This is a genomic window from Staphylococcus sp. IVB6181, assembly GCF_025561445.1.
Taxonomy (GTDB): Bacteria; Bacillota; Bacilli; order Staphylococcales; family Staphylococcaceae; genus Staphylococcus; species Staphylococcus simulans_B.
Map to the genome: position 1 here is coordinate 2,133,841 of NZ_CP095096.1, position 57,671 is coordinate 2,191,511.

General features: G+C 37.7%; 52 protein-coding genes and 1 pseudogene (2 of these 53 only partly in view). 15 read left to right on the top strand and 38 right to left on the bottom strand.

The features are described from left to right. From addA to MUA90_RS10395, 6 genes and pseudogenes are all read right to left on the bottom strand, one after another. Window positions 1-321 carry the beginning of a helicase-exonuclease AddAB subunit AddA gene (addA, locus tag MUA90_RS10365; protein WP_262586746.1) on the bottom strand. 3,339 nt of this gene lie to the left of the window's left edge, so the window shows 321 of its 3,660 coding nt (coding positions 1-321); the start codon lies at window positions 319-321; the stop codon falls past the left edge of the window. Beyond that, entirely contained in the window at window positions 318-3,788 is a 3,471-nt protein-coding gene (addB, locus tag MUA90_RS10370; protein WP_262586748.1) for a helicase-exonuclease AddAB subunit AddB, read from the bottom strand. The genes addA and addB overlap by 4 nt, the downstream gene beginning before the upstream one ends. 127 nt (window positions 3,789-3,915) lie before the next feature. After that, window positions 3,916-4,482, bottom strand: coding sequence for a signal peptidase I (lepB, locus tag MUA90_RS10375; protein ID WP_105993674.1), 567 nt, complete (start codon window positions 4,480-4,482; stop codon window positions 3,916-3,918). 16 nt (window positions 4,483-4,498) lie between these two features. Further along, window positions 4,499-5,023: a signal peptidase I gene (gene lepB, locus MUA90_RS10380; RefSeq protein WP_262586750.1), complete on the bottom strand. Its 525-nt coding sequence runs from the start codon at window positions 5,021-5,023 to the stop codon at window positions 4,499-4,501. A gap of 313 nt (window positions 5,024-5,336) precedes the next feature. Continuing rightward, window positions 5,337-6,888, bottom strand: a pseudogene (locus MUA90_RS14105) (IS3 family transposase). Between the two features lie 90 nt (window positions 6,889-6,978). Continuing rightward, entirely contained in the window at window positions 6,979-8,310 is a 1,332-nt protein-coding gene (locus MUA90_RS10395; protein ID WP_262586751.1) for a glucose-6-phosphate isomerase, read from the bottom strand. Between the two features lie 337 nt (window positions 8,311-8,647). Here MUA90_RS10395 and MUA90_RS10400 point away from each other — a divergent pair, with 337 nt between their 5' ends. Both MUA90_RS10400 and argH read left to right on the top strand, forming a co-directional pair. Continuing rightward, complete coding sequence (locus MUA90_RS10400; protein ID WP_262586752.1) at window positions 8,648-9,853, top strand: argininosuccinate synthase; 1,206 nt, start codon at window positions 8,648-8,650, stop codon at window positions 9,851-9,853. Next, window positions 9,843-11,216 carry an argininosuccinate lyase gene (gene argH, locus MUA90_RS10405; protein ID WP_262586754.1) on the top strand — a complete coding sequence of 458 codons (1,374 nt, stop codon included), beginning with the start codon at window positions 9,843-9,845 and terminating at the stop codon, window positions 11,214-11,216. The genes MUA90_RS10400 and argH overlap by 11 nt, the downstream gene beginning before the upstream one ends. Before the next feature lie 317 nt (window positions 11,217-11,533). Here argH and MUA90_RS10410 read toward each other — a convergent pair whose 3' ends face one another. From MUA90_RS10410 to MUA90_RS10455, 10 genes are all read right to left on the bottom strand, one after another. Further along, window positions 11,534-11,626 (bottom strand): type I toxin-antitoxin system Fst family toxin, encoded by a 93-nt coding sequence (locus tag MUA90_RS10410; RefSeq protein ID WP_114603750.1) that lies wholly within the window; start codon window positions 11,624-11,626, stop codon window positions 11,534-11,536. A gap of 144 nt (window positions 11,627-11,770) precedes the next feature. Beyond that, window positions 11,771-13,015, bottom strand: coding sequence for a Glu/Leu/Phe/Val family dehydrogenase (locus tag MUA90_RS10415; RefSeq protein ID WP_105993668.1), 1,245 nt, complete (start codon window positions 13,013-13,015; stop codon window positions 11,771-11,773). 109 nt (window positions 13,016-13,124) lie between these two features. Beyond that, the gene (locus MUA90_RS10420; protein ID WP_105993667.1) at window positions 13,125-14,315 is read right to left on the bottom strand and encodes an ornithine--oxo-acid transaminase; all 1,191 of its coding nucleotides are present in this window, start codon (window positions 14,313-14,315) and stop codon (window positions 13,125-13,127) included. A gap of 195 nt (window positions 14,316-14,510) precedes the next feature. After that, on the bottom strand, window positions 14,511-16,055 hold the full coding sequence (gene pruA, locus MUA90_RS10425; RefSeq protein ID WP_105993666.1) for an L-glutamate gamma-semialdehyde dehydrogenase: 1,545 nt from the start codon (window positions 16,053-16,055) through the stop codon (window positions 14,511-14,513). Between the two features lie 276 nt (window positions 16,056-16,331). Further along, complete coding sequence (locus MUA90_RS10430; RefSeq protein WP_262586758.1) at window positions 16,332-17,459, bottom strand: NADH-dependent flavin oxidoreductase; 1,128 nt, start codon at window positions 17,457-17,459, stop codon at window positions 16,332-16,334. A gap of 174 nt (window positions 17,460-17,633) precedes the next feature. Beyond that, window positions 17,634-18,020, bottom strand: a complete 387-nt coding sequence (gene ygs / locus MUA90_RS10435; RefSeq protein ID WP_114603753.1) for a S1 domain-containing post-transcriptional regulator Ygs — start codon at window positions 18,018-18,020, stop codon at window positions 17,634-17,636. A 250-nt stretch (window positions 18,021-18,270) separates the two neighbouring features. After that, window positions 18,271-26,787 carry a lectin-like domain-containing protein gene (locus MUA90_RS10440; protein WP_262586760.1) on the bottom strand — a complete coding sequence of 2,839 codons (8,517 nt, stop codon included), beginning with the start codon at window positions 26,785-26,787 and terminating at the stop codon, window positions 18,271-18,273. 434 nt (window positions 26,788-27,221) lie between these two features. Next, a complete protein-coding gene (locus tag MUA90_RS10445; RefSeq protein WP_262586762.1) occupies window positions 27,222-27,752 on the bottom strand; it encodes an NUDIX hydrolase in 531 nt (176 codons plus the stop codon). A gap of 18 nt (window positions 27,753-27,770) precedes the next feature. Further along, a complete protein-coding gene (locus MUA90_RS10450) occupies window positions 27,771-28,028 on the bottom strand; it encodes a DUF1871 family protein (RefSeq protein WP_114603757.1) in 258 nt (85 codons plus the stop codon). A 94-nt stretch (window positions 28,029-28,122) separates the two neighbouring features. Continuing rightward, window positions 28,123-28,719, bottom strand: coding sequence for a peptidylprolyl isomerase (locus tag MUA90_RS10455; protein ID WP_105993651.1), 597 nt, complete (start codon window positions 28,717-28,719; stop codon window positions 28,123-28,125). 72 nt (window positions 28,720-28,791) lie between these two features. Here MUA90_RS10455 and MUA90_RS10460 point away from each other — a divergent pair, with 72 nt between their 5' ends. From MUA90_RS10460 to MUA90_RS10505, 10 genes are all read left to right on the top strand, one after another. Beyond that, a complete protein-coding gene (locus MUA90_RS10460) occupies window positions 28,792-29,175 on the top strand; it encodes a sporulation phosphorelay system protein KapB (RefSeq protein WP_262586764.1) in 384 nt (127 codons plus the stop codon). A gap of 125 nt (window positions 29,176-29,300) precedes the next feature. Next, complete coding sequence (locus tag MUA90_RS10465; protein ID WP_262586765.1) at window positions 29,301-31,718, top strand: Na+/H+ antiporter subunit A; 2,418 nt, start codon at window positions 29,301-29,303, stop codon at window positions 31,716-31,718. Next, on the top strand, window positions 31,699-32,127 hold the full coding sequence (locus MUA90_RS10470; RefSeq protein WP_105993648.1) for a Na(+)/H(+) antiporter subunit B: 429 nt from the start codon (window positions 31,699-31,701) through the stop codon (window positions 32,125-32,127). The genes MUA90_RS10465 and MUA90_RS10470 overlap by 20 nt, the downstream gene beginning before the upstream one ends. Further along, complete coding sequence (mnhC1, locus tag MUA90_RS10475) at window positions 32,127-32,477, top strand: Na+/H+ antiporter Mnh1 subunit C (protein WP_105993647.1); 351 nt, start codon at window positions 32,127-32,129, stop codon at window positions 32,475-32,477. The genes MUA90_RS10470 and mnhC1 overlap by 1 nt, the downstream gene beginning before the upstream one ends. Beyond that, window positions 32,464-33,960 carry a Na+/H+ antiporter subunit D gene (locus MUA90_RS10480; RefSeq protein WP_114603763.1) on the top strand — a complete coding sequence of 499 codons (1,497 nt, stop codon included), beginning with the start codon at window positions 32,464-32,466 and terminating at the stop codon, window positions 33,958-33,960. The genes mnhC1 and MUA90_RS10480 overlap by 14 nt, the downstream gene beginning before the upstream one ends. Before the next feature lies 1 nt (window position 33,961). Then, the gene (locus tag MUA90_RS10485; protein ID WP_262586768.1) at window positions 33,962-34,441 is read left to right on the top strand and encodes a Na+/H+ antiporter subunit E; all 480 of its coding nucleotides are present in this window, start codon (window positions 33,962-33,964) and stop codon (window positions 34,439-34,441) included. Beyond that, entirely contained in the window at window positions 34,441-34,737 is a 297-nt protein-coding gene (locus MUA90_RS10490; RefSeq protein ID WP_114603760.1) for a Na(+)/H(+) antiporter subunit F1, read from the top strand. Before MUA90_RS10485 ends, MUA90_RS10490 begins: the two co-directional genes overlap by 1 nt. Continuing rightward, complete coding sequence (locus MUA90_RS10495; RefSeq protein WP_262586771.1) at window positions 34,715-35,086, top strand: Na+/H+ antiporter subunit G1; 372 nt, start codon at window positions 34,715-34,717, stop codon at window positions 35,084-35,086. The genes MUA90_RS10490 and MUA90_RS10495 overlap by 23 nt, the downstream gene beginning before the upstream one ends. 136 nt (window positions 35,087-35,222) lie before the next feature. Beyond that, window positions 35,223-36,371: an NAD(P)/FAD-dependent oxidoreductase gene (locus MUA90_RS10500; protein ID WP_262586773.1), complete on the top strand. Its 1,149-nt coding sequence runs from the start codon at window positions 35,223-35,225 to the stop codon at window positions 36,369-36,371. Between the two features lie 138 nt (window positions 36,372-36,509). After that, window positions 36,510-37,832 carry an ISL3 family transposase gene (locus MUA90_RS10505; RefSeq protein WP_262585957.1) on the top strand — a complete coding sequence of 441 codons (1,323 nt, stop codon included), beginning with the start codon at window positions 36,510-36,512 and terminating at the stop codon, window positions 37,830-37,832. A gap of 171 nt (window positions 37,833-38,003) precedes the next feature. Here MUA90_RS10505 and MUA90_RS10510 read toward each other — a convergent pair whose 3' ends face one another. From MUA90_RS10510 to MUA90_RS10545, 8 genes are all read right to left on the bottom strand, one after another. Continuing rightward, window positions 38,004-38,381, bottom strand: a complete 378-nt coding sequence (locus MUA90_RS10510; protein WP_114603764.1) for a PaaI family thioesterase — start codon at window positions 38,379-38,381, stop codon at window positions 38,004-38,006. A 30-nt stretch (window positions 38,382-38,411) separates the two neighbouring features. Then, entirely contained in the window at window positions 38,412-39,728 is a 1,317-nt protein-coding gene (locus MUA90_RS10515) for a Na+/H+ antiporter family protein (RefSeq protein ID WP_262586775.1), read from the bottom strand. 116 nt (window positions 39,729-39,844) lie between these two features. Further along, the gene (locus MUA90_RS10520; protein ID WP_262586777.1) at window positions 39,845-40,258 is read right to left on the bottom strand and encodes an MFS transporter; all 414 of its coding nucleotides are present in this window, start codon (window positions 40,256-40,258) and stop codon (window positions 39,845-39,847) included. A gap of 22 nt (window positions 40,259-40,280) precedes the next feature. Beyond that, window positions 40,281-40,580, bottom strand: a complete 300-nt coding sequence (locus MUA90_RS10525) for an MFS transporter (RefSeq protein ID WP_262586778.1) — start codon at window positions 40,578-40,580, stop codon at window positions 40,281-40,283. Between the two features lie 125 nt (window positions 40,581-40,705). Then, complete coding sequence (locus tag MUA90_RS10530; protein WP_262586780.1) at window positions 40,706-42,187, bottom strand: leucyl aminopeptidase family protein; 1,482 nt, start codon at window positions 42,185-42,187, stop codon at window positions 40,706-40,708. Between the two features lie 119 nt (window positions 42,188-42,306). Continuing rightward, complete coding sequence (locus MUA90_RS10535) at window positions 42,307-43,512, bottom strand: NAD(P)/FAD-dependent oxidoreductase (RefSeq protein WP_262586782.1); 1,206 nt, start codon at window positions 43,510-43,512, stop codon at window positions 42,307-42,309. 300 nt (window positions 43,513-43,812) lie between these two features. Continuing rightward, window positions 43,813-44,172, bottom strand: a complete 360-nt coding sequence (locus MUA90_RS10540) for a HesB/IscA family protein (protein ID WP_114603769.1) — start codon at window positions 44,170-44,172, stop codon at window positions 43,813-43,815. Window positions 44,173-44,207: 35 nt separating this feature from the next. Further along, window positions 44,208-44,444: a YuzB family protein gene (locus tag MUA90_RS10545; protein WP_105993636.1), complete on the bottom strand. Its 237-nt coding sequence runs from the start codon at window positions 44,442-44,444 to the stop codon at window positions 44,208-44,210. 245 nt (window positions 44,445-44,689) lie between these two features. Here MUA90_RS10545 and MUA90_RS10550 point away from each other — a divergent pair, with 245 nt between their 5' ends. Further along, window positions 44,690-45,754, top strand: a complete 1,065-nt coding sequence (locus MUA90_RS10550) for an NAD(P)/FAD-dependent oxidoreductase (protein ID WP_262586785.1) — start codon at window positions 44,690-44,692, stop codon at window positions 45,752-45,754. A gap of 68 nt (window positions 45,755-45,822) precedes the next feature. Here the strand turns inward: MUA90_RS10550 and MUA90_RS10555 are convergent, their stop codons facing one another. Beyond that, window positions 45,823-46,146, bottom strand: a complete 324-nt coding sequence (locus tag MUA90_RS10555; protein WP_114603770.1) for a YuzD family protein — start codon at window positions 46,144-46,146, stop codon at window positions 45,823-45,825. Between the two features lie 92 nt (window positions 46,147-46,238). On the opposite strand from MUA90_RS10555, the gene MUA90_RS10560 reads away from it, so the two are divergent. Then, window positions 46,239-46,481 carry a NifU family protein gene (locus tag MUA90_RS10560; protein ID WP_105993633.1) on the top strand — a complete coding sequence of 81 codons (243 nt, stop codon included), beginning with the start codon at window positions 46,239-46,241 and terminating at the stop codon, window positions 46,479-46,481. Window positions 46,482-46,540: 59 nt separating this feature from the next. Here the strand turns inward: MUA90_RS10560 and MUA90_RS10565 are convergent, their stop codons facing one another. The 9 genes from MUA90_RS10565 to MUA90_RS10605 all read right to left on the bottom strand — a co-directional run bounded on the left by MUA90_RS10565 (window position 46,541) and on the right by MUA90_RS10605 (window position 54,278). Beyond that, complete coding sequence (locus MUA90_RS10565) at window positions 46,541-47,290, bottom strand: MerR family transcriptional regulator (protein WP_262586787.1); 750 nt, start codon at window positions 47,288-47,290, stop codon at window positions 46,541-46,543. A 132-nt stretch (window positions 47,291-47,422) separates the two neighbouring features. Continuing rightward, window positions 47,423-48,577, bottom strand: a complete 1,155-nt coding sequence (dltD, locus tag MUA90_RS10570; RefSeq protein WP_105993632.1) for a D-alanyl-lipoteichoic acid biosynthesis protein DltD — start codon at window positions 48,575-48,577, stop codon at window positions 47,423-47,425. Next, window positions 48,574-48,810, bottom strand: coding sequence for a D-alanine--poly(phosphoribitol) ligase subunit 2 (dltC, locus tag MUA90_RS10575; RefSeq protein WP_002433359.1), 237 nt, complete (start codon window positions 48,808-48,810; stop codon window positions 48,574-48,576). Before dltC ends, dltD begins: the two co-directional genes overlap by 4 nt. 24 nt (window positions 48,811-48,834) lie before the next feature. Further along, the gene (dltB, locus tag MUA90_RS10580; RefSeq protein WP_262586790.1) at window positions 48,835-50,049 is read right to left on the bottom strand and encodes a D-alanyl-lipoteichoic acid biosynthesis protein DltB; all 1,215 of its coding nucleotides are present in this window, start codon (window positions 50,047-50,049) and stop codon (window positions 48,835-48,837) included. Further along, complete coding sequence (gene dltA, locus MUA90_RS10585; RefSeq protein WP_262586792.1) at window positions 50,049-51,500, bottom strand: D-alanine--poly(phosphoribitol) ligase subunit DltA; 1,452 nt, start codon at window positions 51,498-51,500, stop codon at window positions 50,049-50,051. The genes dltB and dltA overlap by 1 nt, the downstream gene beginning before the upstream one ends. Window positions 51,501-51,516: 16 nt before the next feature. Next, window positions 51,517-51,669: a teichoic acid D-Ala incorporation-associated protein DltX gene (locus tag MUA90_RS10590; RefSeq protein WP_105993629.1), complete on the bottom strand. Its 153-nt coding sequence runs from the start codon at window positions 51,667-51,669 to the stop codon at window positions 51,517-51,519. Window positions 51,670-52,089: 420 nt separating this feature from the next. Continuing rightward, complete coding sequence (locus MUA90_RS10595; RefSeq protein ID WP_262586794.1) at window positions 52,090-53,055, bottom strand: 2-hydroxyacid dehydrogenase; 966 nt, start codon at window positions 53,053-53,055, stop codon at window positions 52,090-52,092. Between the two features lie 8 nt (window positions 53,056-53,063). Further along, complete coding sequence (locus tag MUA90_RS10600) at window positions 53,064-53,843, bottom strand: TIGR01457 family HAD-type hydrolase (protein ID WP_262586796.1); 780 nt, start codon at window positions 53,841-53,843, stop codon at window positions 53,064-53,066. Then, window positions 53,844-54,278: a type VII toxin-antitoxin system HepT family RNase toxin gene (locus MUA90_RS10605; protein ID WP_262588836.1), complete on the bottom strand. Its 435-nt coding sequence runs from the start codon at window positions 54,276-54,278 to the stop codon at window positions 53,844-53,846. A 103-nt stretch (window positions 54,279-54,381) separates the two neighbouring features. On the opposite strand from MUA90_RS10605, the gene MUA90_RS10610 reads away from it, so the two are divergent. Further along, complete coding sequence (locus tag MUA90_RS10610; RefSeq protein ID WP_262586797.1) at window positions 54,382-54,675, top strand: DUF3055 domain-containing protein; 294 nt, start codon at window positions 54,382-54,384, stop codon at window positions 54,673-54,675. 41 nt (window positions 54,676-54,716) lie between these two features. Here MUA90_RS10610 and MUA90_RS10615 read toward each other — a convergent pair whose 3' ends face one another. The 4 genes from MUA90_RS10615 to MUA90_RS10630 form a co-directional block, all read right to left on the bottom strand. Further along, a complete protein-coding gene (locus MUA90_RS10615; RefSeq protein WP_262586799.1) occupies window positions 54,717-55,106 on the bottom strand; it encodes a YutD family protein in 390 nt (129 codons plus the stop codon). Between the two features lie 195 nt (window positions 55,107-55,301). After that, entirely contained in the window at window positions 55,302-56,234 is a 933-nt protein-coding gene (gene lipA / locus MUA90_RS10620) for a lipoyl synthase (RefSeq protein WP_114603779.1), read from the bottom strand. An 82-nt stretch (window positions 56,235-56,316) separates the two neighbouring features. Then, a complete protein-coding gene (locus MUA90_RS10625; protein WP_262586801.1) occupies window positions 56,317-57,636 on the bottom strand; it encodes a bifunctional metallophosphatase/5'-nucleotidase in 1,320 nt (439 codons plus the stop codon). 15 nt (window positions 57,637-57,651) lie between these two features. Further along, a protein-coding gene (locus MUA90_RS10630) for a sulfite exporter TauE/SafE family protein (RefSeq protein ID WP_105993621.1) crosses the window boundary here: on the bottom strand, window positions 57,652-57,671 show its 3' portion. 805 nt of this gene lie beyond the right edge of the window; 20 of the gene's 825 nt are visible here — the last part of the coding sequence; its start codon lies off the right edge, out of view; its stop codon occupies window positions 57,652-57,654.

The window sequence follows — 57,671 nt, forward strand, 5'->3', positions numbered from 1 at the left end:
TAACGTTGAAATTTGCGCTTGATGAATTTTAACACGTTGATTTTTAAGATGCGCATTGCTTGGATCTTCTAATGAAGCTTCTGTAATACGCTTTTCTACCCTATGCTTCATTTCGCGCGCACTAGCATTTGTAAACGTCACAACAAGCAAGCGGTCCACATCTATTTTATCTCTCAAAATACGCTGAATGATGCGCTCAACAAGTACTGCAGTCTTACCAGAACCTGCCGCTGCCGCAACCAGTGTATCTTGTCCTGAAGCATAAATACTTTTCCATTGTCCATCTGTCCACATTACACCCTCTGGTTTTTTCGGTATCATGCTTCATCCTCCTCTTCATCTGATTCTAGTCGTAATAATTCAATTGGATTAATCTTCTCATCTACTGTGCGATAACGCTTGCTGTCAATCATGCCGTCAACATGACATACAGATTTGTAGTTGCAGAAATCACAAGGCAGCTTTTTATCATATTTCATCGGTGCGACTTCTGTATGCCCATCCATAATATCTGATGCAATTTGTGTGAAGTTCTTTTTATTATGTTCGATAAACTTATAGATTGTTTTCGTATCTGCAACCGGATTATTTTTGCCTAAGCCGCCGCCTTTAAGCATATTAATCGGCACAATATCAGATTTGAAAGAAGGTTCTAATCGTGTATCTTCCGCATTCAATACATCTGGGTCGCTATTAATCACCCCGCTTAATTGATAAGATTTCAATAATTCTTTTTCTCTTTCGTCTTCATCAATGCTTGCCCAGTTCGCAAATTTAACACGCGGTTCATGCACATGGAAATAGAGTAAACCGCCAGGTTCAGTTTGGTCTGATAACGCTAAGCGTTGTTTATTTTGCAAGACGACATCCATATAAGTCATCATCTGCATCTGTAATCCGTAATACACTTTTTTCAAATCCAGTGTTCCGCTGTAAGCCGAAGATTTATAATCGATAATATTCACAAAGCTTCTGTCTTGATGTGTATACGTATCGATTCTATCGATTTGTCCGCGCACATTAATCGGAATACCTTGTGTCGTATAAAGTGCTTGTGCCTCAAGCTGATCTGGTGTTTTAGGCTTTCTTCTGAATGATTTTTCAAACGCTTGCGGCTTGAATTTAGAGAAACTTCCTTGATATTTCAATGCTGTAAGCGTCGATTGAACAATGGCACCGATACGATATGACATAAAACGATAATACGCAGAAGAATTCAATAAGTTATATTGTACTGTCGGCAAGATACTTTCTAAGGCTTCTTGCGTCAGTGCTTTGATTGCTTTATCAGTCAGATTTTTAAAGTCGCCGTCAATTTTCTCTGCAATGTATTTTAAGACAGAGTGGAAGATATCTCCTAAATCAAAGTTCTCTAATTTATATTTCGTACGCTCATTGAGTCTAAGTCCATGTGAAGTATAATGTTTGAATGGACAATTCTGATAACCTTCAAATCGTGATACACTGGCATTGATTGTATCACCATATAATGCTTTGGATTGATCCTGACTCAGTTGCACTGTTTTATTATCATAAGTCAGTGCTGAAGTCAGGTAGTACAGCCCTTTTGATAAACGGTCATTGTTTGCCATGGCTTGATAAGTATCTAACCAAGCATCTGCAGTCAGCTCATGATGCAGCCAGCTTTGCAGTTCTTCGAATAAATTGATTTTCGTTTGGTGCGGATGCTCCATTAAAGTTAATGGATTTTGCTGTGCACTGTAATGGATATTTTCAACTTCTAAATTGGTATAGAGCTCTTGAATTGACTGAATAAATGGACTGACTTCTTTATCATCGTTGTTCATGCCCATTAAGCTGTATGAGAAAGTGACATATTGTTTAGCACGTGTCATCGCAATATAACAAACAAACGCTTCATCCATTTGCAGCACATCTGCAGTCGGACTTAATTCTACTTGTGTTTCTTCTTGGAAATATTTCTTTTCTTCATCGCTGATGAGCCCTGAACTTGAAATAGCTTGCGGCATCACACCGTCATTCATGCCAAGCATATAGACGTGCGCTTTGTTGTCGACTTTAGCTAAATCCATTGTACCGATTGCGACTTGGTCTAATGTTTGCGGAATCATCACAAACTCTAATTGTTCTAATCCAACATCAAAGAGTTCTAAGAAACGTTTTTGTGTCATCTCAGCGTCGCCGAACACTGTAGCCAAATCATCAAGTGTTTGAATGAAACCATTCCATACTTGATCAAGTTCTTCAGCTTGCTGATGCTTGCCGGCTAAATCCAATTCATCGCGTTCAGTCATCAATTGGCTCGGCAGCTCAAAGGATTCGAAGACTTCATAAAATGCTGCCGCAAATTCTACTGCTGTTTCAGCTTCGCTTAATGCTTGTTCAAATTTGAGGATATGTTTCATGACAAAGTCTTTCAATTCAATCACACGCTGATACACCGCTTCTGTTTCTTCTGTCATCGGTTGACGTTTTAATCCCATTTGATTAAATTGCTCAATTTTAAAGTAACTGTCATCTATCCAGCGCTGACCATATATTCCTCTTTCAAGCACATAATTTTCCAAGATATCTGTTAAGTAACGGCTGTCTTTAAATTTTTGTGTTAATACTTGTGTCTTGAACAAGCGCATCAGCGGTTCAAAACTCCATTTTGTTTCAATGACTTCAATTAAAGAACGAATCATTTCCATCACAGGATGATGTGTCATTGATTGCTTCGTATCGATATTAAACGGAATTTCATATTCAGGCAGCACACTCTCCATCAAATGTGCATAAGCTTCATCACGATATAAAATTGCCACATCTTGATAGCGAATATTTTCTTCTCGTGCTTTGCGGATAATATCACGTGCGACCGCATTAACTTCTTCACGTACATTCGAAGCTTCAAGAATATTTACATGGCCCTTATTCGGCACTTTATCGATAAAGAGTTCATTAAAACTGCTTTCTAAGTGGCTTAAGTCTGCATTATCAAAACGGTATTTTGTAGTGAATTGTCGTAAATTAACTGTCGTGTCTAATTTTTGTGCGATTTCTTCTAAATGCGTTAAGACAGATGATGATTTTCTGAATAAACTAAATGGATCTTTATCTCCGTTCGTCGTTAATAATACGCTGACGGATTTTGTATGTTTGGCTAACGCTTCTATCATGAGATATTCTAACGTTGAAAAGTTATGGAAACCGTCTATATAAATCTCTGCACGTTTCAACCATTCAGATTTGCCCATTTGTTCTACAAATTTATAAAGCGTATCTTCAGATGATACAAAATTATCTGCTAAACGTGTTTCTAAATAACGGTATACTAATGCAATATCATGCAGCTTATCTTGCGTACGCGGCTGTAACTGATTTTCAGAAATAAAATCCTCTAACTGTTCAGGACTTACAGCATATTTCTTAAAATCTTGAATTTGTTCAGTCAGCTTTGAACTGAACCCATAATATTTCACTTGAGATTGATAGAGATTCAATTCTTTGCGATGGTTTTGCAAAATATCGAATACCATCATTTCCATGGCACCTTTTGAAACATAATCTTCAGTTAAACCGCCGATTTCTTGGAAAATTCTATGACTTAAACGTTCAAAGTGAAGGACTTCTGTTCTAAGGCTGCCGTTTAATTCTGGGTCTTTTACAAAATCTTGTTCGATTTGGAATGTACTTTGTGTAGGGGCAATAATGATAATCGGATCGCCTAATGGATCTTGTTTCATCTTTTGTTTGATTTCACTTAACATCGCATGCGACTTCCCTGTACCAGCCCTACCAATATATGCGTTTAATACAGTCACTTTTCTCACCTCTTCGAAAAATATTGTAGCTCATATCCCATTATATATCCATAGCCTATCGTCAATGAAATTTAAAAAAAGAGCTGCTGCATTTCGCAGCAACTCCTTTAAAAATCTATCTTGTATTTTAGTTTTGTTCCGGGTTGAAATTCACTTTGAATGCGGTGAATGGCCAGTAACGCAAACTGACTTTACCGACAACTTGTTCGTTATCGATTAAACCGAATGAACGGCTGTCTTTACTTACTTCACGGTTATCTCCGAGTACTAACAGTTTGCCTTTTGGTATTTTATTCGAACCATTCGCATTCGGCAGATTTTTCACTTGGAAACTACCTGTGATTTCATTATAGCTTTTATGTTTTTGATTATAATCTAAGTAAGGTTCTTTTACTTTTTTGCCATTTACATAAAGTACGTCATGTTTATATTCTACACTGTCGCCTGGTGTTCCGATGACACGTTTAACATAGTCTGCATTTTTATCTGCGTGGAATACAATCACATTGCCTTTTTCAAGTCCGCCCATTTTAAAGCCGATGACATTAACAATGACTTTTTCTCCGTCTTTTAGTGTAGGATGCATAGAATCTCCGCGGACAGTATAAGATTTTGCGACAAAACTATTAATGATAAAGATTAATACCAAAGCTATCGCTATGGCGGTAATCCACTCAATGACTTCCTTTTTCACTGTATCAACACCTCTATTATTCGTTAAATGAAATTTTGAATTGCTGGAAAGGATAATATCTCAAGACGACTTTGCCTATGATATCTTTTTGGTGTATCGTCCCAAACTGTCTGGAGTCTTGTTGCTGTGCACGATTATCGTTCAGCACAAGATAGTGTTTAGGTGCTAAGATATCTCCTTCAGAATGTTTTAAATCGCGTAATGCTAAATTTTGAATCGGATTTTTAATATCATAACGTTCTTTTACAAGTTGATCATCACGAAAAAGCTGACCATCTTTATATTCAACCGACTCTCCTGGTGTACCTATGACACGGCCAAAATATGTATGCCCATTATGGCGATACATGATGACATCGCTATTATGTATTTGGTTGAAAGCCGCTTGTACTTTGCTTACTAATATACGGTCATCTTTGTTAAGTACGGGTGCCATATTATCAGTCTTTACAACTGCACCAATTATGATAAACGCTTGAATCAACATTACAATAATAATCGCAATTATCACGGAAAGCAAATATTTTACAATTTTCCTCACTATTATCTCCTAACCTATTCATTGGATTACTACTATTATAGAGGGAATTTAATTTTTTTCAAAATCTAAAAAAGCTCCCACTCTACTTAATGAACTGCTCCCTGTCAAGTAGACAGGAAAAAAACAAAAAATAATTTATTGGGAATCTGATAAACAAATTTTAAGTTACTGTACAAATGAGTTGATAAATCTCGTTTGTACAGTTTTTTTATTCTCCTAGCGCACTATCGTTTGCTTGATCTGGTAAAAAAAGTGGTGCGCTACGCACACTACTTCTTTTACCAGATTATTTAGGGTAGACATTAGTTAGAAGTTAAGCAATTAATCTTTCCATTTCCAAAGTAATTCTCTCATTGTTGTAAAAATCAATGTATTCTTTAAACTGCGAGCGTGCAGTTTTTATATCCTTGAATTTATAATGTCTATTACCGCGATAAATTTCTGATTTCATTATTCCCCAAAATGATTCCATTGGACTATTATCTATGCATCGTTCGACTCGTGACATGCTTTGAATAACACCTTGCTCATCGAGCAAGAATTTAAAATGTTTGCTTGTATATTGAAAACCTCTGTCGCTATGTAGTATTAAGCCGCTTATATTTTTCACTTTCTTTAACGCTTTATTGAAAGTATTAAAAACCAGCTGATTGTTATTTGAATAACTTATATCATAGCTTACAATTTTACCTGTTCCGAGATCTCTGATAGCGCTTAAATAAAATTTCCTTCCATTTTCTAAAATAAGTTCTGTCACATCTGTTACCCATTTTTTGTTAGCTTCCGTTTCACTAAATTCTCTATCTAATAAATTCTCTGCAGTAATAGTAGGTGTTGAGGGTCTATATCTTTTTCTTGCAGCACGTATGCAAGATTTTAGACCTAATTTTTTCATTAAACGATATACTCGTTTACGACTTACTTTTTTATCCAGTCTTAAACAGATATATATACGAATACGACGATAACCATATATACCGTTGTATTTATTGAAAATCCACAAGATTTCTTTCATTAATATTTCATCTTCAATTTCACGCTGTGTTTTAAATTCTCTTCTCTTTCTCCACTTATAATAACTGGCTCTAGAAATTCCAACCACCTTACATAACAGAGTTATTGGATATTCATTTTTTAAGTCTCTATTACAAGGTACTCAACTATTTGTCTAAACGGCGATTGATCAGCTCTCTTTCTTTCTCCTTCAACTTTTTTAAAATCTTGTTTTCCATTTCTAAGTATTTGATTCTTTCTTCAAGAGCTTTTGTTTTAGCTAATGCTTGTTCTTCATCAGTCATTGTCTGAGTTGGCTTACCTTTACCTCTTCCGTCTACAAGACCGGCACTTCCAAATTGTTCATATTTTTTAACCCAACTATATACTTGGCCATAATTAACATTATATTTTAAAGCTGTTTTCTTATAATCTTTTTCTGACTCAATACATGCTTCTACTATTTCTACACGTTCTTCGAACGTTGTTTTTCTCGCTTTCATTGAATACACCCCTAGTAATGGAGAATATGAAACATTCTCTTTTCCTAAAGTATATCGTTTTATCCAATCCCTAACAGTAGAATATGCTGGAATATTATATTTTATTGCTAAATCAACAGCAGAAACACCTTCAGTTAAGTATTCCTGAACAATTGTTTCTTTAAATGCTTTACTATAAGTATTATTGCTTTTCTTTGGTAATAGTACCTCAACGCCATGTACTTTATATTGGTGATATTTAAACATCACCTGTTTACGATTTAATTCTATACCACTCTTTTCTATAGCTTCATTACAACTATAACCTTCATCTATTAAACTAAATGTTAAGAGAAATAATTTAATGTCACTTTCGAGATATTTAGACATAAGAATGCTCCCCCTATAGTTTTGTTTTTTTAGTGTCTACTATAGGGGGAGCATATCATAAAGTAAAATGGGAGTTGATAGTATGAAGTATTATAGACGTTCTTCTAATTCTTGTTTTTTATCTTCATAACCTGGTTTGCCAAGTAATGCGAACATATTTTGTTTATATGCTTCTACACCTGGTTGGTTGAATGGGTTCACACCTAATTGGTAACCGCTCATTGCACAAGCTAATTCGAAGAAGTAAACAACATAGCCGAATGTTTCCGCATCGATACGAGGGATTTTAACTACTAAGTTCGGCACTTCGCCGTCAGTATGTGCAAGTAAAGTACCTTGGAATGCTTTTGTATTTACTTCATCAATTGTTTTGCCGGCAAGATAGTTCAATCCATCTAAATCATCTGCGTCTTTTTCGATAGTAATATCGTGTTTAGGATTGTCGACTTTCACAACTGTTTCAAATAAGAAACGACGGCCTTCTTGAACATATTGTCCTAATGAGTGCAAGTCAGTTGTGTAGTTAGCACTTGAAGGATAAATTCCTTTGAAGTCTTTACCTTCAGATTCGCCGTATAATTGTTTCCACCATTCATTGAAGTATTGCAATGATGGTTCATAGTTGATTAACATTTCAGTTGTATAACCTTTTGCATATAAGATATTACGCAATGTCGCATATTGGTATGCGATATTGTCTTCTAATTGATCAGAAGAAAGTTCTTCGCGTGCGTTCGCAGCACCGTCCATCATAGCTTTAATATCAATTCCTGCAGCCGCAATCGGTAATAAACCTACAGCTGTTAATACTGAATAACGTCCGCCGACATCATCAGGTACTACAAATGTTTCATAGCCTTCATTTGTCGCAAGTTGTTTCAAAGCACCTTTTGCTTTATCAGTTGTCGCAAAGATACGTTGTTTTGCTTCTTCTTTACCGTATTTATCTTCTAATAATTGTTTGAAGAGACGGAAAGCAACAGCTGGTTCTGTAGTTGTACCAGATTTAGAAATAACATTGACTGAATAATCTTTACCGTCCAAGTATTCGATTAAGTCATGTAAATAAGATGATGATAAGTGGTTGCCCGCAAAGACAATTTCAGGATATTCATCACTTGTTCTGAATGATGATGTCAACATTTCAATTGCGGCACGTGCACCTAAATAAGAACCGCCGATACCTACTACAACTAAAACATCTGAATGTTCTTTAATACGTTTAGCTGCTTCTAAGATACGTGAGAATTCTTCTTTATCATAATCTACCGGAAGGTCTAACCATCCTAAAAAGTCATTGCCTGCACCAGTACCTTCATGAATTACACGGTGGATTGTTTTAACGATTTCTTGTTGTTGCGTTAACTCATGTTCGTCAACGAATTTTAAAGCTTTGCTATAGTCTAGCTCAATATGTGTCATTTGAACTGCCTCCTGCTTTTTGATTTCACTCATATTTTACTAAATTTCTGACAACACATTCAATAAAACTGTCTATGATTTTTCAACCTCGACTGGATTTGTGAAAAAATCGCCATTTTTTACAAAATCCTCGTACTTTTCTTGATTTAAAGCCTTTTCTGATATTTTATGGTATGTGCATATAATATTGTATAAGCCCGCCATTGCAGGAACCTAAATGATTGAGATTTCATATTTCTGTATATTTATGTAAAATAATGGTTTATTTCTCATCTTTAATCTGCTATGATAATAACATGTTAAAAAATTCAAACTATTCTAACGAGGTGTATAAATTATGAAGGATAAAATCGTATTAGCCTATTCAGGCGGATTAGATACAAGTGTGGCAGTTAAGTGGCTGATCGATAAAGGTTACGATGTTGTTGCTTGCTGTTTAGATGTAGGAGAAGGAAAAGATTTAGATGTTGTTTATCAAAAAGCATTAGATATGGGCGCAGTTGAATGCTATATCATTGATGCTACTAAAGAATTCAGCGACGAGTATGTAGCTTATGCTATTAAAGGTAATTTAATGTATGAAAATACTTATCCAGTCGTTTCAGCATTATCTCGTCCATTAATCTCTAAAAAATTAGTCGAAATCGCAGAAAAAACAAATGCAGTTGGTATTGCACATGGCTGTACTGGTAAAGGTAACGACCAAGTACGTTTTGAAGTAGCCATCAAAGCGTTGAACCCAGAATTGAAAGTATTTGCACCGGTACGTTCATGGGGTTGGAGTCGTGAAGAAGAAATCGATTATGCAATTAAAAATAATATTCCGGTACCTATCAACCATGACTCGCCTTATTCTATCGACCAAAACTTATGGGGCCGCGCAAACGAATGCGGTATTTTAGAAGATCCGTATGCAGCGCCGCCGAAAGATGCATTTGATTTAACACGCGAAATTGAAGATACACCCGATACACCTGATGAAATCGTTTTGAAGTTTGAAAAAGGTATTCCAGTAGAAATCAATGGCAAAGCGTATCCATTAGATGATTTGATTTTGTATTTAAATGATTTAGCCGGCAAACATGGTATCGGACGTATCGACCATGTTGAAAACAGATTAGTCGGAATTAAATCTCGTGAAGTTTATGAAACACCTGGCGCTGAAGTGATTCTTAAAGCACATAAAGCTTTAGAAACCATCACTTTGACTAAAGATGTTGCACACTTTAAACCAGTTATCGAAAAACAATTTGCAGAACAAACATACAATGGTTTATGGTTCTCACCTTTAACTGACTCATTAAAAGTCTTTATCGATTCTACACAAGCACATGTCACTGGGGAAGTACGTGTGAAATTGTTCAAAGGCAATGCAGTCGTTAACGGAAGAAAATCACCTTACTCTTTATATAATGAAAAACTTGCGACTTATACAAAAGAAGATGCATTCAATCAAGAAGCAGCAGTAGGATTCATTGAAATCTACGGCTTGCCTACTGAAGTCAATTCTATGTTGCATGGGGGTTATTCTAATGAGCAATAAAGCCTGGGGCGGTCGTTTCCAATCGGAACCAGAAGAATGGGTAGATGCGTTTAACGCATCTATTCATTTCGACCATCTATTAATAGATGAAGATATTCAAGGAAGTATTGCACATGCGACAATGCTTGCTAAACAAGGTATCCTCACTTCCAAAGAAAGCGACACCATTATTAAGGGACTCCAGGACATCCAACAAGATTACCATGATGGTAAAGTTAAATTTACAGAAGCATTAGAAGATATTCATTTAAATATCGAACATGAATTAATCGAACGTATCGGCCCTGTCGGCGGTAAACTGCATACAGGTCGCAGCCGTAATGACCAAGTTGCGACAGATATGCACCTTTATACGAAGAAAGCCGTAAAAGAAATCATCGCATTAATTCATTCACTTCAAGAAACAATTGTACATTTGGCAGATAAACATGTAGATACGATTATGCCCGGCTATACGCATTTACAGCGTGCACAGCCGATTTCATTCGCACATCACGTCATGACTTACTTCTGGATGTTAGAACGTGATAAAAATCGTTTTGAAGATGCATTAAAACGTATTGATATCAATCCATTAGGTGCTGCAGCACTCAGCGGGACAACACATGCGATTGATCGTAAGAAAATACAAGAATTATTAGACTTTGCATCGCTGTATGAAAACAGTTTAGATGCAGTCAGTGATCGTGATTATATCGTAGAAACTTTAAATGCCATTTCACTCGTAATGATTCATTTATCACGTTTCTCTGAAGAAATTATTTTCTGGTCAACTGATGAAGCTAAATTCATCACCTTATCCGATTCATTTTCAACAGGCTCATCAATTATGCCGCAGAAAAAGAACCCGGATATGGCAGAACTTATCAGAGGCAAAACAGGCCGTACAACAGGTCATCTTGTCAGTATGTTAATGACATTAAAAGGCTTGCCTCTAGCTTATAACAAAGACATGCAAGAAGATAAAGAAGGCTTATTCGATGCAGTCCATACTGTTACAGGTTCACTGCGCATCTTTGAAGGCATGTTAGCGAGCATGACTGTTAATACAGATCGTTTAAACGAAACAGTTCATAACGACTTCTCAAATGCGACAGAACTTGCGGACTATCTCGTTGAAAAAGACGTACCTTTCAGAGAGGCACATGCAATCGTAGGACAAATCGTATATTGGTGTATCCAGCACGATTGCTACTTACTTGATGTACCTCTTGAACAATATCAATCATTCTCATCCAAAATCGATGACACGATTTATAGTTACCTCAAACCAGAAAACTGCTTAAAACGCAGAAAAAGTTATGGTTCTACAGGACAAGATGCAGTACGTCATCAAATCGAAGTCGCAAAAGCATTACTCTAATACAAAAACACAGCCGAATTTCACGCTATTGTGAGATTCGGCTGTTTTACGTTATATTGAGTGCTTAATCCATTGTCTTAAATCCTCTAAACGATATTGTTTTACTATATTTGTTTTAACTGTTTCTAAAGTGATTTGCGACAAAGTTTGAATGAGTGTAGTTTCAATGATGTTTAATGATTCCGTGCTATTATTTTTTTGCAAATCACTACACTCTAGTGTTATAATTCAATTAACAAAGAGTATTCCATAGAAACACCAATCCCCTCACTATCAGCAGTAGTGAGGGGATTTTTTGGTGTAGCTAGATCGCCTTATTATTTGTTGCGGTTACTTAGCCAAAATGTGAAAATCGCAACAACGCACCCTGATATAATAGGGGCTATAATACTGACAAAGAGTATTACCATAGATTCCACCTCCTTCCATAGCACAATTCGCCTATGGAAGTTAAGGCGACCTTTATATTATACTTGATTTTTTGTAATTTCAAAACGCAAAAAGAGCCGACATTGTCGACTCTTTTCTCTCATTTAAATTAACTTATTATTGACCTATGCCCAACCGCGGTAGCGTGCAGCTTCTGCTGTACGTTTGATACCTACGATGTATGCAGCTAAACGCATATCGATTTTACGGTTTTGTGCTAATTCATAAATATCGTTAAATGCTGTGACTAATTTGTCGCGCATTTTTTTGTTTACTTCTTCTTCTGACCAATAGTAACCTTGGTTGTTTTGTACCCACTCGAAGTAAGATACTGTTACACCGCCGGCACTTGCAAGTACGTCTGGTACTAATAATACGCCGCGCTCGTGTAAAATGCGTGTTGCTTCAAGTGTTGTAGGTCCGTTTGCTGCTTCTACTAAGATATCCGCTTTAATGTTTGGTGCGTTATCTTTAGTGATTTGGTTTTCGATTGCAGCTGGGATTAAGATATCACAATCTAATTCGAATAATTCTTTGTTAGAGATTGTTTCTTCGAATAAGTTTGTAACTGTACCGAAGCTGTCTCTGCGATCTAATAGGTAATCAATATCTAAACCTTCTGGGTCAGATAATGCACCGTATGCGTCAGAGATACCAACGATTTTAGCACCTTTATCAAATAAGAATTTCGCTAAGAAACTTCCTGCGTTACCGAAACCTTGAATTACAATTCTTGCACCGTTAAGGTCAAGATCTTTAAGTTTCGCAGCTTGTTCAATCGCAATTACAACACCAAGTGCTGTTGAACGGTCGCGTCCTTCTGAACCACCAAGCACAATTGGTTTACCAGTGATAAATCCAGGAGAGTTGAATTTATCTAATGCACTGTACTCATCCATCATCCAAGCCATGATTTGTGAGTTCGTCATAACGTCTGGTGCCGGAATATCTTTAGAAGGCCCAACAATTTGTGAAATTGCACGAACATAACCACGTGATAAACGTTCAACTTCATGAATGCTCATTTGACGCGGGTCACAGATGATACCGCCTTTACCGCCACCGTATGGTAAGTCAACGATACCGCATTTCATTGTCATCCACATTGATAATGCTTTAACTTCATCTACATTGACATTCGGGTGGAAACGTACTCCGCCTTTAGTAGGTCCAACTGCATCATTATGTTGCGCACGGTAACCAGTGAATGTTTTAACCGTACCGTCGTCCATTCTTACTGGAATACGAACTTCTAAAAATCGTAATGGTTCTTTCACAAGATCGTACATGCCGTCATCAAAACCTAATTTATGCAATGCTTCTTTAATAATTTGTTGTGTCGATGTCACTAAATTATTGTTCTCAGTCATAATCCTTCTCGCCTCTTTTTCCTAACAATGATTTCGCTTTCATTTGTATTGTAACATAAGCGCAACCTTTTTAAAGTGTTTTCAATCCTTTTGTTACAACTTTTTGAACTTAGCTGAATACCTTCTTGATTCTTTCTAAAGCGTCATCGATTTCTTCTTTAGAAATAACCAGCGGAGGCGCAAAACGAATCACTGTATCATGCGTTTCTTTACATAGTAAGCCTTCTTCTTTTAACGCTTCAGCATATGGGCGTGCACTTTCATTTAATTGTAAACCGATGAACAATCCGCGTCCGCGTACTTCTTCAATCGCAGGATGATCGATTTTTCTCAATTCTTCTTGGAAATATTCGCCTAACTCTTGTGAACGTCCCGCTAAATCTTCATCAACTAATACATCCAATGCCGCAATTGACACTGCAGCTGCTAAAGGATTACCGCCGAATGTAGAACCATGAGAGCCTGGTGTGAAGACATCTAATACTTCATGGTCAGCTGCTACTGCTGAAATTGGTAAAACACCGCCGCCTAAAGCTTTACCTAGGATATAAACATCTGGTTTCACGCCATCCCAATCTGTCGCAAACATTTTACCTGAACGGCCTAAGCCTGATTGAATTTCATCTGCGATGAATAAGATATTATGCTCATCAGCTAATTCGCGGATTGTTTTCAAATAACCTTCCGGCGGAACGTTAATGCCCGCTTCACCTTGAATCGGCTCTACTAAAATAGCTGCTGTGTTTTCATTAATCGCATCTTTTAATGCGGCTTCATCACCGAAATCAACTTTTTTGAACCCTTCTAATAATGGACCATAACCGCGTTGATATTCCGCTTCAGATGATAATGACACAGGTGCCATTGTACGTCCGTGGAAGTTGCCGTTAAATGCGATAATTTCCGCTTTATCCGGGTCAATCCCTTTAACATCATAAGACCAGCGGCGTGCTGCTTTAACTGCAGTCTCAACAGCTTCAGCGCCTGTATTCATCGGTAAGATTTTTTCTTTACCTGTTAATTCGCTGACTTTCTCATACCAGTCCCCTAAATTGTCACTGTTGAAAGCACGAGAAACTAAAGTCACTTTATCTGCTTGATCTTTTAACGCTTGAATAATTTTAGGATGACGATGGCCTTGGTTGACTGCTGAATAAGCTGCTAACATGTCCATGTATTTATTGCCTTCTGGATCTTTAACCCAAATACCGTCAGCCTCTGAAATGACAATTGGAAGTGGTGTGTAGTTGCGTGCCCCATAGTGTTCTGTTTTTTTAATGATATCTTCTGATCTTGTCATAAATTATTCCTCCTTATAAACGCTTTTTTCTTTATATTTATATGTGATGAAATTGATTCAATTCTATTGTGTTCCAATATAAAATAGCTTTGAAAAAAATCACATTATAGATACCTCTCATCTTAATGATGAAAGCTATAATGTGATTTCCTTATTCATTTAAAATCCTGCTTTATTCGATTGGCGTTTGTTACCTTACAGGTGTTCAGATACTGTACGGCCTTGCAAGTGAAGTACTAGATAATCCGGGCCGCCTGCTTTAGAGTCTGTACCTGACATTTTGAAGCCGCCGAATGGTTGATAACCTACGACTGCACCTGTGCAGCCGCGGTTGAAGTAAAGGTTGCCGACCATAAAGTCGCGGCGTGCTTGTTCTAATTTCATACGGTTATTAGAGATAACACCGCCAGTTAAACCATACTCAGTCGCATTCGCATAGTCGATGGCTTGGTCAAAGTCTTTCGCTTTGCTGAAGCCGACTACCGGTCCGAAGATTTCTTCTTGCATCACGCGGCTGTCATAAGCTAAATCTGCAAAGACTGTCGGATAAACGAAGTTCCCTACTTCATCATCCACTTTGCCGCCTGTAACTAAGCGGCCTTCATCTTCACCAATCTTCAAGTATTTTTTGATTTTCTTCAGTGCTTTGTCATCGATAACAGGTCCCATGTAGTTATCGTAACTAGAAGCATCGCCGACAGTTAATTGTTCTGTCGCTTTTTGTACACGTTCTAATAATTCATCATAGACATCTTCAACTGCGATAACACGAGAGCAAGCTGAGCATTTTTGGCCTGAGAAGCCGAATGCTGAATTAACAATCGCATCTGTCGCTACATCCAAGTCTGCTTCGCTATCTACTACAATCGTATCTTTACCGCCCATTTCAGCAATGACACGTTTCAAGTGATTTTGACCTTCTTGGATTTTTGAAGCTTTCTGCATAATACTTGTACCGACATTTTTAGAACCAGTGAATGAAATCAAGCCGACATCTTTATTTTCTACTAAGAAGTCGCCGATATCGCTAGAATCACCAGGAATCCAGTTAACTACCCCTTTTGGAAGTCCTGCTTCTTCTAATACTTCCATAAATTTATATGAAATCACTGGTGTATTTGATGAAGGTTTTAATAATACTGTGTTCCCTGTAACTACAGGTGCTACTGTAGTACCTGCCATAATCGCATAAGCAAAGTTCCAAGGTGAAATTACAACTGATACACCGATTGGCAAATAATCAAATTGGTTATATTCGCCTGGACGAGAGTTGACAGGTTTGCCGTCTTTAAGTTCTAACATTTGGCGGCCGTAGTATTCCATGAAGTCAATTGCTTCTGCAGTATCTGCATCTGCTTCTTTCCATGGCTTACCGCCTTCTTTTGTAAGTGTTGCTGAGAACTCATGTTTGCGGCGGCGTGTAATTGCTGCTGCTCTGAATAAGATGTCTGCTCTTACTTCAGGCGGCACTGTACGCCAAGTTTTAAATGCTTCTTTTGCTGCTTCTAAAGCTTTTTCTGCATGTTCTTTGTTTGCTTTAGAAACATATCCGATTGTCTCTTCTCTATTTGACGGGTTGAATGATCTCACCTTGTCGTCAGTATAGATACGTTCACCATTAATAATGAGTGGATACTCTTTGCCTAAGTCTTCTTCGACTTTTTTGAGTGCTTTTTCATAAGCCTCTCTATTTTCTGCTTTTGAAAAATCTGTAAATGGTTCATGTTTGTACGGAATCATTTTTAATCCCCCTTTGTTTAATATTAAAAATGGTTTAAGAAAGCCCTTACATTTCTTATAATTACATAAAATTCAGACTATGTAAAAGGAAAATCTTCAAAATTGTGAAAATTTTTAATAGTGTGATTGCTCATCTACTGTCGTTGTGCGATATGTAGAATCTACACTAAAATTAAAAAAGACCACACGAAAATATACGTGCAGTCTCATTTTTCATATATATTGCGTCTATCAAATGGTTTATTTTTATATAATGCTAACTGAAAAATTAAATTTTTAGTGCTCGCCTTTTTTAGGCAGCGGGTAAAAGCCTTTGTTGAATTGTTCCAATAAATTCGGCGGCAATTCATGTTTATCTTCACGTTTTGAGTCAAAGTAGGAAATGATTTCGTCTGTACGTCCTTCTTTGATTTTTTCAACAAACCGCGGATCTAATAAAAGTTCACGACCTAATGCGATAAATTCAACCCCTGTTTCAAATGCGGATAATGCTTCATCTGCATTAAAGATTGAACCGATACCGATTAACGGTACTTTACCGCCGATCCATTCATGAATCAGACGAATACGTTCTTGGCCTTGATACTTTCCTTCTCTTTTTTCTGAATGAATTGTAAATAATGAAGCATGCAGATAATCCAGCGGTTTATCAGATAAGTAACCAAGCAATTCTTTTGTTTGTTCCATTTTGATGCCTTCTGCTTCAGCATCTTCTGGTGAGAAACGATAACCGATAATAAAGTCTTTATCACCATATTGTTTTACAGTGTTCACTACTTCATCTACAACTGCAAGCGGGTATTTATACGGATCTGCCCATTCGTCATTGCGTCGGTTATAGTGACGTGAAACGAATTGGTGGATTAGATAATGGTTGGCACCATGAATTTCGACACCATCAAAGCCCACTTCGATTACGCGACGTGTCGCTTCGCCGAATGCTTTGATTGTCTTTTCAATTTCTTCTGGTGTAATTTCACGTGCATCATGTTCTTGCTGCTGGCCAAAACTTTTAAGGGTAATTGGGCTCGGCGCTACAACATCTCCATTAGGTGTTAAGTTATCTAACGCTTGTGCCCCGCCATGATGAATTTGTACAAGTGCTTTCGCACCATGTTTCTTCATCGCTTGTGCTAAACGTTTTAAACCAGGAATATCAGAATCATGTGCAACTGAAGGTTGCCCAGGGAATGCTTTCCCAATATCTGTCACATTACTGGCTGCACTGATACTAATACCTACATCTTTCGAACGTTTTTCCATATATGGCAATTCAACATCAGCAATCGTACCATCATCATTTGATGAAATATGTGTAAGGGGCGCAAGTACGAAACGATTGCGGATTTCTACTCCGTTCGGCAATGTATATGGTGAAAACAATGGTTCATATTTCTTATCCATAGTCGTGTTTCCTCCTCTTTCTCTTTCTATTAAAACATTGTACAGTACTCGGAATTATTTCAGAAAAAATTGCTCATTGTGTCATTAACTATGTACCACTACAGACCATAGGACAAAACAATAGGCCAGCATACCACATCTCCATTAAATGTCGTATACTGACCTCGTATAAGATTAAAGCTTATTCTCTCTAATCATTTTCTTAGACTGCGCAATCCAAACCGGTAAACGTTCTTCCAATGTTTGAAACCCGTATTTTTCAGTTTCTTTGATCTCATCCAAAACAGATTTTTTCTCTTTCTTACGTTCATAATTCTTAAAATAGTCATTATCCTTCAGCGACAAATTGAGTTTGCCTTCTTCATCAATGGATAATATTTTAGCCTTCACAACTTGTCCTTCAGATAAGAAACGACTTAAATTATGGACATAGTCATTCATAATCTCTGATATGTGAATGAGTCCTTCAGTGTTGTCAGGGGTTTCTACAAATGCGCCATAAGGTTGAATACCAGTCACTTTTACTTTCACATGCTGTCCTGATTTATAGTGATTATTCAACTTAATAACCCCTTAATTCGTATTATTTCTAACAATAACATCATAGCATAAATTAAAGAGCGTCACTAACCGTTACGGTATATTATTTACAATTTTTCAGAGTAATAGCACAAATTGCACGCGATATGATGTCTTCTCAATCGTATTCACATCAAAAAGCAAACACTCCCAAGTCGAATGTTCAATTCAACTCGGGAGTGCTTATTGTGCTTATTGTGCTTAATATTCTTTATGATTCATTAACGCAATTTTATTTTTCTGAATGATCTTTATCTTCATTTTTACGTTTTCTGAACAATAGTACTGATCCGAGTGCTGCAAATAATCCGCCGAATAATGCACCGCTGTTTGAAGTATTTTCACCAGTATTTGGCAATACTTTGGCTTTTCCAGCTTTTGATACTGATTTCGAACCAGATTTTGATGCTGCTTTTGTTGTTGCTTTTGCTTTTACATCTGCTTTCACAGTATCATTCGCTTTTGTTTCAGCGTTTACTTTTGTCTCAGTATTTACTTTTGTCTCAGTGTTTACGTTTGATTTAGTATTTGATTCTGTTTCAACAGTTGTTTGTGATGCTTGTGATTGTTGTGGAACTTTAAGATGAGCTCTGTCATCATTTGATTGGCCTTGTGAAGTTGTATTTTCAACAGTTGTTGGATTAACTTCTCCAGTGTTGCCTTTAGTTTCTTTGCCCACAGTTGTATTACCTTTCGTTGGAACAGTAACTTTAGTATTATCAGGTGCTTTTGAGCCTAATACTTCTAAAGTATCGCAAATATCTTTCGCAGCCTCTTCAATTGTTTGAATTGGTTGATGATTTGGCTGTTCAATAATTGTTTGACCGACTTTCACTTGGTTATCTAACGCTTCTGCTGTTTCTTCTGGGCAATTAGAAGTTTCAATTGTTTGTGCTTCTTCGATTGCTTTTTCTAATTCAGCTAATGCATCAGCTTTATCTTGTGCATCTTTTGCCTCAATTGCTTTATCTAATGCATAAGTTGCGCCATCCACTGCAGCTTGAACCGCATTCGGATCTGCATCTACTGTTTCTGCAGTTGCTAATGCAGCTAGAACTGCTTTATCTTCAGCATCTGTCGGATCTAATTCTAAGCATTCCGCATAGTCAATCAATGTTTCTAATACATGTTTATTCGCTTGTTCTACTAAACCAGCTTCTGCATCTTTCAATGCTTGTGTTGCTGCTTCAATTTCTTCTACTGTTTTACTTTCTGATGCTTCAACAACAGCATATCCTGCTTCTTCTGCGTCATCTAATGGTAAAACACTATCTGGTGTGTACGCATCTCTATCTAAGCGATCAACTTTTTCAAGTTCTGCTTTTAGTGCATCAAGCGCTGCATTTATTGCATCGGCTTTATCTTGTGAAGTTTTCGCTTCAATTGCTTTGTTCAATGCATCTTTCGCCGCATCTACTTCTGCTTGTATTGCATTTGGATCTGCTTGTACAGCTTTCGCTTTTGCCAATGCATCTTGGACCGCTTTATCCTCTGCATCTGAAGGATTTAACGTTAAGCCTTCGGCTGCTGTGATTGCTGTATTTAATGCATCTTTATTTGCTTTCGCAACTAAGCCTGCTTCCGCATCTTTCAATGCTTGTGTCGCTGCTTGTATTTCTTCTAATGTCTTAGCTTCTGGTGCAGCTACAATTGCTTTGCCTGCTGTTTCTGCAGTATTCAATGGTTGAACACTATTTGGTGTATAAGCATCTTTGTCTAATTGTGCTACCTTAGCTAATTCTGCTTTTAATGCATCTAGCGCTGCATTAATTGCATCGGCTTTATCTTGAGCTGTTTTCGCTTCAATTGCTTTGTTCAATGCATCCTTCGCTGCATCTACTTCTGCTTGTGTCGCATTTGGATCTGCTTGTACAGCTTTCGCTTTTGCTAATGCATCTTGGACTGCTTTGTCTTCCGCATCTGAAGGATTTAATGTTAAGCCTTCGGCTGCTGTGATTGCTGTATTTAATGCATCCTTATTTGCTTTCGCAACTAGTCCTGCTTCCGCATCTTTCAATGCTTGAGTCGCTGCTTGAATTTCTTCTACTGTTTTATTTGCTGGATCATCTACGATTGATTGACCTGCTGTTTCAGTAGTATTTAACGGGGTTACACTATTTGGAGTGTATGCATTTTTATCAAGTTGAGCTACCTTAGCCAATTCTGCTTTCAATGCATCAAGCGCTGCTTGTTTTAATGCTGCCGCATCTGCTGCGTCTTTGGCATCTGCAACTTTCTTAGCGTTAATTGCTTCATCTAACGCTGCTTTAGCTGCATCCACTGCTTCTTGTGAAGCATTTGGATCTGCTTGAACTTCCTTAGCTTTAGCTAATGCATCTTGTACCGCTTTGTCTTCTGCGTCTGCTGGGTTAAGTTGACCTAAGCCTTCGGCTGTCGCAATTGAACCTTCTAATCCTGCTTTATTAGCTTTCGCTTGTAATGCATTTTGTGCATCTTTGATTGCTTGTGCCGCTGCTTTCAACTCTTCTGGAGTCTTAGTCGCATCAGCTTTCGCTGCTTCTCCCGCAGTGATTGCTGCTTCAAATGGCGTTACAGTACTTGGTTTATAGTCGTTTTTATTAACTGCTTTAGCTGTGTCTAATGCTTTTTGTAATTCGTCTAAAGCATCTTGGCGTTCTTTCGCTGCGATTGCATCATTTAATGCTTTAGTTGCTGCCGCAACTTCAGCTGGTGTTGCGTTGGCATTGCCGTCAACTGTTTTAGCTGCTGCTAATGCGTCTTGTACCGCTTTGTCCTCTTTATCTGCTGGATTTAATGCTGGTAAAGCTTCTGCTTTGTTAATTGCCACTTTTAATTCTGTTTTATCTGCTTTTGCAACTAAGCCTGCTTCCGCATCTTTCAATGCTTGTGTCGCTGCTTGAATTTCTTCTACTGTCTTAGCATCTGGTGCTGCAACAATTCCTTTACCTGCATCTTCTTTTTCTGTTAACGGTGACACTGTATTCGGTGTGAAATTGTCTTTGTTGATTTGTGCTACTTTTGCAAGTTCTGCTTTCAATGCATCTAGTGCTGCTTGTTTCAACGCTGCCGCATCTGCTGCGTCTTTGGCATCTGCAACTTTCTTAGCATTAATCGCTTCATCTAACGCTGCTTTAGCTACGTCCACTGCTTCTTGTGAAGCGTTTGGATCTGCTTGTACAGCTTTCGCTTTAGCTAATGCATCTTGAACCGCTTTATCTTCTGCGTCAGCTGGGTTGAGTTGACCTAAGCCTTCGGCTGTCGCAATTGAACCTTCTAGTCCTGCTTTATTTGCTTTAGCTTGTAATGCATTTTGTGCATCTTTGATTGCTTGGGCCGCTGCTTTCAACTCTTCTGGAGTCTTAGTCGCATCAGCTTTCGCTGCTTCTCCCGCAGTGATTGCTGCTTCAAATGGTGTAACAGTGCTTGGTTTATACTCGTTTTTATTTACTGCATTTGCCGCATCAATTGCTTTTTGTAATTCATCTAAAGCATCCTGGCGTTCTTTTGCTGCGATTGCATCATTTAATGCTTTAGTTGCTGCCGCAACTTCAGCTGGTGTTGCATTGGCATTGCCATCAACTGTTTTCGCTGCTGCTAATGCGTCTTGAACCGCTTTGTCCTCTTTGTCAGCTGGATTTAATGCTGGTAGTGCTTCTGCTTTTTTGAAGGCTGCTTTTAAAGCCGCTTTATCTGACACAGGTTGTAAGTGGTTTTGTGCATCCTTAATCGCCTGTGCAGCTGCTTTCAATTGTTCAGGTGTTGCATTAGCATCTGCTGCTTTTACTTTACCTTCATTGATAGCTGTTGTTAACGGTGCTACTGAATTAGGAGTATAGTCAGCTTTATTAACCGCTTCACCTGCAGCTATCGCTTTATTCAATTCATCTAAAGCGTCTTGACGTTCTTTTGCTGCGATGGCATCATTTAATGCTTGTGTCGCTTCTGCAACCTGAGCTGGTGTTGCATTTTCATTTGCTTTGACTGCTTGTGCAGCAGCAAGTTTATCTTGGACTGCTTTATCCTCAGGATCACTTGCTTTCAAGTTTGGTAAGGCTTCTGCTTTATTAATTGCAGCTTGCAATGCAGTTTTATCTGCTTTTTGAACTAAGCCTGCCTCTGCTGCTTTCAATGCTTCTGTTGCTGCTTTAATTTCATCAGTTGTTTTTGCATTTGGTGCTGCAACGATAGCTTTGCCTTCTGTTTCTTTAGTATTCAATGGCGCTACACTGTTTGGTGTATATTGATTTTTATTGATACCTGCTACTTTAGCAAGTTCTGCTTTTAACGCATCTAAAGCATCCGCATGTTCTTTTGCTGCTAAAGCGTCATTTAAAGCTTTTGTCGCTGCTTGAACTGCTGGTTGCGAAGCATTTTGATCAGCGTTGATTGTTTTACCTGCTGCTAGTGCATCAATCACTGCTTTATCTTCTTTATCAGCTGGATTTAAACCTGTAAGTGCATCTGCTTTATCAATAGCTGCTTGCAATGCGGCTTTATCAGATTTGGCTTGTAGTGCATTTTCAGCTGCTTTAAGTGCTTCTGTTGCTGCGTTGATAGCTTCAACTGTTTGATTATCAGGGTTTGCAACGATAGCTTTACCTGCATTTTCTTTTTCAGTTAAAGGTGTCACTGTTTCAGGTGTGAAGTTGTTTTTATTAATTTTCGCTGCTTTAGCTAATTCTGCTTTCAATGCATCTAATGCTGCTTGTTTAAGCGCATCCGCTGCATCTTGTGCCTTCTTAGCATTTATCGCATTGTCTAATTCAGCTTTCGCTGCGTCTACTGCTGCTTGATCTGCATTTTGGTCAGCTTGTACCGCTTTAGCTTTTGCTAATGCTGCTTTAACTGCATCATCTTCAGGATCTCCTGATTTCAACGGCGGTAATGCTTCTGCAGTTGCAATAGATGTATTTAAAGCATTTTTATCTGCTTTTAATTTCAAAGCATTTTTAGCATCTTTAATCGCTTGTGCTGCTGCTTTTAACTGTTCAGGCGTTGCTTGTGCATCGGCTGCTTTAGCTTTTCCTGCTGTAATCGCTGCTTCAAATGGTGTAACCGTTTGAGGTGTGTAATTGTTTTTCGTTACAGCTTCAGCATCTTTGATTGCTGCGTTAAGTACATCTAATGCATCTTGGCGTTCTTTCGCTGCTAATGCATCGTTTAATGTTTTTGTTGCTGCTGCTACTTGTTGTTGAGTGGCATTGGCATTACCGTCAACTGTTTTTGCTGCTGCTAACGCATCTTGTATTGCTTTATCTTCTCTATCAGTCGGATCTAATCCTTGTAATGCTTCTGCTTTTTTGATGGCTTCTTTTAAAGCTGCTTTATCTGATACAGGCTGTAATTGATTTTGCGCATCTTTGATTGCTTGAGCTGCTGCTTTCAATTGTTCAGGTGTCGCATGTGTATCTGCTGCTTTAGTTTCACCTGCAGTAATCGCCGCTTCAAATGGTGCGACTGTTTGAGGTGTGTAATTGCTTTTTGTTACAGCTTTTGCATCTCTGATTGCTGCGTTAAGTAAATCTAATGCATCTTGATACAATTTTTTATTAATCGCATCATTTAATGCAGTTGTCGCATCAGTGACTTGTTGTTGTGTCGCATTACCGTCAGCTTTTACTTGGTTTGCTGCTGCTAATTTATCTTGAACTGCTTTGTCTTCTTTATCTGATGGATTTAATGTACCTAACGTACCTGCTTTATCAATTGCTTTTTGCAGTTCTGTTTTATCTGCTTGACGTACTAAACCAGAAATACTGTCATTAATATCTTTAGTTGCTTGCTCGATTTGCGCAACTGTAAATTGCTTACGAACCGCTGGATCATCAGACATAGATGCTGTTACTAAAGGATTCACTTTTTGAATCATATCTTTGACTGCTTGAATACTGTTTGGTGTATAGCCGTTTGTACTTGCGACTTGTACACCTCTAGCTACTGCTTCTTGCAATTTTTCATATGCATCCGCTCTTAACTTTTCTTGAATCGCATTAATCAAGCTGTTTTTACTGTCATCTGTCGCTTTTTGTGTCGCATTTAAATCTGCATCAACTGTTTTGGCATTGGCTAAAGCAGTTTTTAATTGCTGATCGATTGCTTTTGTAGGATCTAAGTTAGTAATCTTTTCTGCATCTGCAATGGCTTTTTTCAATGCTGTTTTATCAGCACGGCGTACTAATTGTGTTTTAGCTTGAGTCACTTCTTGTGCTTTTGTATTAAATTGTTCAGTTGAACCATTTTCAGGATGTGCTAGCAATGCTTCTCCCTCAGCTACTTTAGCGTCTAACGCTGCCACGCTGTTAGGAGTATAGTCTGCTTTATTTACTGTTTTCGCATCTGCGACTGCTGTTCTTAAAGCTTCTAATGCACGATTAGGCTGAACTGTAATATCAAATGTAGAAGTGCTGGTATTATTTGCCGCATCTGTCGCTGTTACAGTTACTGTTGATGTACCTGTTGCTGTTGGTTTACCTGTAATTTGATGTGTTGTCGGATTATAAGTTAATCCAGCCGGCAGACCTGTTACCGTTACTGTCGGTGCTGTTTGTGCATTATCTTGTGCTGCGATTGTAATCGGCGCAATCGTATTATATGCTTCAGCTGTTTGATTGCCTACTGGTGTAATTGTTGGTGCTTGTGTATCAGTTACTGTATATGTGAATGTTTTAGTCGTAGTTAATCCAGCATGGTCAGTAGCTGTAACTGTCACAGTAGATGTACCCGCCGCAGTCGGTGTACCAGAAATCGTATTGGTATCGCTGTTGAAAGTAACGCCGTCAGGCAAGCCTGTCACTGTTTTAGAGGCAAGATATTTACTATTATCTGTAATATCTAAAACCAACGGTGCCATTTCAGTGTTTGTACCTACTGACTGATCCGCGATATCGCCGATGACCGGTGCTTGAATATCTTTTACATGATATAAAATGAACTGACTTTCATTCGTTAATTTAACCGTATGTTTCGCTTTGTCATATGTCGGTGCCAACGTATCATCTTCAGTTAATAATCTATAACCTTTATCAGCTAAATACGCCGAATGATCTTGCACAGTGATGATTTTATCTACATCACCAGACGTACGAATCGGACGGTCAAATAATTCATGTGTATCCGCATCAATAAAGTCTTCTTCAAATAATGCACCTGCAGTATAAGTGAATTCTTTAATTTTAACTTGTTGTAAGTTATACGCACCGCCTGTAGATGCCGCAATAGATAATGCATACTCATTTTTATGCGTGTATCTAAAGTAACTCTTCATATTTTGTTTCCAAGTTTGACCCGCATACGTGATTGTCATATCTTTAGTTTCACCATTGTAGTCAATTGTGAACGTTTGGAATTGGTTATCCGCTGGTTGAGGATTTAACATAGTTGCGTCCCAGCCCGCGTTACCTGATTGCGTTGAAACTATACCAGATGAATTACTCCACGCAAATGCCCCGAAAGAGCCTTTATTATAGAATTGGTTCGGATCAGGATTACTTTTTCCTTTCGGGTCATAGCTTTTATTTACATAAGTATCTAATTTAAAGCCAAAGGCATATTTAAGTCCGCCCATACCAACAGCGGATCCATAAAGTCCTAATTCATGTGTATTCCCTGGGTTGAAAATAAAGGTAATACCATCGCCGCCTTCTGCGCCGTTTTTAGGGTGGCCTTCCCCTTTATCACCTAAGTTGACTTCACCAGAGAAATGGAAGTCTTTATTAATATTCATTTTAGTATCTAATGAAATTGAACCTTTTTTACTTCTTTCATTCGGAGTTAACGTCGCAATACCCGTAGATTTATCATAAGTCGCATCATCAACAGTCCAGAAATAATCATTAAAGTTTTCTGGCGTAACGACCACTTCATCTTTTTTAGTTGTATCTACACTAAACGCACGCACTGCTGTTTTTTGTTCTGCCTCTTCTGTTCTTGGCAATGTAGCTTGCGGGCTGTAGAAGTCTTTTTCTTCTGATGCACGGCCTAATAAAATTCTTAAAGCTTCTGCTTTAATTTGTTCATCCGTTAAATTGCTGACATCAATCACTGATAACACTTCGTCTATTTGTGTATTATCATAATCGGCAGCTAAAGCTGTTCTTACTTTTTCCACTTTTTGTTCAACGCTTAAAGCGGCTGCTTCAACAGTCGGTGTTGTTTGTTCAACCGCAACCGATGGTGCTGGTGTTGTTTCTGATGATGAAACTGTTTCGCTTGTTGGTGTTTTAGCTGTTTCAGTGTTTGAAGTTGTCTCAGTTGTTTTTGCTGCTGATTGCGTTTTCGTTGAAGCTGTTTCGGCAGCTGCTTTTTTGGCTGCCTCTGCCTTTGCTTGTTCTTCTTTTTGAACCGCTTCATCTTCTGCTGTTTTAGCATGTTCAACCACTGTTTGAACATCCGCTTCTGTTTTTGCTTGCTGGATGGCTTCAGTGAATTGATGAACCTGTGTTTCAGATAAATGCTTATAAGTTTCAAGTTGCTTTAATGCTTGTGTTTTCGCAAGTTCTAAAGCACTAGGTGCTGTCTTGTCAGCATTTGTCTCTGTTGCTGGTGCTGTGTTTTCTTGCAAAGTTGCAGCTGCAGTGGTCGGCTGCGCTGTACTTGATGCTTTTGTTGCCTCAGCAACTGTTGTATCGTTTGTATTCTCTGCTGCTTTGGCTTCGCCGTTGTGACCTAAAAATAATAGAGACCCGATTAAGATAGAAGCTGTTCCTACAGAAAATCTTCTAATTGAGTATCTATTCTTCAGATTAGGCAAAAAGTCCAATTTCTTCATGTGATGTCCTCCGATATATTAAGTTTTGAACTACCTTATAATTATAAATTGGAGGTACGTCTTTGTATATAATAGAAATGTTATCGTTTTTTAAGTAATTATTATTGATTGTATTTGTTGTTTACTGCATTGAATATGCAAATTTCATATATTGTTGCACCACTGCAAGCTTTAAAATCACTAATTGATGCTTACTTTGTTTTTCGCGTTTATAGTTAATATGAAGCAACTATTTTTGTGATTATTCTCTTATGAAAATTTAATATTTTTGTAACATTTAAAATCAAACTAAAGCGTTTTCTCTTGCACACACTATATGTGTTTTGATTGTATCGAAATTAAAAAATGGATAAACCGATCAAAATGACCCATTTATCCATGTCTATTTAGATGAATATATAATGATATATAGAAGTTTCATGATTGATACTGCATTATGATTGGTACATCCCATCATTTTGCGAAGCAATAAAATCAAAAATAAGCGCAATCAAGCCCGGCTTATAATTAATAAATGCCTTTGAATCAAGCATGTCTAACAGTGTCTCGCGATTCACAAAACGGATGGCTTCGACTTCCTCTGGTTCAATGGAAATATCCGTTTCATCTATATCTGCTTGAATCAAATAGATATCATCGAACCCAGCAGTGTAAGTCATAGCTAGTTGCGGACGCATTAAAGAGAAATCCAAGTCTAAATCCAGTTCTTCTTTGACTTCACGTTGTGCTGCTTGATTGCTTGTTTCTCCTTGCATCACTGCACCGGCTGCACTAAAGTCCCATAATCCAGGCCATAGTTTTTTATCATGTTTTCTTTGTTGAATCAGCATTTCGCCTTTTTGATTAAATACACATACATGTACAACTAAATGATACGTGCCTTCTGGCAATTGGTGGCCGCGTTCAACAACTTGTCCTTTAAGTGCTTGGCGGTATTGATCATATAAATCCAGCATTTCAGACATTCTTCTGTCCCTCCTGTATTATAATCCGCACGTGCCTTCTAATGATAAAGCTTCATCAGCTTTTTGTTTGCATGCTTTTATCGGCAAGCGTTCTTCAAATGAAAATATAAAGATATCTTGAAACTTCTGAGCAAGTTCATCAGCGTTTTCTGCTTGATGCACTGCATCCATCATTTCATATACTTCTGCATCGCCCATCGTTTTATCTTGAAATTGCATCGGATTCCAATCTGCTAATAATTGGTATAAGGCAATGTTGACTTCATTCTTTTCCATTCGATCAGTACCCTCCTCTATTACTTAAAATAAGCCCGATTTGCGTCTTCACAAATCGAGCTGTATCGGATTCATTTTTCATTAAAGTACAAGATTATTTTTCTTCTACATCAATAGATTCGATGACTACATCGTGTACAGGTTTGTCTTGAGGTCCTACTTTAGTATTCGCGATATCTTCTAAAGTCGCTTCTCCATCGATTAATTGGCCGAATACTGTATGTTTTTGGTCTAACCAAGGTGTACCGCCTTTTTCACCGTATGCTTCTACGATTGGTTCTGGCCAACCGCCGTCAGCTAATTGATTCAACATGTTTTCAGGTACTTCTTTCATTTGTACAATAAAGAATTGAGAACCATTTGTATTCGGTCCTGCATTAGCCATTGATAATGCGCCGTATAAGTTGAAAGCTTCCATTGAGAATTCATCTTCGAATGAACCGCCGTAAATACTTTCGCCGCCCATACCTGTTGCAGTCGGGTCGCCGCCTTGTACCATGAAATCGTTGATAACACGGTGGAATGTAATGCCGTCGTAATAACCGTTTTTAGCGTGTGTTACAAAGTTTTCTACTGTTTTCGGTGCTAAGTCCGGTAATAATTTAAATGTCATATCGCCTTTATTTGTATGCATTACTACTTTAATTTCATTATCTTGTATTTCTTTATTTAATTGAGGATAGTTTGCCATGTTAAATACTCCATTCATGTTAAGATTGATATATCACAATATTAACATATAGAACAGAAAGGAAGTATTAAAATGTTATATCGTTTCTCACATAAAACCGGAACTTACGGTGTATCTATTGTAGAAGAGAAAGACAACGGGGAAGTCTTGGTTCAAGTCGAACAAGTCATCAAGCATCCAAAACAAGGCGACTTGCATAACCCGAACGCAGTTGATGGTGTCTTCTTCCATGAACGCCGTGCACTCAGTCATTACGAAAAGAGATTCACACCACGTTCTAAATTACGTGATTTCAACGTAGAAACTTTAGATTACGCGGACTCTCTGCAGCAAGCGATTACAGATTTAGAAGAACAATTGCGACAACAAGATACTGAACACGCAAAACGTTCTTTAGAGAACTTAAATACACTCAAAAAAGATTACAGCGTTCAGTATAAAAAAACTTTCCACTAAAAATCATGTGTTTCTTCTTATTTAACAGTTCCGTGAAATGTAAGCGGGTTACTGAAAATCAAGGTTTTTACCCCTATCACATTGATGTATAATGGGGTTATCTTATATTCAAAGGAGGACAAATAATGAGTTGGTTACATGCAGCGGTATTGTTGCCGTTCATCTTTGCACTCATTATCCCTATTGTTTATCGTTTTATTAAACGTATACATATAGGATGGTTCGTATTGCCTGTCCCCGTCGTTTTATTTATTTATTTCTTAACTTATATTTCGACAACGATGTCAGGTAAACCTAGATTTGCGGAATTGCAATGGATGCCGCAGATCGGTATGAACTTTAATTTATATGTAGATGGCTTAAGTTTATTATTCAGTTTATTGATTACAGGTATCGGTTCACTCGTTACTTTCTATTCAATCAGCTATCTAAGCAAAAAAGAACAACTAGGGAATTTCTATTGCTATTTACTACTCTTTATGGGTGCAATGTTAGGCGTCGTTTTATCTGATAATGTCTTCATGCTGTATTTATTCTGGGAAATGACTTCATTTTCTAGTTTCTTATTAATTTCATTTTGGCGTACACGCCATGCTTCATTGTATGGTGCGCAAAAGTCATTATTAATTACAGTATTCGGCGGACTATCTTTACTCGGCGGCCTTATCTTAATGACACTTTCAGGACACTCAACAAGTATTCGCCATCTCATTGCTCATGCCTCTGAGATTCAATCGAGTCCATTCTTTATTTTGGCTATGATTTTAATACTCTTTGGCGCAATGACAAAATCTGCACAATTTCCATTTTACATATGGTTGCCAGATGCAATGGAAGCACCAACACCAGTCAGTGCTTATCTTCACTCAGCTACCATGGTAAAAGCAGGCATTTACTTAGTTGCACGTCTTACACCTATCTTCGCCTTGTCTCAAGGATGGATTTGGGCTGTAACAGCAATTGGATTAATTACATTGTTCTGGGCATCTTTAAATGCGACAAAACAAGCAGATTTGAAGGGAATCTTGGCATTCTCGACGGTTTCACAACTCGGTATGGTCATGTCCATGCTTGGTATTGGTGCAGTAAGTTTCCATTACCAAGGTGAACAAAGTCAGATGTATGCAGCAGCTTTCGTTGCAGCAGTCTTTCACTTAATCAACCATGCCACTTTCAAATGTGCCCTCTTCATGATTGCAGGTATTGTCGATCATGAAACAGGAACACGTGATGTGCGTAAATTGGGCGGACTTATGACCGTTATGCCGATTTCATTTACAATCACAGTAATTTCAGCACTAAGTATGGCCGGTGTTCCGCCGTTCAACGGATTCTTATCTAAAGAAAGTTTCCTTGAAGCGATGATTAATGTTACACATGCCGGTATTTTCAGTTTGAATACACTTGGTGTACTGATTCCGATTGTCGCAATACTCGGCAGTATTTTTACATTCGTTTATTCAGTAAGATTTATCGGTCAAATCTTTTGGGGCTCTTACAAACCGGACGATTTACCGCACAAACCACATGAACCTTCAGTATTAATGTGGATTGCGCCGGCATTTTTAGCTGTATTAGTCGTACTTTTCGGTTTATTCCCAGGTCTTTTAGCTAAACCGATTATCGATCCTGCCAGTCAGGCGATACGTAATGCTGAGTTGCCAGATGCAGAATTCCATTTATTCCATGGTTTCACACCTGCATTCTTCTCAACGTTATTCATTTACGTCATCGGTATCTTATTGATATTGGCTTATCATAAGTGGGTTAAAATCTTGGAAGCTATCCCTGAACGCTTAGAACTTAACTATTTCTACAATCGTTCATCTGATAACTTGCCAAGCTATTCTAAAAAAGTCACAAACACTTATATGAGCGGATTTATCCGCAATAAATTACTTGTCATTATGGGAAGTTTGATTGCGTTAGCAGTCATTACAATATTATGCATGCCATTCACATTGAATTTTGAACATGTTACACGCGTCAGATCTTATGAAATCATTATCGTAGTGATGATTCTTGCATCTGCTACAATGATTGTATTTGCGCGTTCAAGATTGTTCAGCATTATCATGTTAAGTGCGGTCGGCTATTCTATGGCGATATTCTTTATCTTCTTTAACGCACCGGACTTGGCATTGACACAATTCGTAGTTGAAACAATCTCAACAGCATTGTTCTTATTATGTTTCTACCACTTGCCTAACTTAAACCGACACAATGAATCTACTTCATTCAAAGTTGTCAATGCGATTATCGCAGGCGGCGTTGGTTTAGTAGTGACTGTACTCGGTTTAATTGCATACGGTAACAGACATTTCGAATCAATTGCACAATTCTATAAAGACAATGTGCTTAGCTTAGCGCATGGTAACAACATGGTAAACGTTATCCTTGTCGACTTCCGTGGTACCGATACATTATTCGAATCATCTGTACTCGGTATTGCAGGACTTGGTGTTTACACATTGATTAAATTGCGCTCTAAACACAAAAACGGTTATGAAAGGGTGGAAGAAAATGAACAAACAGAAAAATGATATTATCTTTCAGTATTCAACAATCGTCATTTTCTTCCTGATCATGATGTTTGCCTTTTCGTTATTCCTTAACGGACATTATCAACCAGGAGGAGGATTTATCGGAGGCTTGCTCGTTTCAAGTTCTTTAGTACTTGTGGCAGTTTCCTATGACGTTAAAACCATGCGTAAAATCTTCCCATGGGACTTTAAAAAATTAATTGCTGCCGGCTTAACATTTTGTGTATTAACACCTATGGCAAGTTGGTTATACGGCAAGAATTTCTTCACACACAAAGTGTTTGAAATTCCGCTTCCATTATTAAAACCAATGGAAATCCACACTGCAGTCTTCTTTGACTTAGGTGTACTGCTTGCAGTAGTCGGTACAGTAATGACGATTATTTTAGCGATTGGAGAGAATGAGTAATGGAAATAATTATGATTATTGTTTGCGGTATCTTAACATCAATCAGTATCTATCTCATTTTATCTAAGAGCTTGATTCGAATCATTATCGGTACCGCTGTTCAAACGCACGCAGCCAACTTGTTTTTAATTACAATGGGCGGTTTGGGCGAAGGTACTGTACCTATTTTCAAACACGGTACAAAAAATTACGTCGACCCTATTCCGCAAGCATTGATTTTAACTGCGATTGTTATTTCATTCGCAGTAACCGCGTTCTTCTTAGTACTTGCCTTTAGAAGTTATAAAGAACTCGGAACTGACAACGTAGAAAGAATGAAGGGAGTGCCTGAAGATGATGACTCAAGATAACTTGATTGCAGCGATGCTGATTGTTCCAATGATTACAGCAGTTGTACTCGTATTTATCGGCAAGCGCCCTTTCATTAAACGTTATGTTGCTTTAGCAGGATCATTAATTGCTTTAGGTTTTGCAATTGTCAACTTCATTAACGTTTGGCACCATGGCCCTCTTAAATTAGAATTAGGTTCATGGAAAGCACCATACAGTATTGTATTTGTACTTGATTTATTCAGTGCCATTTTAGTCATTACAAGCTTGATTGTAACGATATTGATTATCTTATTCTCATATCAATCTATCGGCTTGCATCGCGAAACATATTACTATTACTTTGCAGTAATGTTTATGGAAACAGGTATCATCGGTGCCTTTATTACAGGCGATATTTTCAACATGTTCGTATTCTTCGAAGTATTTTTAATTTCGTCTTACGCATTGCTGGTTATCGGCGGTACTAAAATCCAACTGCAAGAAAGTATCAAATACTTGCTCGTAAACGTAGCATCATCAGCCTTCTTTGTTATGGCAGTCGGTATTTTATACTCTGTCGTCGGCACATTGAATATGGCTGATATCAGTAAGAAACTCGGCCACTTGTCAGATACAGACAGCGGACTGGTCAGCATTGTCTTTATCATGTTCCTATTCGTATTTGCGACAAAAGCCGGTGCTTTCCCAATGTATGTATGGTTGCCTGGTGCATATTACGCACCTCCGTTCGCAATCATCGCATTCTTTGGTGCATTGCTTACAAAAGTCGGTGTCTATGCGATCGCAAGAACATTAAGCTTGTTCTTTGCAGACTCGCTTTCATTCTCGCACTATACCGTGCTGATCTTAGCATTGCTTACGATCATCTTTGGTTCTATCGGAGCCATCAGCTATAACGACACTAAGAAAATCATCTTGTATAACATTATGATTGCGGTCGGTATTATCTTAGTCGGTGTAGCAATGATGAATGAAGACGGTATTATCGGCGCATTGTATTACACAGTCAACGACATGCTCATTAAAGCTGCTTTATTCTTCTTAATCGGTATTATGCTTAAGATTACCAATACCACAGATTTACGGAAGTTCAGCGGCTTGATTAAAGGCTATCCGATTTTAGGTTGGACATTCTTTATCGCATGTTTAAACCTGGCTGGTATTCCGCCTTTCAGCGGTTTCTACGGTAAAATGTTTATCGTCAAAGCTGCTTTTGAAAAAGGCTTCTATATCAGCGGTATTGTTGTATTGCTTTCAAGTCTGTTGATTTTATACTCTGTCATGAAAATCTTTATCAAAGGCTTCTTCGGTGAAGCAAAAGGTTATAAGATCAACCATAAATTACATTATCGCGGCTTGCTCAGCGTCGCTATTCTTGCTGTCGCATTATGTGTTGTATTCAGTTTTGCTGCAGATTGGTTATATCCGTTTATCAAAGAAGCAGCAGTGACTTTCTACGACCCTAAAGCATATATCGACAGCGTATTGGGGGTGAAATAATATGGCAATTCAAGTTTTAGTTAATATTTTACTTGCTATATTTTGGCTGTTTGTCAATGACAGCTACACTCTTAACAATTTCGTACTCGGATTTATTTTCGGGCTGCTGCTCGTTTACTTAATGCGAAAAATTTTACCTGGTCGTTTCTACATCGTGACTTTATATTATGTGATTAAATTAATGGTGATTTTCTTAATCGAATTAATCAAAGCTAATATCGATGTTATCCGAATTGTAGTTAAACCGAAAATCGACAATCAACCAGCATTCTTTGTCTACGACACAGATTTAAAACAGTCTTGGGAAGTTGTCGTATTAAGTACCCTCATCACTTTAACTCCAGGAACGATTGTTCTCGGTGTCAGTGATGATCAAACAAAAATCTATATTCACTGTTTAGATTTCAGTACTAAAGAAGAAGAAATCGAAGGTATCAAATCGTCATTAGAAAAAGCTGTCAGAGAGGTGGGAGAAGTATAATGTTTGCCTTTAACGTAGTAATTATCATTGCACTTGTCATTGTTGCACTGTCGATTCTAGGTATGCTTGTCCGTGTAATGCTCGGCCCTTCTCTTGCAGACCGAGTTGTGGCTCTAGATGCGATTGGTATTCAGCTGATGGCTATCGTCGCATTGTTCAGTATCTTCTTAGATACAAAATACATGATTTCCGCAATACTTTTAATCGGAATTATCGCATTCCTAGGTACAGCTGTTTTCGCCAAATATATGCAGAAAGGCAAGGTGATCGAACATGATAGAAACAGTAATGATTAGTTTAGCATTATTCTTTGTTGTCATAGGAGCGATCATCAGCGCCCTTTCTTCAATCGGTATCCTGCGTCTTAAAGATGTTTACGGACGTTCTCACGCAGCTGGTAAAGCAGCTACATTAGGATCTATGAGTTTGATGCTCGGTGTTTTCTTATACTTTATCGGTAAAGACCACTTCGTCAATCCGCAGTTATTAATCGGGATTTTATTCATTTTAATTACAGGTCCTTTATCCAGCCACTTGATTATCAAAGCGGCATATAAAGTCAAAACACCTTATTCTAAATCAACACAATTAGATGAAATCAGCGAAGCACAACAAGAAAAACCAAAACCTGCAAGTAAATCATAATGAAGATTTCAGACGCTGTAAAAGCTGTTTAATCAGTCTTTTACAGCGTCTTTTTTATTGGCTTTAACTTGAGAACAGCAGTCACTTGTGCTATATTAAATAAATCGAAACTATTACGATTTAAGAAGGTGACGCTATGTCTTGGACAATCGTTGGCGGCGGTATTCACGCTGTAACAATTGCTATAAAATTACGCGCTTCAGGCCTTCCTGCTGAAGCATTGACTATTATTGACCCTCATGACTCCTTGTGTGAACAATTTGATGACTTCTCATGCCGAATCGGTATGCCATTCTTACGCTCACCGCATGTGCATCATGTACATCCCGACCCTTTCCACTTGAAAAAATTCGCCAAACACCACCAATATACCGGAGCAACTTACGGTAAATATCAACGCCCGCAACGTGATATGTTCATGGACCATGTGCATAAAATGCTGCATGAATTCGATTTAAACAGTCGCCACATTAAAGATATTGCGACGAACGTCGAACAAGTCGATGGGCAATGGAAAGTCGATATGAAAGCACACGACAGTGTTATCAGCGACCACCTCTTATTAGCCATCGGCAGTAATAATATCCCGCACATTCCAGATATGTATCAAAATCAGCCTGATGTACAACATATCTTTGATGATACAGAAACACCTTATCATAATGCGTCTCACGTCATCGGCAGCGGTATCACTGCAGCACACTTAACATTAAAACTGATTGAAGATTCCGCTTCTGATGTAATTCACTTATGGATGAATAAAGATATAGAAGTTTATGATTTTGATGCTGATCCAGGATGGCTCGGTCCGAAGAAAATGACACATTATCGTGAAATCGATTCATCCAAAGAGCGCTTGAATATCATTGCTCAAGAACGTCATAAAGGTTCTATGCCTAAAGAGCTTTATTTGCGTCTTAAGAAGCATGTACAAGAAGGACAGCTTCAAATACATGTAAATGAAATCAAAGACATTAAAGACCACCAAATCATCACTGACAAAGCAGCGTATGATTATGATACTATTCTGCTTGCGACAGGCTTTAAAAATAATATTATGCAGCTGCCTGTCATTCAAAACTTTGTGCAGCACAACCAAGCACCATTAACAGAAACAAAGCACCCTAAACTAAGTGAAAGCTTAGAATGGATGCCTGGTGTATTTGTATCCGGTGCACTTGCAGATATAGAGTTAGGACCATTCGCAAGAAGCTTTGCGGGCGGCAGAGAAGCTGCTGACCGTATTGCTAAAGCTTATCTCAATGAAAATGTTAAAGTTTCATAGCAGAAAAAATAGGCTCTATAATAAATTCGGTTGATGAGATAACCTAGCGGTTATTTCTCAATCGAATTTTTTGCATAAAAAGGGCGCAACCCCCTAATATTTAAGTTACCAACACAAATAAAGAGAGGAATTGCGCTTATGACACATTGTATAGCAAAAATACTTGATTATAAAGGGAAAAATATTACTTTTTCTGATGATGTTCAGGAAGTTTACTTTAACTTGGTAAGAACTTTACTATTTAAAGGCACTTTGACATACACACCAGATTGTTGTGAAAACTGCGGAGCAGTAAATGAAAACCATAGAATAGTAAAGAATGGTAAAAGAAAAACGATGATAAAGCTTATGAAGATTCAAGGTAGTCCCAGTTATTTAGAGCTTAAAAAACAAAGGTTCTTTTGTCGTTCATGCCATTCATCATTTGTAGCAAAGACGAATTTTGTGAAAAAGCATCATAATTTCTGTAATAAATTAGCACTGCATATTCTGTATCAAAGCCATGAGAATAGATCTTGCAAAGGCATTGCTTACGATAACAATGTTAGTTCTGCTTCTGTAATACGTTATATTAATAAAACTGCAAATAGTGTTAAGTTAGGTCCATTTAATGAACTGCCCAAACATATCATGGTGGATGAATTCAAAAGTGTTAAAAATGTAGTAGGTAAAATGAGTTTTATATTTTGTGATGGTGATACGCATCAAATCGTAGATATTTTACCTGATCGTAGAAAGCGTGCATTATTTGCTTATTTTATCCGGTTTGATAGAGAAGTAAGAAAAAGAGTTGAAACAGTTACAACCGATATGTACAGCCCATATATTTCTTTATTTAAGCAGTTATTTCCAAATGCGAAAATCATTTTAGATCGATTTCACCTTGTTCAAGCATTAAATAGAGAACTCAATAGAGTTCGTATCAGGATAATGAATGAAAAAAGACATAAGGATGGCAAATACTATAGAAAACTTAAACATTATTGGAAGCTTATTCTTAAACCTTCCGAATCCTTGAATAGTACGCTTTATAAAGATAACAAGCTTTTCCCTGGATTAGAATCAGAAAAATCAATGATAAATTTTATTTTGGGTGAAAGCCCAGAGTTAAAGGATGTCTATGACAAAGTAAATGCGCTTCGTACATCAATAAAGACCAATGAAAATCATAAATTAACTCATCAAATTCTTAAATACCTTAAGGATAGAAATACTGATGGCGGACTTAAAAGAGTACTTAAAAGCTTTAGAAATTTTTTACCAGAAATTATGAATGCATTAAATCATCCTGGTCGCTCAAACGGCCCTATAGAAGCTATAAATAACAACATTAAAGTACTAAAAAGAATCGCTTATGGATACAGAAATTTCTATAACTTCAGAAATAGAATTCTAATCAAATTCAAGCTATTAGCTAAGAAAAAACATCGCTTCCATACCCCATTGCCTAAAGCAGCTTAAAATAAAAAATGCTCAGTTAGTAATACTAAATTCCATAGGAATTAAAGCAATACTAGCTGAGCGACATAGTTTATGGTAACTATAATATTTGATTTCAAATTTTATGCATCAACCGAATTTGACATAGAGCCAAAAAATAAGCATTCCTGAAAAAACAGGAATGCTTATTTATTATGAACGACGCGGTTTCAGCATCATCGTTCCTCTCATCACACTGATGATTTGATTGTGTTCATCTACAATATTGATATTCCATACTTGTGTTGATTTTCCGCCATGGATAATTTTTGCAATCGCATAGACATAACCTTCTGTCGCTGAGCGAATATGGTTCGTATTCATTTCTAATCCTACTGGGATGACCTTATTCGTATCTACCATATGTGCAGCACCTACAGAACATGCTGTCTCTCCTAGAGCCATAGAAGCACCGCCATGCAGATAACCAAAAGGCTGTTTTACTTTATCCGTCACCGGCATTTGCACTTTCGCATAGCCTTCTGAGACTTCTAAAATTTCCATTTCTAAGACTTCGAGTAAATTCGTCATTCCATCCGCTCCCCTGCATGTGTATTAACTTTATAATACCATAGCTGCAATCGTACCAAAGACCATTAACGGAATATTATAGAATAAGAAGTTCGGAATACATGTGTCTCTGATGTGATCGTGCTGACCATCTACATTTAAACCGGCTGTCGGTCCTAATGTTGAATCGCTGGCTGGCGAACCAGAATCACCTAGTGCACCTGCTGTACCGATTAAGGCAATCAATGCCATCGTACTCATACCCATTTGTTCTCCTAATGGAATGAAAAGTGCTGCGATAATCGGAATCGTCGCAAATGATGAACCGATACCTAATGTCACGATTAATCCAATCACATACATTAAGATGATTGCGATTAATTTGTGATCGCCTGTTACAGAAGCAATACTTTCTACTAAGCCTTTCACATCGCCTGTCGCATTCATAATACCCGCAAAACCGTTTGCTGTTAAAATAACAACACCGATGTAAGCCATGATTTTAATACCTTCTGTAAACTCTCTATCTAGTTCAATCCATTTGAATGAACGAGATACGAAGAAGACCATCACACCTGCAAGCGCACCGAAAATCATAGATTCTGTAAATGTTTGTACTAAGAATGTCGCTAAGATTGCAACAATCGTTACGCCTAATACGTAAGGTTTGAGTTCTTTCGGCGCATTTTCAATATTCTCTTGATCTCTATTATATTTACGAGGTTTTCTGTAATAGAACAGACCTAAAATCAAACCGACAATATAACCCATTGATGGAATCAATAATGATTTCCATACCATATCAAATTCAATTTGGTGATGTGCTTTTGTAAAGCCTGTTTGAATGATTTGGTGATAAATTTGTCCAAATCCGTATGGGAGTAACAGATAAGGGAAACATAATCCAAATCCAATGACTAAACCGATTTGTCGTCTATCGATATTCAATTCATTAAACAAGCTGAGTAATGGTGGAATAACAATTGGAATAAATGCAATATGTACAGGAATCAAGTTCTGACTGCTCATACTTAATAGTAATAACGCGACAATTAAAATGACTTTGATTGTCGAACGAGATACTTTTGTATTCTCAGCTTTAATCATATTGATGATTTTGCCGACTAAATAATCTGTAATGCCGCTATATGAAATTAATGCCGCAAAGCCCCCTAGCAAAGCATAGCTCAGTGCGACTTCTGCACCATCTACTATATTTTCTGAAAATACTTTGATAATTTTCTCCACTGGTATTCCTGCCACTAAACCGCCAACTAAACCGCTGACAAACAGACTTAATACAACATTGAGTCTGAATAAACATAAAATAATCATTAATAAAACTGCGATGACTACTGCATTTAACATTTGTGTTACTCCTTTACTACGTTATCGAACTAAAGCGTTATGTTAGTATGATAACAGTCTGCTACTTTGTTGTCAATATCACAATCCAATCTTATCTGATTTATTCTGTTACTAAATTAAACAACGTTAAATTGATCTTTTTTAATAACCAGCGAGAACAATAGAATGGTTAAAAGGAAGACACTTCCTGTTATCAAAAAGACCCACCCTTGATGGTTGTTTAATACCATACCAAAGAAAACAAAAGATAAAGGTGTCATCGATTGCGAGATAGAGTTGCATAAACCGAATACTCTGCCCTTAAACTGATCATCTATTGCCTTTTGCATGAAAATCATTGTAGGGACATTAAAAATCGGCAATGAAATACCGACTAATGTCATTACTGTTAGAATCACAATAAATGAGAAAGTATTGCTTTGAATATTCAACAAATAAAGACCTAAACCAATGATAGTTAACGCCATGATGGATAATGAAATCTGCATTGAACCTTTAAGTGCTTGTTTGATTGGAAATATAGATAGCACTATCTGTTAGGTTTAAAATAATTCATAAAATAAGAATATAGTAGAAAAAGGAGTGATAAATAAAGACAAATAATACTAAGCTGACAATATTAACAATTTGCGCTGCAGTAATTAAGCGTTTATTGTTCATTGTATCGGTAAATGTCCCGAATAATGGTGCACTGATTATTGTAGATAATGTCACAACCGCTAAATATATACTGAAGAAAGCAGTATTATCTGTATGTTTTAAAATGAAGAAGCTGCACGCAAAGCTGAAAATTTGCGAACCAAATGAAGCAATAACGTCGAAAATAATTAAATTAATCGCATTTTTCGGCATATGAACCACCTGCTTACTGAAAGTTTAGTTAGCGTTCATCATGATAAAATGTCAGAATATTCTCGATATTAATTGTATAAAAAATGAGTCGAAACCATGTCTTAATGATTTCGACTCAGAATCATTTATTTTCTTAACCAATCGATAATACTTTGAATCAAGAAACCTGTAGGGCCTTTCGGACCGTTGTAACTTGCTTTTGAAGTCGTTGCCGGTCCTGCAATATCAAAATGCAAGTGCGGAATCGAGTTGCTGAAATGCATAATAAATGCGGCCGCAAACAAGGCTTTGCCCATACCGTTAGTATGGTTGACTAAATCAGCAACTTCACTGTTTTTAATTAATGATTGTTCTGTTGCGGTCACTGGCAATTCATACGTCCATTCACCATTTTGCTGTGTAATGGCTGTGATTTCATTCAACGGTGCTTGAGCGTTATTTTTAAAGACAGCTGCTTTATCAAAGCCGAGTGCCGCAATTGCAGCGCCTGTTAAGGTCGCAAAGTCTAAAATGACTTTCGGACGATGCTGTGCTGCTTGGAAGACAGCATCCCCTAACACTAAACGCCCTTCTGCATCAGTATTCAGTACTTCTACTGTTTCGCCGCTCATAGCTGTGAAGACATCATCTGGTTTCATCGCTTTGCCGTTAATCATATTTTCTGCAGAAGCAATAATACCTACAATGTTGACAGGCAATGCTAAACGATGTGCCGCTTCAATCATCCCTACAACATTCGCAGCACCGCACATATCGAATTTCATTTCCTGCATGCCTGGTTTAGATTTAATAGAATAACCGCCTGAATCATAAGTGATACCTTTCCCTACTAAAGCAATAGGTGCCGCATCCGCATCTGTTGCGCCGTTATACGTTAATGTGATTAAACGCGGGCCGTTATCTGAACCTTTGCCTACTGCATGAATCAAACCGAAACCTTCTGCTTGCAGTGTTTGTGCGTCTTTAACATCCACTTCGACAGCCGTTTCTTCAAAGTGTGCTGTGACTAAGTCCGCAAAGTATTCAGGTGTTAATATATTCGGCGGGATATTACTTAAATCTCTCGCAATTTTAATACCTTCGCCGATCACTTCGCCATCTTTGATTGCTGTAATTTCATCTGCACCTGCTTCATGCAGTCTCAAACTTAGATGGTAGGGTACTTTCTTATCGGATTTATAATTATCAAAGACATACAGTGATTTCTTGCCTTGCAGACCAAATAATTCTGCCATTTCAGTTTTTTCAATCGCTTTTGAATCGAATGTTGAAAACAGAATATCTGCGTTGTTGACATGTGCTTGTTTGAAATACTGCAGTAAGTTTCCGTAAACTTTCGCTGCTTGAATACGATCCAAGTTTTTAAGATTGCCTAACCCGACAGTAATCAATCGAACACAAATCTCTCCGCTTTCAAAGAATGTAGCACTGACTTTGCCGACTTCACTGCTGATAAGATGACGCTGTTTATATGTATCTAAAGCATCAGTTAAGTCTTCCCCTTGAATAGATACTGATCCAAGCTGATTTAAATGATCTGGCAATCCTACGACTAATGTGTCGCTGGATAGTTGATTTTGTTCATCAAATGTAATTTGTATTGGCATACAAATCCTCCTTCATATAAAAAAGAGGTTGGTAACCCTGTTGTATCAACAGTTTTGCCAACCTCTTAAAGTCTATTTTTTAGCCGGCTCTTACTTATTCAGCCGAAATATGGTTAATATTAAAATTTACCTTTTTTGAATGCTAAGCCGATACCGCCGATTTTGAAGATAGAACGTGTATCGATAACTTTTTTCATGAATGCAGCTTTTTTGCCTGCGATGTTTCTGCCGTATACCACACCAATACCATCGTTAGCACCTAATGAGCATACAGTTCCGCGGTTTACGAAGTTGAATGGCTCTTTAGGTTGACCATTTAAGATGTTTCTGATGTTTTGTGCAACGTTTTCACCTTGTTGCATAGCAATTTGTGCTGTTGTCGGTAATGGACGTTCTTCGCCTTCAGGAATGTAAGCAGAAACGTCACCGATAACGAAGGTTTCTTCGTGTCCAGGTGCAGTTAAGTCTTGGTTAACTACTAAACGGCCGCGTTTAACACCGTCGAATGATTCTTCCATTAATTTGCTTCCGCGAACACCAGCAGCCCATACTGAAGTGTTAGCTTCTAATTGTTGCTCTTCGTCTCCCACTTTAACTACGAAGCCTTTTTCGTTCGCACCAACGATTGGTGTACCGATTTTGAATTCAACACCGCGTTCTTCTAAGAAGTTTACAGCGTGGTTCACTAATTCGTCATCGAACATTGGAAGCATTTTTGGTGCAGCTTCTACACAAGTGATTTTAACTTTGTCGCGGTCTACACCGTATTTGTTTGATAGTTCATCAACACGTTCAGTTAATTCACCTAAGAATTCGATACCAGTGAAGCCTGCGCCGCCTACTAAGAATGCAAGATCTTTAGGATCTTTTTCTTTTGAAGATGCATAGTTCGCAAATTTATCTTCGATGTGACGAGATAATTCACGTGCAGTATGGATATTTTCGATTTGGTAAGCATGTTCTAACATACCTTTGATACCGAATGTTTCACTGATAAAGCCTAAACCTACAACTAAAACGTCGTAGTTGAAACGACCATTGTTTGTTTCAACAACTTTAGCTGTCGGATCGATTTTTGTTACTTCTGCTTTAAGGAATTTTACTTTATTTTGATCTACAACACTTTCAACCGGATAGATAATATCTTCATAGTTTACAGTACCTGCTGATGCTTCATGTAAAAGTACTGATTCATAGTGATATTCATCTCTGTTGATTAAAGTGATTTCAGCTTCGTCAGCTGGTAAAATCTTTTGTAATTTTGTAACAGTTTGCAATCCTGCATAACCTGCCCCTAAAACAAGAACTTTTTTTGTTTCAGCCATTTTATTCACCTATGCTTTCTTAAATAATTTTATTAGTATACGCTATCTTAATATATACCCCATTTGATTGAAAAAAATGCCAATTAAAGACAAATGCCATTCCTCTTAATTCTATAATTATCTAAACATTTTTTCAAGGCAATACTAAGAAAACCGCAGATAATTTCAGAATTTACTGATTGTCCGATAACACTATTATGGACATAGTTTAATCTATTTTTAAAGTAAAAACATATTTAAACCAAAAAAAGAGCTGAGGTCATATCCCCCAACTCTTCATCTCATGCTATTTGCAATGCCTTAGCAATCTTCAGGCTGGCCGGCAACTTTAGCAGTTCTGAATGAGCTGCCGCAACCGCAAGATGCAATCGCATTCGGGTTGTCGATTTGGAAACCGCCGCCCATTAATGATTGTTTAAAGTCTATTGTTGTACCTTCTAATACAGGTTTATCGTATTTATCTACTAATACTTTAAGACCGTAGAATTCAATGATTTCATCATTTTCTCCAGGGGCTTCTTCAGCTGACATACCGTAAGTCAAACCTGTACAGCCGCCGCCGTTTACTTTGATTTTTAAATAACCGTCCGGCATATCATTGCTTTCTAACATACTTTTAACTTCGTATGCTGCTGCTTCTGTCATATTTACTGTAGACATATCTTATTCCTCCTTAAGAAACTACTCGTTCGAAACTAGAAAATCCAAGTTTCTTCTATATGCTTATAAATATTTTGTAATAAGTCGTCTGGCGATTCACCTTCAACAATATCACCATTCACTAATGCATACAAGCCGCTTGAACAAACCCCGCAATTTTGCAGGCATCCGTATTCCAATACGTCTACCCCTGGATCTTGTTCCAGCTGGTTATATACATAGTCTCCGCCTTTTGCCATATTTGAAATGCAAAATTCTACTATTGGATTCATAATGCACCTCTTGTTATTTTTGAGTCATACAATTATAACATACCTCGTTCAATTTCTCTTGGGTTTCGTATGAATTTTTCTCAATCGAAACATTGTTTGTATGCAACATCAAAAAAGATTATAATAAATGAAAGCATATTTTTAGAATTAACATCTAAAATGACGCTGGTTACAATTTAACATATCTTCCAGTCATCAAGCAGTGATACAGCGTTATATAAATCTTGATTAGAGGGGTTATCGGAATGAAGAATTTAGTAATGTTAGGTGGCGGTTACGGCAACATGCGTATTTTATCGCATATCTTGCCTGATGATTTACCTGAGGACTACACTATCACTTTGATTGATCGTATGCCTTATCATGGTTTGAAACCAGAATATTATGCGTTAGCAGCTGGCACAAAATCAGATAAAGATGTGCGATTAAGTTTTCCGGAATCTGAGAAGCTTAACATCGTTTACGGTGAAATTTCGTCTATTGATTTAGATGAACAAATCATCTCAGTGGGTGACACGAAAGTAGATTATGATGAACTTATTATCGGACTTGGGTGCGAGGATAAGTATCATAACGTACCAGGGGCAGAAGCATACACATACAGTATCCAGACTTTATCTAAATCGCGTAAAACGTATCATACGATTAATGAATTGCCATCGGGGGCTAAAGTGGCAATTGTCGGCGCAGGTTTAAGCGGGATTGAACTTGCCAGCGAATTACGCGAGAGTCGTTCAGATTTAGACATCAAACTGTATGATCGCGGTGAACGTATTTTAGCACGTTTCCCAGAAAAATTAAGTCGCTTTATTGAAAAATGGTTCCATAAACATAATGTGACTGTCGTACCGAATTCCAATATCGACAAAGTCGAACCAGGTTATATTTACAACCACGGCGATCCTGAAGAAGTCGATATCGTAGTTTGGACTGCAGGTATTCAACCTGTTTCAGTTGTCCGCAACTTGCCGGTAGATGTCAGTAAAAACGGTGCAGTGATTATCAACCAATATCACCAAGTACCAACCTACCGCAATGTCTATGTTGTGGGTGATTGTGCCAACTTGCCGCATGCGCCGAGTGCACAATTAGCTGAAGTTCAAGGCGACCAAATTGCCGATGTCTTGAAGAAACAATGGAAAGGCGAAGCATTGCCTGACAAAATGGACGAACTTAAAGTTCAAGGTTTCCTAGGTTCATTAGGAGACAAACAAGGCTTTGCTTATGTCATGGACAGACCTTTAACAGGCCGCATTGCTTCTATCTTTAAATCGGGTGTTTTATGGTTATACAAATATCATAACGGTTAAAACAGAGGATAAGAAAAGCTCGAGCACTGATATTCAGTACTCGAGCTTTTTTAATGCCTCACACAATTTTAAGCTTGCGCAAAGTGTTCATCTATAAATCGTGTGATTTGTTTTAATTGTACATAGCCGTCTGCCACATACATATCATTCATTGTGACTAATGGATAGAACAATTCGTCATTTTCGATTTGTTCAATATACTGTTGGTCATGATCTGTTAAATTCTCTGTATCCTTCTGGAAATCGATATATGTGTACTCAAAGTTGATATCTGGATATTTGCGCTTTAATAAAGCTTGAAGCCAGTCATACGTGTCTCTAGATGTAGGTGCGTTCACGCAACTTGCACACACCACATCTGCCCCATAAACTACTACACTAACTTTAGTCATTTGGTTCCCCTCCATAGATTTTTTTCTCTAAGTCTATTATAATAAATAAACAAGCAAAAAATGAAATTATATACTTGGAAGGAGATATATCCATGCCAACTGAAAATACAACTATGTTTGATCAAGTCGCAGTGGTCATTGAACGTTTACGTCCATTCTTATTAAGAGATGGCGGAGATTGTACATTAATCGATGTAGAAGACGGTATTGTTAAGTTACAACTTCATGGCGCATGCAGTTCATGCCCAAGCTCAACTATTACACTAAAAGCAGGTATTGAACGTGCATTACTTGAAGAAGTACCTGGTGTCGTTGAAGTAGAACAAGTCTTCTAATTCATTTAAATAAATCGTCTTACGATGTAAGCACAGCCTGTAAATCCAGCTGTGCTTTTTTATTTTGTATAGGTTTTAATGATAAGACTTAACAAGTCTGCTGCACCTTGTTTGCCTACTAAGTCATCATAATATGCTCTGAATCGATCATCTGCAGTATAGAGCTCAGCCATAGCACGATGGTAGTCCGTATTATACTGACCGCTCATCAATTTCAACCATTGACGATGTGCATTAAATACAACTTTTGCTTCTGAATAGTTCAAGTCATCTTGTTCTAATAAATGATTCAGCTTTTCTTGAATAATTTGCTCTTGCTGTTGTGCATGTTTATATTCTAATTGCGAGAGATGACTATAGTGGTGCTCCGCCTCTTTTAATACGGATTCTCCATAACGTTCAATCACTTCTTTCCCGTATAGTTCCCGATTTTCATCTACTTTCTTTTGTTTAAAAACCTCAAACTTTTCTTTATCCGGCATAATTGTTCCCTCCTGTTCTAATTCGTTTATCCAATCAATTAAAGCTTGTAACTCTTGTTGTTGCTCTAGCAACTGTACCTTTTGATCCGTTAAAAGTTGCATAGTATGCTTACCTTCTTTAAGTAATTGCTGAATCTTTGATAGTGGCATTTCTAACCGGCGCAATAACATAATCACGGACAATACATCTAAATCCTCTGACAAATAAACTCTATAATAATTCTCCTTTAACCTGCGTGCTTTGAACAAATTAATTTCATCATAATATCTTAAGGTGCGTGGACTTAAACCAGTCAATTCAGCCAATTCACTTACTGTATATTGCATGTTTCTCACCTCCTGCATACCACTATAAGGGTTGACGTAACGTAAAGGTCAAGCATATCTACCCACTAATTTCAGTCTGAAAATGCATAAAAAACACAAATGATATTAACATACCACTTGTGTTTATATGCATTACTTTTCTTTCATATGATGTGCGACATGCTCATCAATATAAACCCAGCCTTTCCAGCCGATATGAACTGCATCTGTAATAACATATGGTTCATAGTCTTTATCTGTCATGTCATAAATCTTACCGCCGTTTTCAGTAACGGTTTTGTTGATTTTTTTATAAACTGGTTCACGTTTTTCAATATCTACACCAATATGATCGTACCATTTACCGTTGGCTGGGATACTGATATATTCCACATCAGCCCCTGCTTCTCGCATAGTATCGACTAATAATTTCAAGTCGCTGAATTCTGGTGAGTTGATATTAAATTCATAATCACGATTGATTTTACGTTTATTCGCTTTGATTAATTTCCAATATTTATCACGGATTTTGAATTCATTGGATTGAGAATGCGCTTTGCCGTATTGCGTTGCGACATCTCTCATTTCTGACCATGAGGCCTTTTCATCTGTTACAGGTTTTACATGTTCTAACGGAACATCTTTAAAATTCGCTAAGCTTTTAATCGCTTCGATTTTTACTAATTGATTTTCTTTGAAGTTAGAAATGTAATTCCCATCCGTTTTGCCTTTATTTTCTACTGTTGTTCTTAAAAAGTCTTTGTTGTGGACGTGTTTGAATTGCAGTAAACGTTTTGCATAACGCTGTTTCAATTCATTGCTCATATTTTTTTGGTGGAACAATTGATTAATTTGGTTTTGAGACACACGTGCATCAAAATTTTGATTTGTTAACCCATGGTTTGTAAACCATTGCGGTGAAATAATAAAAGCAAATTTCTTTCCTTTTAATTCATCATAATTCGATGCAAGCTCAATACCATTAACCAAGTCTGTATTCCCACCTGTACCAATTAAGAAAGGTTGACGAGATGCATTATGTTTGTTTAATGCGACAGCTGGATTAAAAGGATCGTCTTTTTCTAATTCGCTTGATCCGTAAATCGGATAATATTTATCATTATGATTGAACAAGCGTTCTTGAATCAAAGTCCCTTTTAATACTTGGTCTGTTAAAGACATGCGGTTTTCTGCTAGTGTCTTTTGATTAACAAGACCTGTAAACCAGCTGGATGGCAGCAATACAAATATAATAAAGATTGCGCCACTGATGAATATCGGCAAAAACGGTTTTAATTTTGAACTCATCTAAGTTCTTCTAAAGCTTCAACAATTTTATTCGGAGTCGCCCACTCATCACGATCAAAGTCCATAATAGATACTTCAATGTCTAATTTGTTTTGAATTTCTAACAGTAAACCTACTGTTTGGAAAGAGTCGATAATGCCTTCTTCAAAAATCTCTACGTCTGGATTTTCTTTCACGATATCGTTCTCTGCTACTTCTGCTAATAAGTCTAATACTTGGTCTCTAAATTCCATAATATTGTTAAGTCTCCTTTATAATTAAATCAATTTGCCTGAAAAGATTAAGAATCCGAATGTGACAAAGTGGAATGTAATAATAACGCTGAGTGCGGTTGTGAACTTGTTATCAAAACGCGGCGGATGTGTTTTGCGCCATCGCTCATAATAGCCATAGCCGATAAAGCCTGCCGCATGATAAAGTCCGTATACAATGTAATAAATTTCTATTCCGTGCCAAATACCCATGATAAAGAAGTTTATAAAGAAAGCAACATTTGACATCGCAAACTGGCTTTTTAATAATTTCTTTTTAGACATGAAGAATAAAGATCTCATATAAATACAATCACGGAACCAAAATGATAAAGTCATGTGCCATCTGTTCCAGAAGTCTTTAATATTCTTCGCTTTGAACGGCTGGTTGAAGTTAGGCGGCGTTTTAATACCGTAAATATAGCTGAATGCTATCGCAAACAAACTGTAGCCTGCAAAGTCAAAGAACAAATACATACTATAGGCATACATGTACACCCAATAATTTGTAAAGCCGTGTAAATTCGCTTGAAGCGGTGTCGCACCGTATTGGTTCACAAAATACGCAATAATATATTTGTAAAGGAATCCGAGCATAATCATATGCACTGCTTTTAAAATCAAGCCGCGGTATTCGTCTTTCGTCGGTACCTTTTTATCATCTTTTACAAAACGTTTGTAGCGGTCAATCGGCCCTGATGAAATAGTCGGGAAGAAAGAAATGAATTGGAAGACTTTGCCCCATTTGATTTCTTTGATTGAACCGTCTCTGATTTCCATGATTAACTGCACACTTTTGAATGTAACATAAGAGATTCCTAAGAAACCTACAAATTGAATCAGTTTATGCTCATGGAATTGAATTTGCTGACCGCCAAGCCATGTACTTGTTAAGACTTTAACAATTGCTAAAGGCAAGATGGATAAGGCCATCACGATAAAGAATTTCAAGAATGTATTCTTTTTAGGACGTGAATGGTAATACCACATAATCAGCAAGGCTTGCCATAATACATAGATAACAAAACTAATCAGCTGAATACTTAAATACTTTTGTCCGAACAAGTTGAGCTTGTCAGAAGAAAAGATAAGCACAATCATAATTGCAGTACTTATACCATTATAGATATAGCTTCGCTTACCTAAGAAACCTAAAATAATAACAGGTATAAGAATAATAAATGCAATCAGGAAGAAACTAAACGTACCATAAGGAATCATTAATTAATTTCCTCAGCAATTTTCTTACGGTCTAGTTTTCCGTTGTTCGTTAACGGCAATTGATCCATCCATACAAATTTTCTTGGAATCATGTATTCGGGTAAGCTGGATTTTAATGCTTGTTTTATATCGTGCGAAAGCTGCGCACTGTCTTCAACTGTTTGTGCCGGTACAACAGCACCGATTAATTGAGTGACTTTTCCGTTTTTATAAACCGGTACAACAACCGCTTCTCTCACTAAATCAGATTGACGCAGCACTGACTCGATTTCTTCGAGTTCCATACGATAACCGTTCATTTTGATTTGGAAGTCGATTCGTCCTTGGATGAACCAATGATGATGTTCGAATTTAGCTTTGTCTCCGGAACGATACACACGTTGTCCGTCTGTTTCGCTGAAGACTGCTTGGTTTTTCTCTTCGTTTTTCAAATAGCCTGCACTGACACTATTCCCTGCAATCAGCAACTCGCCTTCTTCTGTAGTTGATAGTGTCGTACCAGGTCGTGCTTGTCCGACAGGAAGCGGATTGAAACGTTCTAGTACGGATTCTGTAATTTGTACACTTGTCACCGCTACGGTAGCTTCCGTCGGTCCGTAAGTATTGTAAATCACAGATGAAGGGAAACGCTGTGCTAATGCTTTAGCTGTACGGTGCGGCAAGATTTCTCCGCAGAAGAAAAACTCTTTCAAACTTGGATATTGTTTTTCATCTAATGTTGGTAAAAGCAGACACATTTCGATAAATGACGGTGTTGAAACCCATACATTAATCGGTGTAGCTTGCAGCATATCATTAAGCAGTTTAGGCTTCTTAATCATATCCTTATCTACTAAGTTCAAAGTTCCGCCTGTGACAAGCGATGGATAAACGGCCATTACAGACAAGTCGAATGAAAACGGTGCTTGGTTCAGCCATTCCAATCTTTCTCCGAACTGATTGAGCGATTTCATCCATTCCGCAAACTCTACTAAGCTGCCGTATTGAATTTGAACACCTTTAGGTTCGCCTGTAGATCCAGAAGTGAAAATCGTATATACGATATCTTCTGCTTTCATTCGAGGTTCAAACGCAATATTTTCAACCTCATCCAGAGATGCTGTTGTTAATACTGTACCTCGCTCGAATGCTAATTGATGGTTGGATACATCAAAGATAAATTCAGGCTGTGCTTTGTTGATAATCATTGCTGTACGATCATCTGGTACTGATGTGTCGATCGGCACATAGCCGCATCCCGCTTTAATACCTGCCAGCATACCCGCAATCATATAAGGCGACATATGACCATATAGTACGATGGGTGTCTTGCTGTCTTGTATCAATGATGCTAATTTGTTTGATAACTCATCCAACTGTTGATAAGTTAATGTTTCGTCTATATGTCTTACTGCTATAGTATCAGGTTGGTTTGTCGCAATACGTCTTAGTGCACTAATAATTTCTGTCATAACTATACTCCCTTAATTAGAATTCATTGTAAATAAAGTTGTTGTGTGTGTCTCCTGAGCCATATATCAGATACAATGTAATGAATATCGCTAAATAAAGAGCAGTCAATAAATATGGTTTTAATTTGTTAAAAGTTTCCGAAGTTGCTTTGGGTTCTTTTGATTTCATCTTACACCCCTCTTATCAGGTAGTTAATCTTTTTTACTTCGACTCAATCATTCCTGTCGAACGTCTTTCCCAATTCAACAAAAATATAATTCATTATAATCTTTTTCTCATGTATTTTCAATTGTATCATTGAAAAATAAAGCATTATTTTACCGATTTCAAGCACCAACACAACTGTGTCAAACATAGCTGCATGCTTTTCATGTTTTTGCATTGATATGCATTCATGCGATTATCAATAAATTTTGAGCATTTACATTTTACTTCTATTCCTCTTGAAATACAATCTTTACTCACATAACATTATTGTAATACTTTTTACATCCCCTTAAATCATGCTTTGGACTTACACCTATTTACACAGAAAAATGCAGTTTTACCTACTGTGCATCAGTCTGTAAAACTGCATTCTCTCTTTTTTTATTTATCAGTAACAGGCGTAATTGCAGGTTGTCCTTGCAACACTGATTTCACATTATTGATTGACAACTGAATCATTCTGTCGCGTGTCACGACCGTCGCACTGCCGATATGCGGCAAGGCGATGACGTTTTTAAATTTAAGCAATGGATGATCTGCCGAAATCGGTTCATCTCTGAAGACATCAAGTCCCGCTCCGCCGATTTCGCCGTCTTCTAATGCTTGAATCAAATCTTCTTCAACGACAGTTGCCCCGCGTCCGATATTGATAAAGATTGCATCGTTACGCATTTTTTTAAATGCTGCTGCGTTGAATTTTTCTTTAGTTTGCGGTGTTAATGGTGCTGTACAAACGACAAAGTCGCTGTTTTCAAGCAATTCATCAAATGATACATACAATACACCGAGTTCTTTTTCAGCTCTGCGGTGGCGGCTGCGGTTATGATACATCACATTAGCCTCAAAGCCTTTCAAACGGCGGGCAAAAGCTTTGCCGATATCTCCCATACCGAAGATACCGATATTAGAGCCGTGCACATCTTTGCCTGCTAATAAGTACGGTCCCCAGCTTTTCCATTCGCCGTCTTTGACATATTGTTCAGCTTCTACAATTCTGCGTGCTGTCGCAAGCATCAAAGTAAAGCCGAGTTCTGCAGTAGTCTCTGTCAAGACACCTGGTGTGTTGGTTACAGTCACACCTTTTTCTGCTGCTAAAGCAACATTGATATTGTCATAACCTACTGCCATATTGGCTACAATTTTTAAATGCGGCGCCGCTTCTAATGTTTCTTCATCGATTTTTTCGCTTAGCGTAATAAATGCTGCTTCCGCATCTTTGATTTCTTCTAAAAATTTATCGCGCGGCATCGGAACGAATTCTTCATCCCACATTTCTACATCCGCAAATTCTTTTAACTGTTGTACAAATTTGTCTGGTACTTTACGTGTCACTAACACTTTGGTCATCGTAACACCTACCCTTCTAAGTCTTTTAATACTTCATTCAAGTCTTTGAATGTGTACGTTGGTTGTGTTGGCTTCTCTGCGAGTTCTTCTTTGCTGATTACACCTGTTTGTACATGAATCGTGTCGATCCCGGCATTAATACCTGACATGATATCTGTTTCGTATAAATCACCGACCATCGCAACGTCTTCTTTAGGTAATCGGATGACATCCATAGCCATATCCATGATAATCGGCTGCGGTTTGCCGATAAACGTCGGCTGTACTTTTGTCGACACGGCAATCACACTCGTGATCGCGCCGTTGCCTGGCAAGAAGCCGCGTTCATTCGGAATTGAAATATCTTGGTTAGTCGAAATAAATTTCGCACCGTTGCGCACACCAAGTGTCGCTTGTGAAAGCTTGTCGTAATTGACATGCGTATCTAAACCAACAACGACATAATCCACATGCGTGTCGTCTATAAGTGTTAAACCTTGATTCAGCAGTGCTGTACGGATACCGCCTTCGCCGATTACATAAATCGACGCATGTTCGTTTTCTTTTTTAATATAGCTTGCTGTTGCTAAAGCAGAGGTAATCACTTCTTCTGGTTTCGCTTCAATATCAAACTCAGCCAGTTTCTTCACAACATCCTCCGGCACCTTTGTAGAGTTGTTTGTCACATAAAGATGCGGGATGTTATTTTGATTTAGATAATCAATGAATTGTTTGGCACCGTCAATCGGATCAGCGCCTTTATACATTGTGCCATCTAAGTCAATCAGATAACCTTTGTATTGTTTCATCTATTTCTTATCTCCTTTTCCAAATGCTGTAACAGGTACATTTTCATTATTTAAGAAATTGACAACTTCATCAATGAAATTTTTGTAGTCTTCAAGCGAAGCATCAAATAACGGGATCAGATCATCTGTATCCAATTGATCATATTGATGTACAAAGCGTTTGCGTACATCTACAGTTTTATTTATACCCTGTTGTGTTTTTGCAGAAATCACTTTTTCTAATTCTAGAATATCGATCACATCTTTATAATTTCCCGGATCTCTCAATACAAATGCATCAATCACCATGTTGCCGATATCTACTGAAGACTCTATGAGCATTTGTGCAATACGCTCAAATGCATAATGGTTCTCTTTATTTTCTGAATAATCTTCTGTTAATTTTTGTAAGTAATTCAGTTTATACGTCAATTTATCTTTATCAACAAAATACATATTCTTCATCTCCTCATCCCCTCAATCATATCACATCTTTGCAGTACAAATCATTTCTGTATATACTTGAGAAAACAACATGTACAAAGGAGTCAAAGAAATCATGATAGATATGTTTTTATACGATGATAACGAAGAAGCTGATGTACAATATGTAGGTATGGTCGGTGAAGAGAACCGTTATGATTTAATGCTCTTTCAAACCAACCGTCATTACGGGAAAGTATTAGTCTTAAATATGCAGACGAATAAATTCGGAATCATTGGTCCGGATGATTTAGCAGAAGACGGCTACATCTCTTATATCTTAGGTGTCAGCGAAGCAGAAGGCGAAGAACTGACTGAATACTTGAAAGATGTTATCCCGAGCGGTACTTTCGACAGCGGGGAATATTAAAATAATTGTTTTAAACATACTAAAGGACAGCTGGTACTTCATCAGCTGTCCTTTTTCTTATGATCATTCGGAAGACTCGGTGCTATTTTTACATCATGCAGCTTATCACTTTTTAGAGCGTCCTCTTTATGCTGTGCATGTAATTTTTTTAATTCTCTTTCAGGTATGCGTCTTAAAATAAAATAGGCACATCCGAAATTACAGAACTCTAATAAATAGTCTTGTATTGTCGCAAAGCGTTTGCTGATTTCAACTTTTTTGTTGGAATCTTTGTAAAATCCTTTTAAGCGCAGCTGATCATAACCGAAATCGCCGACTACATAGTCATATTTATCTAATATCTCTGAATAGCGGTCCGCAAATTGTTCTTCATCAAAACAATCACGATACTCTTCTATCATTTCAAAATATTTATCTCCTGCTTTAATCATCTATGTCACCTAACAATTCTATTTTGATTGTTTCTTCTTTTTACTCAGTGTAGTACACAGTTTTAACGTGATGCATACTTTTTGCCTATGCACACGTAGGACTTATCTCACATTATACAACAAAACGAGTGTGAAACAACGAAAGAAGCGGACTGATGCAGTCCGCTTCCCCCTATTGTTATTCATTCATTTCTATTACGCTTCTGAAGTAGATTCGTTTAATTTTTCTTCACCGATACGTTGTCTTTCTTTTGCAGCTTCGTTTACTTGCTCATCTGCATGGTAAGAACTACGTACTAATGGTCCAGCTTGGCAATGTTTGAATCCTTTATCCATTGCTACTTTTCGTAATTTGCCGAATTCTAATGGTGAATAGTATTTTTCAACTTTAAGGTGTTTGCGTGATGGTTGTAAATATTGACCGATTGTTAAGATATCAACATCTGCTGCACGCAAATCATCCATTGTTTCATGTAATTCTTCGATTGTTTCGCCTAAACCAACCATGATACTTGATTTAGTCGGAATATCTGGTTGTAATTCTTTAGAGCGTTTCAAGAATTCTAGAGTACGATCATAAGTTGCACGCGCACGTACTCTTGGTGTTAAACGACGTACTGTTTCGATATTGTGGTTTAAGATATCAGGTTTTGATGCCATTAATGTTTCTAATGCATCATAGTCGCCGCCCATGTCTGACGGTAAAATTTCGATTGTCGTATATGGATTGCGTTCTCTTACTTTTCTTACAGTTTCAGCGTAAACGTTTGAACCTGCATCACGTAAATCATCACGCGCAACCGCTGTGATAACAACGTGTTTTAAGTTCATCATTTCAACTGATTCTGCAACACGTTCTGGTTCACCTAAGTCTAATTCGTTCGGCAAGCCTGTTTTAACTGCACAGAAGCGGCAAGCACGTGTACAAACTGCACCTAAAATCATAAATGTAGCTGTACGGCGCTCACCCCAACATTCATGTATATTCGGACACTTTGCTTCTTCGCAAACAGTGTTTAAATTCTTTTCACGCATCATCTTTTTCAGACCAGTATAGTTCTCGTTCGTGTTTAGCTTTATCTTCAACCAATCTGGTTTACGTAAAATTTCATCATTTTTAGTAGCCATAACAACACATACCCTCCTGTGTACTTATCTTCATACTATTATAACGAATTTATCAGAAAATGAAAACGCTATTACCTATAATTCATAATTCTAATAGTTTCTTTTTGAAAATATCTCTTAAAAACTCTGGCATCAAGTACTCTGTAGGCAGATTTTTGAACAGAGGAAAATAACGTCCGAACGTATACATATCTACTGTACCTAAAGTATAGACATGGTCATCATCGATTTCTTTGCCTTGTACAAAGAAACGCGCTTCTGACTCGATATAGCCCATATTATACAAAATATAGCCGCCGAAGATATCTCCTCTGAATCCAAGCCCTTGTGCGTGTTCATGCATATAAGCCTGCTCTTCAGCTGTTAAGATAACTTGTTTCAAATCTCTGCCAGTAATTTTAATTCTTACTAAATTAATCGGATGCGGCAGCATTTGATGTACATCAAACTTTGTCACTTTTGGCCCTTCAAGACCTTTAACGACTAAACCGGCATTGATAATCGCACAATCCGCATGCGTAAATTCATACACACTTTCTGCAAGCAGATAACCGGTTTTCGTAATTACATCTGTTCTTCTCGGCAAGCTGACCGGATGATCGACTACCGGGTCGCTCATTAGTGCTTTGCCTTCTTCTTTGAAGTGCGTCTCTACTTGCGGCAGTGTTTCAACAGGATGAATCACCGCTTCTTTATGTACAACTTTATGATTTTCGATTTCCAGAGTGACCTCGCCTAAAAAATGACCGTATTTTCCGGCCGCTGCCATCAGCACCCCGTTCTTCATTTCTCCGCGTTCGAAATAATGGTGCGTATGGCTGCCGAAAATCACATCGATTTGAGGCAATGCTTCGCATAATTTACGGTCAAAGAAGATACCGCAATGACTCATAACCATCAATACATCATACTGTCCTTCTTGCTTGTCGATTTCATCTTTAATCGCAGCCATCGGATCCGTTACTACCCAATCAAGCGCTCTGTAAAATGGTGTAAACGGTGCAGTTGCTGCGACAAATAAAATACGCGTGCCTTCAATTTCCGTAATATAGCTCGATGTCAGATGATGCGGCAAGTTGCCCGCTTCATCAAACACGTTGCTGCAAGTCACCGTAAAGTCTGCATCATGATATAAGGCGTTTAATGCTTCGTGCGAAATGGTCATTCCTTCATTATTGCCGATTGTCGCAATGTCGCAATGTGCTGCATTCAGCAGCTCAACATTCTTATGGCCAAGCGTTGCTTCTGTCACGGGTGCTGATAAATCAACATGGTCGCCGATATCGATATAAAGCGAAGGATGGTCTAATAACGGTCTGTGTTCTGCTAAATAAGCAGCAATTCGCTCATAGTCATGAAGGTGACTATGAATATCATTCGTATGATAAATCGTTAACTTCAAACTCGGACGCCTCCTCTATAGAAATGATTTGATAA

What these genes read in the sequence shown, in the direction of transcription:
- MUA90_RS10490 (WP_114603760.1), top strand. Translation starts at nt 34,441, where the DNA reads ATGTTTGCCTTTAACGTAGTAATTATCATTGCACTTGTCATTGTTGCA.
- MUA90_RS10605 (WP_262588836.1), bottom strand. Translation starts at nt 54,278, where the DNA reads ATGTATTTTGTTGATAAAGATAAATTGACGTATAAACTGAATTACTTA.
- MUA90_RS10560 (WP_105993633.1), top strand. Translation starts at nt 46,239, where the DNA reads ATGCCAACTGAAAATACAACTATGTTTGATCAAGTCGCAGTGGTCATT.
- MUA90_RS10415 (WP_105993668.1), bottom strand. Translation starts at nt 13,015, where the DNA reads ATGACTGAGAACAATAATTTAGTGACATCGACACAACAAATTATTAAA.
- MUA90_RS10460 (WP_262586764.1), top strand. Translation starts at nt 28,792, where the DNA reads ATGTTATATCGTTTCTCACATAAAACCGGAACTTACGGTGTATCTATT.
- MUA90_RS10485 (WP_262586768.1), top strand. Translation starts at nt 33,962, where the DNA reads ATGGCAATTCAAGTTTTAGTTAATATTTTACTTGCTATATTTTGGCTG.
- argH (WP_262586754.1), top strand. Translation starts at nt 9,843, where the DNA reads ATGAGCAATAAAGCCTGGGGCGGTCGTTTCCAATCGGAACCAGAAGAA.
- MUA90_RS10470 (WP_105993648.1), top strand. Translation starts at nt 31,699, where the DNA reads ATGAACAAACAGAAAAATGATATTATCTTTCAGTATTCAACAATCGTC.
- MUA90_RS10515 (WP_262586775.1), bottom strand. Translation starts at nt 39,728, where the DNA reads ATGTTAAATGCAGTAGTCATCGCAGTTTTATTAATGATTATTTTATGT.
- MUA90_RS10530 (WP_262586780.1), bottom strand. Translation starts at nt 42,187, where the DNA reads ATGCCAATACAAATTACATTTGATGAACAAAATCAACTATCCAGCGAC.
- MUA90_RS10615 (WP_262586799.1), bottom strand. Translation starts at nt 55,106, where the DNA reads ATGATTAAAGCAGGAGATAAATATTTTGAAATGATAGAAGAGTATCGT.
- MUA90_RS10505 (WP_262585957.1), top strand. Translation starts at nt 36,510, where the DNA reads ATGACACATTGTATAGCAAAAATACTTGATTATAAAGGGAAAAATATT.
- MUA90_RS10480 (WP_114603763.1), top strand. Translation starts at nt 32,464, where the DNA reads ATGACTCAAGATAACTTGATTGCAGCGATGCTGATTGTTCCAATGATT.
- MUA90_RS10565 (WP_262586787.1), bottom strand. Translation starts at nt 47,290, where the DNA reads ATGCAATATACAGTAAGTGAATTGGCTGAATTGACTGGTTTAAGTCCA.
- MUA90_RS10550 (WP_262586785.1), top strand. Translation starts at nt 44,690, where the DNA reads ATGAAGAATTTAGTAATGTTAGGTGGCGGTTACGGCAACATGCGTATT.
- MUA90_RS10495 (WP_262586771.1), top strand. Translation starts at nt 34,715, where the DNA reads ATGATAGAAACAGTAATGATTAGTTTAGCATTATTCTTTGTTGTCATA.
- MUA90_RS10450 (WP_114603757.1), bottom strand. Translation starts at nt 28,028, where the DNA reads ATGGAAAAGAATGAAGTCAACATTGCCTTATACCAATTATTAGCAGAT.
- mnhC1 (WP_105993647.1), top strand. Translation starts at nt 32,127, where the DNA reads ATGGAAATAATTATGATTATTGTTTGCGGTATCTTAACATCAATCAGT.
- dltA (WP_262586792.1), bottom strand. Translation starts at nt 51,500, where the DNA reads ATGACAGAAATTATTAGTGCACTAAGACGTATTGCGACAAACCAACCT.
- MUA90_RS10525 (WP_262586778.1), bottom strand. Translation starts at nt 40,580, where the DNA reads ATGCCGAAAAATGCGATTAATTTAATTATTTTCGACGTTATTGCTTCA.
- MUA90_RS10555 (WP_114603770.1), bottom strand. Translation starts at nt 46,146, where the DNA reads ATGACTAAAGTTAGTGTAGTAGTTTATGGGGCAGATGTGGTGTGTGCA.
- MUA90_RS10465 (WP_262586765.1), top strand. Translation starts at nt 29,301, where the DNA reads ATGAGTTGGTTACATGCAGCGGTATTGTTGCCGTTCATCTTTGCACTC.
- MUA90_RS10410 (WP_114603750.1), bottom strand. Translation starts at nt 11,626, where the DNA reads ATGGTAATACTCTTTGTCAGTATTATAGCCCCTATTATATCAGGGTGC.
- MUA90_RS10600 (WP_262586796.1), bottom strand. Translation starts at nt 53,843, where the DNA reads ATGAAACAATACAAAGGTTATCTGATTGACTTAGATGGCACAATGTAT.
- lipA (WP_114603779.1), bottom strand. Translation starts at nt 56,234, where the DNA reads ATGGCTACTAAAAATGATGAAATTTTACGTAAACCAGATTGGTTGAAG.
- dltB (WP_262586790.1), bottom strand. Translation starts at nt 50,049, where the DNA reads ATGATTCCTTATGGTACGTTTAGTTTCTTCCTGATTGCATTTATTATT.
- dltC (WP_002433359.1), bottom strand. Translation starts at nt 48,810, where the DNA reads ATGGAATTTAGAGACCAAGTATTAGACTTATTAGCAGAAGTAGCAGAG.
- MUA90_RS10445 (WP_262586762.1), bottom strand. Translation starts at nt 27,752, where the DNA reads ATGTCTGAAATGCTGGATTTATATGATCAATACCGCCAAGCACTTAAA.
- MUA90_RS10395 (WP_262586751.1), bottom strand. Translation starts at nt 8,310, where the DNA reads ATGACACATATTGAGCTAGACTATAGCAAAGCTTTAAAATTCGTTGAC.
- MUA90_RS10535 (WP_262586782.1), bottom strand. Translation starts at nt 43,512, where the DNA reads ATGGCTGAAACAAAAAAAGTTCTTGTTTTAGGGGCAGGTTATGCAGGA.
- MUA90_RS10540 (WP_114603769.1), bottom strand. Translation starts at nt 44,172, where the DNA reads ATGTCTACAGTAAATATGACAGAAGCAGCAGCATACGAAGTTAAAAGT.
- MUA90_RS10595 (WP_262586794.1), bottom strand. Translation starts at nt 53,055, where the DNA reads ATGACCAAAGTGTTAGTGACACGTAAAGTACCAGACAAATTTGTACAA.
- MUA90_RS10430 (WP_262586758.1), bottom strand. Translation starts at nt 17,459, where the DNA reads ATGGATAAGAAATATGAACCATTGTTTTCACCATATACATTGCCGAAC.
- MUA90_RS10440 (WP_262586760.1), bottom strand. Translation starts at nt 26,787, where the DNA reads ATGAAGAAATTGGACTTTTTGCCTAATCTGAAGAATAGATACTCAATT.
- pruA (WP_105993666.1), bottom strand. Translation starts at nt 16,055, where the DNA reads ATGATTCCGTACAAACATGAACCATTTACAGATTTTTCAAAAGCAGAA.
- MUA90_RS10455 (WP_105993651.1), bottom strand. Translation starts at nt 28,719, where the DNA reads ATGGCAAACTATCCTCAATTAAATAAAGAAATACAAGATAATGAAATT.
- MUA90_RS10400 (WP_262586752.1), top strand. Translation starts at nt 8,648, where the DNA reads ATGAAGGATAAAATCGTATTAGCCTATTCAGGCGGATTAGATACAAGT.
- MUA90_RS10590 (WP_105993629.1), bottom strand. Translation starts at nt 51,669, where the DNA reads ATGAAATCAAAAGAACCCAAAGCAACTTCGGAAACTTTTAACAAATTA.
- MUA90_RS10610 (WP_262586797.1), top strand. Translation starts at nt 54,382, where the DNA reads ATGATAGATATGTTTTTATACGATGATAACGAAGAAGCTGATGTACAA.
- MUA90_RS10500 (WP_262586773.1), top strand. Translation starts at nt 35,223, where the DNA reads ATGTCTTGGACAATCGTTGGCGGCGGTATTCACGCTGTAACAATTGCT.
- MUA90_RS10545 (WP_105993636.1), bottom strand. Translation starts at nt 44,444, where the DNA reads ATGAATCCAATAGTAGAATTTTGCATTTCAAATATGGCAAAAGGCGGA.
- dltD (WP_105993632.1), bottom strand. Translation starts at nt 48,577, where the DNA reads ATGAGTTCAAAATTAAAACCGTTTTTGCCGATATTCATCAGTGGCGCA.
- MUA90_RS10510 (WP_114603764.1), bottom strand. Translation starts at nt 38,381, where the DNA reads ATGACGAATTTACTCGAAGTCTTAGAAATGGAAATTTTAGAAGTCTCA.
- MUA90_RS10420 (WP_105993667.1), bottom strand. Translation starts at nt 14,315, where the DNA reads ATGACAAGATCAGAAGATATCATTAAAAAAACAGAACACTATGGGGCA.